This is a genomic window from Paenibacillus sp. 2KB_22 (assembly GCF_052115745.1).
In the GTDB taxonomy this organism is placed as follows: Bacteria; Bacillota; Bacilli; order Paenibacillales; family Paenibacillaceae; genus Paenibacillus.
On record NZ_JBFRHG010000013.1, the window covers coordinates 1 to 49,865 of the forward strand.

Below are 49,865 nucleotides of genomic sequence, written 5' to 3' on the forward strand. Positions count from 1 at the left end.
CAGTATGTAAGACCCCTTGAAGACGACGAGGTAGATAGGCTGGGGGTGGAAGTGCAGCAATGCATGGAGCTGACCAGTACTAATCGGTCGAGGGCTTATCCAATTTGCAAGTTCAATTCGCACACTTTCGTTTCGAATCTAGTTTTCAGAGAACGATCTCTGAAATGTAAGCTTAGCTATGCGTTTGGTGGCGATGGCGGAGGGGTTCCACACGTACCCATCCCGAACACGACCGTTAAGCCCTCTAGCGCCGATGGTACTTGGACCGCAGGGTCCTGGGAGAGTAGGACGCCGCCAAGCAAAGAACCACTGCCGATGTTATTCGGTGGTGGTTTTTATTTGTATATAAATGAATAGTTGAGGTATAAAAAAAGCCTGAAAGCGGCAACTTTATATCCTGAATGGCTCAATAAAAATAAATATTGGGCTGATTTGAGCAGACGTTTATAGGTTATATTGATTCAACTTGTCCGCTCGAGAAAAACAGTTGTATTCATCAGGCAACACACCTAATATAACCAAGTACTTTTCCTTGACAGTCTAAATATCGCTTTGCTAAGATGGCAATAATAAATTTTTCAGAAAACGTATTTTCGGCGTAAAATACAGCCTGGAATCTTCGGGTTTTGGACCGTAAAGCTGAGCAACCATAAGGAGGAACACTTGCGTGTGGGAAGATAAATTTGGTAAGGAAGGCCTCACCTTTGATGATGTATTGCTAGTGCCACGGAAATCCGAGACACTGCCTAAAGAAGTAGATGTATCTATTCGTTTAAGCGACACTGTGAAGTTAAATATTCCTTTGATTAGTGCAGGAATGGATACGGTAACTGAAGCGACATTGGCTATTGCCATTGCACGCGAAGGCGGTATCGGTATCATTCATAAAAATATGTCTGTTGAACAACAGGCAGAAGAAGTAGATCGGGTTAAACGTTCAGAGAGTGGTGTAATTACGAATCCATTCTCACTCACAGCAGATCATCTGGTATCTGATGCAGAAGAAGTTATGGCGAAATATCGGATCTCCGGCGTACCCATTATTGAAGGAGATCAGAAGCTGGTTGGTATTTTGACCAACCGTGATTTGCGTTTTATCCATGATTACGGCATCAAAATTAGCGAAGTCATGACTCGTGAGAATCTGGTTACCGCTCCTGTAGGGACTACACTGCAAGAAGCTGAAGGTATCCTTCAGAAACACAAGATTGAGAAACTTCCATTAGTTGATGAGACGAACACGTTGAAAGGTCTTATCACTATTAAAGATATCGAGAAAGCCATTCAATTCCCTCATGCAGCCAAAGATGCTCAAGGTCGTTTGTTAGTTGGTGCAGCGATTGGTATCTCCAAAGATACATTTGAACGTGCAGATGCTTTGGTACAAGCTGGTGTCGACTTGATTACGGTAGACTCGGCTCACGGACACCACATTAATATCATTGAAGCGGTACGTCAGCTTCGTGAACGTTTCCCTACCCTGACCATCATTGCAGGTAACGTGGCTACTGGTGAAGCTACTCGTGACCTGATCGAAGCAGGGGCTTCGGTAGTCAAAGTGGGAATTGGTCCAGGTTCGATTTGTACAACACGTGTTATCGCTGGTATTGGTGTACCTCAAGTAACTGCAGTTTACGATTGTGCAACAGTTGCACGTGAATATGGAGTTCCGATTATTGCGGACGGCGGAATTAAGTATTCCGGTGAAATTACGAAGGCACTGGCTGCAGGTGCACACGCGGTTATGCTGGGAAGCTTGTTTGCCGGCACAGCGGAAAGCCCGGGGGAAACTGAGATTTTCCAAGGACGTAGCTACAAAGTTTATCGCGGTATGGGATCAATGGCTGCAATGAAACAAGGTAGTAAAGATCGCTATTTCCAAGATGATGACAAGAAACTGGTTCCAGAAGGAATTGAAGGTCGTGTCGCTTACAAAGGTCCATTGTCCGATACGATTCACCAACTGATTGGTGGTCTGCGTTCCGGTATGGGTTACTGCGGTACAAGCAACCTGGAGCAGCTTCGGAACGATACTGGCTTTATTCGCATTACAGGTGCAGGTCTGCGTGAAAGTCATCCGCATGATGTACAGATCACAAAAGAAGCACCTAACTACTCGTTGTAATCGGAAGAGAGTTAATCATTTCCAGGACAGGCTCGGTGATTTTCACCGGGTCTGTCTTTTTTTGCAGATACCCCTGTGATAGAATAGAACAAGCGGTGACGATCCATGGATGGATTAAGGCGTTGCGGCGGCTATTTGACGTGAATCTATGAATATGGTTTTGAAAAGCAAATGCAGTGCAAGAAAAGGCTGCCAGCTAAACAGAAGCGCGGACGTCCTTTTACATAAGCATTCGCAAAATGCGGACTAAGTGACAATCGATAACGAACTTTAGGAGCAATAATATTGCTCGTTCGATACAGCGCATATAGCACACATCTCACACATCAAACACGCAGGTTAGGGAACAAGAAAATCGCAGTATAAGCTGCACTGAAGCAATTAACAATGCTTTGGATCGAAGGGAGTATTCATCATTGAAAGCCAAACACATGAATAAGAAGAAACGCCAAATGCTCAAAAAGAGCGTAGCCTCGGTAATGCTAATTAACATGCTTTGCATGTCTGCAGTAATGCCAGTCATGGCTGCTGCGAACGACTCTGGGCAGGTCCTGACTGCAGCAGCAACAACAACGAAGACGGAGAAAGCTGTACAGGTTCCTGGGGTAGACTCACTTGGGCTTGAGGTTAGGTCAGCCGTTCTCATGGAGGCATCAACGGGTCAGATTTTGCTCAATGTCGATGCGGATAAAGCCATGCCACCTGCCAGTATGACCAAGATGATGACAGAGTACATCGTTGCAGAACAGGTCAAACAAGGGAAATTCGGCTGGGACGATATTGTAACTGTTAAAAAGAATGCTGCACAAAGTGTCGGATCGCGTATTTTCCTGGCGGAAGGTGACCAGCATACAGTTAAGGATCTCTATATTGCTATGGCTGTTGGCTCTGCCAATGATGCTACGGTTGCTTTGGCTGAGTATGTTGCGGGTTCGGAAGAGGCTTTCGTGAAAATGATGAATGATGAAGCGAAGCGTATGGGCATGAAGGATACGTTTTTCATCAACTCATCAGGTCTGGATCGAGCAGATATGCCTGCCGATTTCCGTCCAGCCGAAGACAAGGAAACAGTCATGTCCGCACTGGATGCTGCAATTCTGTGCAGATATATCATCATGGATCACCCGGACTACAAAGATTTTACAACCATTCAATCTTATAAGTTCCGTCCAAACGATAAAGCGCCAATTATTAATTACAACTGGATGTTGGAAGCGAATAAAAATATAACCAACTTCAAAAGCTATGCCTATGAAGGTCTGGATGGAATGAAAACAGGCCATACCACGAACGCAGGTAATAACTTTACAGGTACAGCGGAACGTAACGGTATGCGTCTAATTAGTGTTGTTATGGGCACAGATTCGGAATCCGCACGTTTCAGAGAAACTAAAAAGGTGTTGGACTTTGGATTTAACAACTTTGAAGTGAAGCAGGCTGTCGCAGGCAAGACCAAAGTGACGGGCTGGGAAGCTGTACCTTTGAAAAAAGGTAAAGAAACAACCGTTCCTGTCGTAACAGATAATGCGGTTAGTTTCGTTGTACCCAAAGGTACTCAGAACCTGGATGTGACGTTCAAAGCCAACGTAACTGAGGCGGACAAGCTGGTAGCACCAATCAAGGCAGGTACGAAGGTTGGTACAGTAACGTACACGTATAAAGCAGATGGAATTGAGCCTCAGGAAAAAACAGTGAACTTGATTACAGCCGAAGAGGCCGATAAAGGCGGATGGTTCCGTCTGTTCTTCCGTGCTGTAAAAGATTTCTTCGTGGATCTCTTTGACGGGATCAAAAACCTGTTTTAGCCTATAGCTTACTTCTTCTAAAAGAGTATGTCATGAATTTGATGATATAAAGTCATATCATTGATAAAATACAAGTTATTCCGACTGGATGGATTGTATATTTACAATTTTTCCGGTAAAATATCAAGTTAGAATTCACGTATAATGAAGCAAAAAACTCCAATGTTTTTTTACCTGGTGGAGCGGGTTAACTGCTCTATCTAAGGCAATGAACGACATATATATTACGGGCCGAAGTGTCCAAGTATCTTGGAGCACCGATGAAGGGCATAGAGATATCCAAACTTGCACCTTCCGAGCGTATGCAAGATCGCGGCTGGTATGAGAAGGGGAATGTGCAAATGAAGATCGGCGTATTAGCACTTCAAGGGGCTGTCACAGAGCATATACGGAGTATTGAACGCGCTGGAGCAGAAGGTTTGGCTATCAAACAGGTTCAGCAATTGGATGATCTGGATGGTCTTATCCTTCCTGGCGGGGAAAGTACAACGATTGGCAAACTGATGCGTAAGTACGGGTTTATGGATGCCATTCGAGCCTTTGCTGCTGAGGGCAAACCGGTATTTGGTACCTGTGCTGGCTTAATCGTTATGGCTAAGCACATCACAGGACAGGAAGAGGCTCATTTGGAGTTAATGGATATGACTGTATCCCGAAATGCATTTGGACGGCAGAGAGAAAGTTTCGAAACAGACTTGCCGGTCAAAGGCATTGAGGAAACGGTGAGAGCTGTGTTTATCCGGGCTCCCTTGATTGAGAGTGTGGGAGACCAGGTAGAGGTTCTCTCTACTTACAATGATGAGATTGTTACAGCTCGTCAGGGACATTTGCTGGCTTGCTCGTATCATCCGGAGTTGACGGATGACTATCGTCTGCATGCTTATTTTGTAGACATGGCCAAGTCCTACAAACATACGGTAGACCTTAAATAGTGTATGATGTACAACCTATGATCTCCCGGTCATCGGATCACTTCCCAGTAGCCTTCTAAGGCCGCTGATTGGCAGTTGCATCTGAACGGATGCCTGATGTTGCCTGTATCTGCTTCACAGCGGGAATCGCAGCTGAGGGTCACACGGGGGACGTAGGTTGTTTTTGCGGTTACAGATTCCGATAAGTATATAGTAAGGTATACACAGTAGAGTTTTGAGATTCGATTTAACATAAGGCTTCACTATGTGGGGTTATTTAGGAGGGGTATATCGTGCTTGATGTGAAAATATTGCGGAATGAGTATGCACGTGTAGAAGAAGCATTGACTAAACGAGGTAAATCGCTGGATCTTATCGCTGGATTTACCGAGATGGATGCCAAGCGTCGGGAATTGCTTCAAGAGAGTGAAACGCTGAAGAGCCGTCGGAATACGGTATCTGCGGAAGTTGCTAGACTGAAGAAGAACCGTGAGAATGCGGATGATCTGATTGTGGAGATGCGTGAAGTGTCTGATCGAATCAAAGCCATGGACGAAGAAGTTCGTGAACTGGAAGTGAAGATCAATGATCTCACCATGGCGATTCCGAACATTCCTAATGAGAGTGTACCTATCGGTGCTTCCGAAGAGGATAATGTTGAGATTCGCCGCTGGGAAGAGCCGAAGTCATTTACTTTTGCACCAAAAGCCCACTGGGAAATTGCTCAGGATCTCGATATCCTGGATTTTGAAGCAGCTGCCAAAGTAACAGGATCTCGTTTTACCTTTTATAAAGGGTTGGGTGCCCGTCTGGAACGTGCATTGATTAACTTTATGATGGATCTGCACAGCGATCAACATGGATATGAAGAGATTCTGCCTCCATACATCGTTAATCGGGATAGCTTGTTTGGAACAGGTCAACTGCCCAAGTTCGAAGAAGATCTGTTCAAGTTGAAAGATACCGAATATTATCTGATTCCTACTGCTGAAGTTCCGGTAACGAACTATCATCGCGAAGAGATTCTGAATGTTGATCAATTGCCTAAGCACTTTGTGGCATACAGCTCTTGTTTCCGTTCTGAAGCCGGTTCGGCTGGGCGGGATACACGCGGACTGATTCGTCAGCATCAGTTTAACAAAGTAGAGCTGCTCAAGCTCTCTACTCCGGAGACTTCGTATGAAGAGTTGGAGCAAATGACTCAAAATGCGGAGCGTGTGCTTCAGTTATTGGGATTGCCGTATCGCGTTCTGACATTATGTACCGCAGATATGGGCTTCACTTCAGCTAAAACGTATGATATCGAAGTATGGTTACCTGAGAGCAACACATATCGTGAGATTTCTTCCTGCTCTAACTGTGAGGACTTCCAGGCACGCCGTGCCAATATCCGTTTCCGCAGAGAACCAAAAGCCAAACCGGAATTTGTGCATACATTGAACGGGTCAGGATTGGCCGTTGGACGGACGGTAGCCGCTATCCTGGAGAACTATCAACAGGAAGATGGTACGGTTGTTATTCCTGAAGCATTGCGTCCTTATATGGGCGGCGCAAGTGTGATTGCACGTCGCTCTTAAGCGAGAGTTAAACATCCTCATCAAAAGGAATACAAATTCAATCCGTCATTTTGGAATGGCGGATTGGAGTGTTTTGTATCACTGAGGCATACGGATTATCAATTTTAATATAAAAAGGTTGCATTATGATGTCGAGATGTGGTATGATACTTTTCGTGGCAAGTTTATAAAAGTTAATTCCCTGGAGAGGTACCGAAGCGGTCATAACGGGGCGGTCTTGAAAACCGTTAGGGGGCAACTCCACGTGGGTTCGAATCCCACCCTCTCCGCCATACTACACTTATAACAAGGATTCGAGCGATCTCGCTCGGGTCCTTTTTTGCGTTGTGGGTTTGTTTAACGTAGTGAGCATACAGGTTGATGACCGGTGTATACGTTGCTCAGTACAACGTTATATTTTGAGTAATTCTAATATGTATAAAAACATCTTTATCGCCGCACTTTATAGGAGTGGAGGTGGTAAGATGAATCGCGAGTTAAACATCGATCAGACAGAGCTTGTAGGGGCTTGGCAAGAGCGTTTGCCTCAAGTCTTGAATGTTGGCGATCAGGCTCAAGTAATGGCGGATGAAGCCGATCAACAGGCCATTCGGATACACATTGCGACAGCAGGTCATGAGATGTACTCTTTTGATTTCAAGTGTGAGTATGTGGATTCCCGTGAAGTCAGTGTACAACTGATTGATGTGGAACGGGATGGACGAACGACAGATGAGCGTACCGAGCCAATTCAGGAACTGGCCCACGATTATACGCGGCACATTCACGAATGCGCCCAGTCGTTACAATCCCAGACGAGACAATAGCCTGAAATCTGAAGGAGTGAACTCAATTGACTAAAGCCAAAGCGGGAGTAGACAAAAACCTGCAAAATGTAGTCGGTGATCTGGAGCAGCCAGCCGTAAACAGTCACCATGCTCAGCAAATTCAGCAAGATATCAATGATCACCGTCATCAAGATGCACTAAATCATGATAAAACGGAAGATAGGGACCCATCCCATTCCTAACATTGATGAGGGGGCAACATTATGAGCAAACCAAAAACAATTCCTGTACCGGAAGCGCAAGCTGCCGAACAGCATCATCATTCATCCAAACGTTCTTCCATGCAGGAACCATTATCCGGTTCCAAAAAAGTGAAAAATCAAAATCATGTGGATCATCTGAATCCTCAAGGTTAACTTAGAAGAAGATTTACGCAAAAGTCCCTTGTTACCTAACAGGGGGCTTTTGCGTATTCATACATATATAAAGACAGGCACATGGTTATTCCCAAACCTCACATAGGTCTTTGTAGCCATTTTAAAGAGGAAAGATCACATTTTTCCCAAATTAGGTTTCAGTATCTGGTGATATGGTATATCATTGATATTGAATTACTTTTTTTGGGGTTATCACGAGAGGAGAGAAACAAATGACTAAACGTATGGGGGCGCTTCTTCTTACGTTGCTGTTGACCGTATCCATGGCCTTGACAGCATGTAGCAGCAAGCAGGAACCAAAAGAGGCATTGAAGACGGCTGCGGCCAATGCTTCCAAATTAACTTCGTATGAAATGAGTTCTAACTTCACTATTAATGAATTGAGCTATAAACCTGGGGATGCATCTCAAACGGATCCGACCATGACTCAGTTTATGAGCATGTTGAAGGATGCTCAGTTGAATGTAACAGGTGTATACCAAAGTGAGCCAATGCAGACAGAGATGACTCTTGGTATTGAACTTAAAGGCGACATGGGTATGACCTTTACCATTCCAATGGTGATGACAGCTGAGAAACTCTATGTGAAAGTGCCGAATATTCCGTTTTTCCCAATTCCGGAGAACGTTGTTGGCAAATTCCTGGAACTTGATCTGAAAGAGCTGGCTGAGCAAGAGGGTACAGAATGGAACCCGGATGCTATGGACGCAGCCAAAACTCAAAAGTTGAGCAACGAAGTCATGGACGCAGTGCTGAGCGAATACGATCAAGCTAAATTCTTCAAAAACCTGGACACCAAAGATGCACAACTTCCTGAAGGTGTAGATGCGAAGCAGGTTGTACAATTCTCGGTGAATAATGACAATGTTAAAGAAGCAGTTACTGTACTGGTAACAAAAGCTATGCCTAAAGTATTGGATATTCTGTCCAAAGAGGAATATCGTGAAATGCTGCAAATGGATCAGGCTGATATCGACAAAGCTAAAGAAGATTTGAAAATCACTGAAGCAGATCAGGCTGAAATGGCTAAAGACTTGGATAAATTGAAAGATGTTCTGACAATTAACCAATTCAACATCGATTTCGCATTAGACAAAAACGACTTCCCTGTATATCAGAAGATGGTCGCTGATGTGCTGATCAAGCCAGAAGATACGAAAGACGAAGTGAAACTGGCATTTACCGGTTCCAATACGTACACCAAGATTAACGAAAAAGCAGCATTCAAAATCAACATCCCTACTGGCGACGACGTAATTACTATGCAAGAGTTCGAAGAACTGATGAGCGCTTCATACGGATACTAATCTCGCTGAGTTCAAACCGTCTGTGATTCAAGTGAAGGATAATCTCCTTCCGCTTGGATACAGGCGGTTTTTTTATGTTAGACAGCGTAAGAGGGGATATCCGCAGAATGATTGATCTTTGATTTTGAATTGTGGCTGGGGACACATACAAATAAAACCGCACTCTCTCCTACATGAATAGGGTGGTGCGGTTAAATATTGAATTTGTATATTGTTGGACTGGGGAGACAAACAGCTTTGTGGTGGAGCTTCTAAATTAATTAATCCGCAAGTTCATCCAAGTCTTCAGCAAGTACAGCATAGATCTGATGATCCTGATATTTGCCGTTGATCTTGAGGTATTTGCGAGCTGTACCTTCAAACTGGAATCCGTTCTTCTCCAATACGCGCTGCGAACCCTTGTTAGACGCCAATACCGCAGCCTGAACCCGATTTAACTTCAGCGCCCGGAAGCCATAGGCTACGGCCAGTTTAACCGCTGCTGTCATTCGTCCGCCGCCCTGATAATCTGGATGGATAAAGTAGCCCATATCAGCATAATTGGCAACGCCTAATACGACATTGTTAAGACTTACTTGTCCGATCAACAGGCCGTCTTTAATGGTATAGATTCCAAATTGATATCCTGTACCTTCTTCTGCTGCCTTGACTCGATCCTCAATCCGTCGAGTCTGAGTGTCCAATGTGTAGAAATCATCTTCTCGCACGGGTTCTACAGACTGGTATGGGATTCGTGTAATCTGAATCAGGTCCAGATAGGATTGTGTATCCTGGGGTGTGAGCAACCGAAGGCTTATGCCATTGGCTGTATCATAGAGTGTTAGAGCCATTACAGCACACTTCCTTTCCAATTGGGATGTTCGTAGTGCTATATGAATTGAACTAAAGAATAGTACACTTGCCACTCCGATGACAGAACAACCTTCCGATCGCTGTTATCCCCCGATTTTTCGATTCTATATTATAGAGGTGGAAATCTGGGGATAAAGGCGAACGCGTTGCTTCTTCAGGTCATTTCTGTCCTCTACGTTCTCGTGTAAATGCTTAGTTTCAATTTATATATTAGTTTATTTTAACTTTTGGCGCAGATTTCTGAAAAATTGAGTTAGCATAGTAGAGCATTCAGGCTGAAGGATATCCGGGATCACCTCGGTGCGATGGTTAAATCGAGGCTCCTGTAGCAAGTTCATCAGTGTACCTGCACAGCCTGCCTTGGGATCAGCCGTACCAAAGATTACGCGGGGGACCCTGGATTGTACAATTGCGCCTGCACACATCGGACAAGGTTCCAGTGTGACGTACAGAGAACAATCCAACAAACGCCAAGCACCGATGGTCTCGCTGGCCTGACGAATAGCCACCATCTCTGCATGGGCGGTAGAATCCAGTGTAGTTTCACGCAGATTGTATCCTCGGCCAATAATTTGGTTATTTTGTACAATTACAGCTCCAATCGGCACTTCCCCAAGGGCCTCGGCTTTGTATGCCTCGGCAATGGCCTCTCGCATCCAATGCTCATGCTGGGCTTCCTCGGATAATTGAGAAAGGTCGGGCTGGAGAGAATGGTCATTCATTACAATATAACTCCTTCCAAAAAGCATTTATTCAGCGAACAAGTATTCGGGTTGTTAACATGTTGTGTATAGAAATGTGGATAACCATGGAGTTGCTCACATAGTTATAAACAAACTATCCACAAGCCTGTGGGTATGTGGACAAATATAGTGATTAATTTCATTGTAGAGTTCGAAAATGCAAAAAACAACGAATTTCGAGCTTTTCCGTCATTCGGTAACTTTTGGACACAGGTCAATTATCCTTTTCAAAAAGACATACAAGCGTTATGATGGAGATAGGTTTTGCCATATATCGCCAGAGGGTACAAGCCGAGAGGTGAACAAAAAAACTTGTCTATTAAAACGAAATTATCCATGATTATGTCCTGCTCAGTGCTCGTTATTTTAGTGTTGAATATCGCACTGAGTTATTATACTACAGAAGAGAATCTGAGGCAGGACAGTGAAACCAAGATGGTACTCACTGCAAAGCAGATTGCAATTGCTGTCGAACAGAATCAATACAGTTCGGATTATGTAAAAAGGCAGATTGGAAACAATCTGTGGCTTGCTGCTGTCATGGCAGCGGAAGAATTGGACCCGGATATTAATAATATCACAAATGAAGAACTTGTTCGCTTGAGTCAAAAGGTAGGCGTCTCGCATATTTCGTTGATGGAACAGACGGATGATGATATTGTGGTTAGCCGCTCTTCAGATCCAAGAGAGATCGGGCTATCCACCAAATCCATGACCTATTGGTATCAGGCGTTTAAACAATTATTTGAAAAACAACAGGTAACGATTCCTCAAGGGCAGAAGCTAGAACATTTCTGGTCCGATGGTTTCGAGTATTCGACATCCAGTCCCTCAGATATTGATATCTGGGGTTACTACCATGATGGAAAGAGAAACTACATAATCAATCCCTTCTATAATAATACGGAAGTTGATGACTATGTGAAAATCTCTAGTCCGGATGAGATTTTGAATAAGATCCGTGAGGTCAATCCCTCCATTCTGGAGATTACAGGCATCAATCCATTGACTTTTGGCAGCCCGAACATGGGTGATGACGGAAGAGATTCGAATTTTAGCAAGTTGAATAATAGACCTATTCGGTTCGGGACGTACCAGTATGGATCTACAGATGAAGATCATCGTGCTGTGGTGCGCGCCATTCGAACAGGACAGAATGTATCTTTTGTCAGTGAAACGCACGAACAGAAGGTACTGAAGAGTTTTATTCCCATTTTCACACCTAATCAGTCTTCGTATGTCATCAGTATTGTCATGGACTATAAGCAGATATCTTCCATGGTGTCTGAGCAACTGGTGAGCCATGCCTCAATATCGTTAGTTTTGTTGGAGATCGTGATCTTTGGCAGCTATCTGCTCGCAGGCTATATTACGCGTCCGATCCAATCCATACTGGGCAAAGTGAATGATGTAGCAGATGGGCACTTTGACTTCCGTCTGAAAGTACGGAGGAAGGATGAACTCGGCCAACTGGCCAATCGGATTAATGCCATGATTCGTAATCTGGGCCATTATACGAGTCGTCTGAAACAGATGTATGAAGAAAATCGCGCGGTAAAAGAGCATCTGGAGTCCATTATCAATCAGACAGCGGATGCCATTCATATTACGGATCTTGAAGGGAAAGTGCTGCGGGTTAACCGGGCATTTGAACAATTATATGGCTTTCGAAGTCGCGAGGTGGAAGGTCGTAATCTGAAGATCATCCCGCCAGAGGCAGAAGAAGAAATGAAACGTCAGCATGCCCAACTCGTTGAGGGAATGTCCATTACGTCCAACGAAACCACCTGGATGAAGAAAGACGGGACCCGGGTAGAGGTCAGTGTCAGTACGGCTCCGGTACGAGACGAGGCTGGAGAGATTACTGCGCTTATAAGTGTCTCCAGGGATATTACAAGCCGTAATCGGATGGAAGAGCTGCTCAGAAGATCTGAGAAGCTTACAACCGTGGGTCAGCTTGCAGCAGGTGTGGCGCATGAGATTCGTAATCCACTGACCACGCTGCGCGGATTCCTGCAGTTACAGCAAGAGAGCAACAAGCTGAATCATCGTCATCTGGATCTGATGTTATCGGAGCTGGATCGCATCAACCTTATTGTTGGTGAATTCCTGATCTTGGCCAAACCGCAGGCGGTTCATTTTCAGAATCGGGATATTCGTTTTATTCTCGGCGATGTCATCTCGTTACTGGATAGTCAGGCGCATCTGCATGGTGTAGAATTTGTACTGCGTGCCTCATCCGATTCGGCTATGGTACACTGTGAAGAGAACCAGTTGAAGCAGGTATTCATCAATTTGCTGAAAAACGGTATGGAGGCCATGCCAAATGGAGGAAGCATTCACATCAAGCTCAAGCATGACGAGCAGTCGAAACGCGTCAGAATTGAGATCAGGGATGAAGGCATTGGTATCCCGGAAGAGATGATGCCCAAGCTTGGGGAGCCTTTCTTTACGAATAAGGAGTCCGGGACAGGGCTTGGTCTGATGGTCAGTCAGCGAATTATTCAATCACATAAGGGCATGATGGATATTAAAAGCGTCATGAACAAGGGGACAACGGTTATCATTGAACTGCCTGCATCCGAGCAACAACCGGAGGTTATTGAGGTAGATCAGGTAACGGATGAACCAATTACAGATGAAGAGAAATAGATGAGGTGAGATTACCTTTTGCGTATTAATAAATTTATTAGTGAAACAGGTTATTGCTCCCGGCGTGAAGCCGACAAGTTGGTGGATCGTGGGCTGGTAACCATTAATGGAGTTAAGGCTGAACTGGGCAGTCAGGCAGAAGAAGGCGACGATGTACGAATTAATGGCAAACCGATCAATGAAAAGAGAAAACATGTATATATTGCGCTGAATAAACCGATTGGAATCACAAGTACAACCGAGCAGCATATTCAGGGGAATATTGTTGATTTTGTAGGACACGATGAACGTATCTTTCCAATTGGACGTCTGGATAAGGACTCGGAAGGTTTGATCTTGATGACCAATGACGGAGATATCGTTAACCGGATTCTTAGAGCAGAAGGACGCCATGAGAAAGAGTATATCGTCACTGTTGATCGAACGGTAACGCCGAGTTTCCTTAGAGGCATGAGTACCGGAGTTAAGATTTTGGGTGAAATGACACTGCCTTGTACAGTGACCCGGATGACGGATCGTGTATTCCGTATTATCTTGACCGAAGGAAAGAACCGTCAAATTCGGCGGATGTGTAGTGCCTTTGGCTACGAGGTTCGTAAGCTGAAGCGAATTCGGATCATGAACATCCATCTTGGAGAAATGGCAACAGGTTCTTGGAGAGAGCTTACGTCTGCTGAAAAAGCGGAGCTGGGCGGACTGTTGGACTATTCACTGGAATAGTCGATTCGACTTTTTTTGACTCAATAGTAGAAATGGTTATGGTGAAGAAAATATAAAATCAAAAGACCGCTCTCTATCGTTAGATGGAGAACGGTCTTTTTTGTCATTGGCGGCCTATTGGCTTTTAATTTCCTTCGCCTACGGCTTTTACATTGGTATTGTTACTTTGATACTTCCGAATGATAGATACCTCTACACGGCGATTCTGTGCCCGTCCGGTATTGGTGTCATTGCTGGCAACCGGGTGATACTCTCCATAACCACTTGGTGTGAATTTGGAAGGGTCCAATTGCGTGTTCAGCAACAGGATTTTCAGGAAGTTGAGCGCACGGTCTGCACTCAGATCCCAGTTATCCTTATATTGGTTGTTCGAAATGGGAATATTATCGGTATGACCGGATACAACCACTTCGTATTCAGGGAACTCTTGCAGCATGCTTGAAATGGCTTTGGCCAGAGACCGTGATTCAGGCTTCACATCTGCTCGGCCTGAGGAGAACAGGGCGTTATCACTGATGGTGATCTTCAATTCAGACTGATTCAACTTAGTGTTCAGCTGGTCCGAAAGGCCGTTCTTCGAGATATACTGGTCAAGCCGTTTCTTGAGCTTCTCCAGATCTTCCTGTTCTTTTTGAGCCATCTGTGCATCCGTAATCTGAGCTGGTGTTTTTTTGGTGATTTCTGTAGGTTCCTGTTTGTTCTTACCCAAGTCAACACCTGGCGTATCCGGATTCATGGACGTATGATCCAGAATACCGGAGCCTCCATTCAATGCACTGCTTAGTGCGGAAGCCATCTGCTCGAACTTGGCCGCATCGAGTGAACTCATGGAGAACAACGTGATAAACAGGGCAAGCAACAAGGTCATCAAGTCAGAATAGGGAAGCAACCAGCTCTCGTCTATATGTTCTTCATGTGGTTCGTGCTTTTTAGCCTTTTTCACCTGATGATCCCTCCTTCTCTTCCAGTTGTTTGCGTTCGGAAGGTGTCAGGAATACGGATAACTTTTGGTTGATGGCAATGGTGGATACACCAGATTGTATGGATAACAATCCTTCAACCATCATCAGCTTGATCTCCATTTCTTGCTTGGACATCCGCTTCAGCTTGTTAGACATCGGGTGCCATAACACGTAACCACTAAATATACCAAGGAGTGTTGCGATAAATGCTGCCGCAATCGCATGGGAGAGTTTCTCCATGTCACTGAGATCGGCAAGTGCTGCGATGAGACCTACAACGGCCCCGAGAACCCCGAGCGTTGGCGCGTACATCCCCGCCTGGGCGAAGATCAAGGCACCGCCGCGGTGGCGCTCCTCTGTAGCATGAATATCTTCCATTAGTACATCACTTACAAATTCCTGATCGTTGCCGTCGATAATCATACGCATACCGCCACGAAGGAACTGATCGTCAATCTCTTCTACTTTTGATTCCAGTGCAAGCAAACCTTCACGACGGGTAGTGGAAGCCCAATCCATAAACGTGCCGATCAGAGACACTCGATCAATAAGTACTTGATTTTTGAAAATAATCCCGAAAAGCTTAGGGATTTTCTTAACTTCTGACATCGGAAATGCAATAAAGATGGTTCCTGCCGTACCAACAAAGATAATAACGTAGGCTGCCGGATTGTTAACCAGGTTGATTAAGGGCGCACCCTTCAGGAACATACCGAGTACAAGGGAGACCAGCCCAAAAACTAGTCCAATAATCGTTGAAATGTTCATCATACACCTCATCCATGAGATAAAATTGAATCCTTTCAAGCGGCTGTATTCGGGCTTCCGGACGAATTTTTGGCCGCAATCCGTTCAATGTTAGGCATTCCTTACGGTTGCTAAAACAGTTCAAACGGTCATATATAGTATTTATCGACCAGAAGGCCTTTTTTTTTAAGGGCTATTTTCAGGTATAATAAGATCAAATCCGCTCCTTAGGGGCCGAATAGGAGTGAAAAGTCAATGGGCGTAAAGCATGGACGGGATTATGAAGGAATTTTGACAGATCTGACAACGGCAATCGGACGCATACCGGATCGGTATGTTTTCTTTGAAATGGACGCGGAAGAGTGGGGGAGACTGGCTACACCGGAGCAACTTGAAGTGGATGAGGCGTTGGCGGAGGATTTGTTCTATGCGCTGGGCGAGGAGTCTGTGATTCCGGTTGGAAGTGGCGTGGTCATCCATGATAAGGAACAGTATCGCATTCATATTTTGATCGGGGAAGAAGAATTAACATTTGTACCTTTAATTTAGTGTGTGTACATGCATTTTCAGGGGTATGAATGGCACTATAATTTTCCTCAAAGCCTTATGGTTAGTGGTTCTATACCCTTTTAAGTTGATTGAATTTTGAAGCTTGTCCGTGGTAAGATGTTAGTCGTGAAATGGGCCAACCGCATGGCGGTGAGCCTGGCCTTTGAGGTTGCTGTCGATAGCGCCGAAGGTGTTGGTGGTTATACGGACGCACGTCTGTAATGTACCATCCTATGGGGAGGAAGATAACGCATGGTTTTTTCGCAAGAGGAAGTCGAAGCTCATCTGGGAAGGCTGGAAGGCTGGGAACTGGAAGAGGGACGGTGGATTGTACGTAAATTCGTGTTCTCCAACTACATGAAAGGGATTGCATTTGTGGATGAGGTCGCTGCGATCTCGGAAGCATTCAATCATCATCCTTTTATTACGATTGACTATACAACGGTTACGCTGCGTCTCACGTCATGGGATGCAGGCGGTATTACATCTGTGGATATTAAGGAAGCAGGGCAATACAACGAAGCTTATGACAAAATGAGGTCGGAATAACGAGGTTGGTTATTATCGCACGCCCGAAAGTGAGTGAACCCATACATGTCAGACTATAATCAGGAACAACCTCTTATTGCTGTCGTAGGCAGTCTCAATATGGATCTCGTGGTGAAGACAGATACGATTCCGGAAGAGGGAGAGACGGTGAGCGGTGAGGAACTGCACTATCTCGCTGGCGGCAAAGGTGCAAATCAAGCTGTCGCTGCTTCACGTCTGGGTGGACAGACCACAATGATTGGTGCGGTGGGATCGGACGTTTTTGGCGAACGTCTGCTGCACAGTCTGACGGAAAGTGGTGCAGATGCCTCGCAGGTTCGCATATTGGAAGACACGGTTACAGGGACAGCTTCCATCTGGCTCTCTCGGGGAGACAACCGGATTATCGTTATTCCTGGTGCGAATGGGCAAGTAGTGCCTGAAATGCTGGAAGAGGCGGATACGGTAAAAAGCCTGACTGCAGCCGCAGCGGTGCTGCTGCAGCTGGAGATCCCGCTGCCAGCGGTTACCCGCGCCGCCCAACTGGCGGCTGAAGGCAGCGCACTGGTGGTGCTCAACCCGGCTCCCGCGGTGCCGGGTCTGCCCCAGGAGCTCCTGCGGTGCGTCGACGTTGTCACGCCGAACCGCAGTGAGCTTGCCGTGCTTACCGGCCGGGATCATCTCCGGCCGGAAGACCTGGATGCGGCGGTCGCAGAGCTCGCCGCATCCCTCGGGGCCGCTGTCGTCACGACGCTCGGCCCCGAGGGGGCTGTGTACGCGGCGGCGCCTGGCGGCCGCGTACAGGCAGGGCGTGCCGGCGCATGCCGTGCGCCCGGCTACGCCGTAAGCGCCGTCGATACGACCGGCGCTGGCGATTGCTTCAACGGCGCGCTGGCGGTAGCCCTCGCGCGCGGTGAGACGTTGGACGCGGCCGTAGGCTTCGCCATGGGTGCGGCCGCGTTATCCGTGACGAAGCTCGGCGCCCAGTCCGGGATGCCGTCCGCACGTGAAGTGCAGGCCTTTCTGGCTGAGCATGCAGCAGAGGCCTAATAAATGGCATAACAAAGAGGCTCTTAAGTTCCCAAAAGGGGATTAAGGGCCTCTTTGTTATGTGCATGCAGAGATTATTTCTTCTCTGACAGCCACATGGCGATATTGGCAATCTCTTCATCCTGCAGTTTGCCCTTGAAGGAAGGCATACCGCCTTTACCTTTGACAATTGTAGTATAGATCTTCTCCAGATCATCCTGGCTACCGATGTTTGCCAGAGCAGGTCCTACGCCACCTTGAAGCTGATCCCCGTGACAGGAGATACAATTGGCTTTGACCAATGCTTCAGCCTGTCCGGCATCCAATGTTACTTCCGGCATGGTGGGCTTGGCTTCTTCAGCCACTTCTTCTTTCCCTGGAAGCGTAAACATTAAAACAATAGCTAAAGCGCATGCTGCAAAAAATACTCCGCTCATGATCCATTTGTGCATCCCTTATGTCCCCTCCAGAATGAAAGATCATCTAACCTGAAACTATCCATATCATTATAACGGAACCTGTACTGACATCATAGCATTTTGTGGGAAATTTTTGAACTAATCACATAACAAGGCGCAAATTAGGTTGTTTTGCAATGGATTTTAATCACGAGGCCCTTCATAAACCATACAGTGAAAGGGCTTTAAGCCGCTCGGGGTCTGTCGTTCGTATGTATCCTGAGTGACAAATCCACTTTTCAGATAGACTTGAATGGCACGAGCATTCCAAGTGAGCACTTCCAGATCAATCTCATTCATCGGATTTCGGCGAATGGCTTCCTGTACAAGGGCCGTGACAAAAGCTGTCCCTTGACCCTGACCACACAGCTCTGGATGCATGCCGAGGCCAATCCGAGTTACCCCTTGAAGTGGGAAGTATTGAGCAAATCCACATATACGATCGTTCTGATCCAGGACGGTCGCATATTGCTCTTGCCGCAACTGCGCATCTCCGAATTCCACTTCCAGTGCTTTCATCTGCTCCCAGGGGAGCCAGCTGTAGATATTATAAGGCGGATCATACTGCCAACTGCAGATGAGCTCCGCATGTTCTTCTCGCATGGGTACAACGTGAAAAGTCACAGGGGCTTCCTTCATACACTTGCATGCTCCTTTCCTTGAAACAGAACTCTTTGTCCACTCTACAAAAGAGCAGTTCATTTAGCAAGTCACCCTTACCAGAAAAAAAATGAAACAAAAGTTCTGTTAATTTCGTTTATATTATAACAGGATGGGTAAAAACATCATAAGGGCACGGACGAACGAACGCAAAATGAGCCTGTTGATGTCGCAGGATAGCCCCGAGGGTAACTTGCAACATGAATCAGGATGGAAGCACAAAAAAACCGCCGGATACATTCCTGCGGAGAATGTACCGGGCGGTTCTGTTATGCTTCTTGCTTCGTTCCAGTATGGTTAATGGTTACAGCATCATGTTGCTCAGCTTGTCCCTAGTCAAGGGCCAGTGATTCATATGCGTCCGTGCTCATAATCCGTTTAGCGCCAACATAACGATTGGCCCAGTAGTTTTCACTCAATGCACTGATCGTAACGCCTTTGGAAGAAGAGGAGTGTGCGAACTTTCCATCCCCTACAAAGATTCCTACATGTGATACGCCTTTACCTGTTGTATTAAAGAATACCAGATCGCCAGCTCTCATTTCCATGCGGGATACGGAATCGCCCATGTCGAATTGGGAACTGGATTGGCGTGCCAAATCAATACCCAATTTGTCGAATACATACCGTGTAAATCCGGAGCAGTCAAAGCCGTTAAGCGTTGTTCCCCCACTTTTGTATGTAGTTCCCATTGCTGAATCAATTACTTTATCCATTTTTGAATCTGCGAATGCGCTACCTGCACCAAGCGATAATGCGAATGTGATGCTAAGTACAGCTGCGGTTAATTTCTTCTTGAACAAGAGATATTCCCCTTCCAACGCCTGCGAGGTTAGCTTAAGGATTCGGTTGAAGGTCCCCTATGATCCCTCTGTAGCAAGATCAATTCACCCATAACTGGTTCCCCCGCTTCCCAGGTGCCAGGAATTTGGCTATGCTAGTTATGCACCTGCGAAATCAAGAAATGACGATTTAATTTTAAGTAGTTACAAATATGAATGTAAAGATTACAAAGTTGTTACTAAAAACTCACTGCGATTATTGTAACAGAGGAGTACGGCTTTGGCAACGTTTAGCAACAAATTTAGCAAAAAAAACCTCGACCTTTGACGGGGAAAGGTTGAGGTTTGCCTATTTATAAGTACATATTAGGCCATGAGTTTAACATGTGATGGTAACAATTTTTAAACTATGTGCTCTCACCTTTGGATATTTTGGACTGCCATAATCGGAAATGGCTGCATATTTTCCACAGATTCAATAGACATCTGGCAAGTGGATACGTCTGTTGTAGTATAAGTCCGGTAAGTCCCGTTAATAACCATGAGGCTGAAGTGAATGCCCCAAAGACGAGCAGGTGGACTCCGCCCAGCAGGAGTGCAATGCCGATAACGGCGATGAGATGACGCAGTGCAATCCAGAGTGCTTTGAGGGTGCCGTGAGCTCCGCCTTCTCCTTCTGGTGCCGACACACCGAACTGCATGTAGAGGATGACATGGTGGATGATCCAACCATATACAATCCAGGCAGCAACATAAGGTATACCAGGCAAAAGTAATTGAAGGGAATGAAATCCGTCCATGAGAATCGAGTAGAGCTTTGGTATGAGCCAGTATGCGGGTAAAAGTATCAATAATGTACGTATGGTGTGCAGCAGCAGCATCGGTTTCCACAGTTTTTTGATTCCCCGGACGAATGGGATGCGCTCTTCTGTAGAATTAAAGTGCTGAAGTGAGTAGAGCAGCCCTGCCTGAATGAGGGGGCTGATCAACATGCGAACCAGCAGCATGCCCCCCAGGATCCATAGATAACGATGAACCTCCGGATGGGTAGACAAGTTAAGTTGACTTTCCATTTTGAACAAAAGTGTACTTAGCTCCCCAGCATCAGAATCTGGATAGCGCAGGAGTAGTGGGACGACTGCCGATTGTACCATTCGATAGAAGAAATATCCCCAAATGAGTTGATAAAGAAATAAGAGTGCGGCAATGAACATATGCTGACGGACGAGAAACCAGCCTTCACGTATTTTCGCTTTCACCTTTTCCACCTCACCATGACAGACCTCCGAATATGGCTTCTATTAGTTTGGTTACACTCATGCTCCAGCGGGATTTTGCCTGCTCATCCAGTCCGGATTTCAGGAAATTGTTCATATGGCGGTTCTCCAGCACGATCGTGTACAGGGGATCGGTCATGGCCCAGGATATGGGGGATGTGTGCGTTAATTTATAGGTAATGCGATCTTCTTTGCCATCCCATTGCTTGGTGAGGATATGTCCGTCTTCAAAAGCAATGCGAACAGGAACGGCGTTGTAATCACTGCCTTTTTTGGCGATCGTCACGGATGACTCGTACAATGTTTGACCGTCTTTCTGTACAGGCGTAACACGAATCTTCTCTACAGCAAAGTCAGCCATTCCGTTACCATAGACGTATTGGTCAAAATAATCAGACCAGGAAGTGCGGGTCACTTGTTCCACAACGTTCTGAAAATCAGCCGAAGTGGGATGTTTGAAGCGGTACTTCTTTACATAGGTAGAGAGAATGCGTTCCATCTTTTTCGCACCGACTTGATGTTCAATACCGAGCAATACAAGCTTGCCACGTGTGTAGACATTGGCTGCATACTCATTCTGTGAATCGAACTTCCAGGATTCTTGTGTTAAGGATGAAGGAGACGTAATCAGTCCCGATTGTACAGGCAGATTCGGAATCAATCCGTATTCCTGCTCCATCAGTTTGTCTTCTGCATAAGAGGTGAACCCCTCATCCAGCCAGGCTTCCTCGAATTCGTTGCTGGCAACCATGCCGTAGAAGTACTGGTGTCCGATCTCGTGGACTACGGTACGTTCCAAGTCATAACCTGGAGTAGTGTCATCAGCTCCAAAGGCCGTAACTAGCGTAGGGTATTCCATACCTCCAGCACCGTTCCCCGCTTTGGGTGGAACAACGATGGATAAGGTAGCGTAAGGATATGGGCCAAACCATTTGCTATAATTGGCTAGTGCGGCCTTTGCGGCGTAGAAATAACGTTCTTTCAGATCCTGATGAGCAGGGTCCAGATATAACTTGATTCGTACACCAGGCACATTGGGTGCAGAGAAGGGTTCCTCGGCGTAGACAAAATCCGGTGAAGCTGCCCAGGCGAAATCATGCACATCATCGGCATAGAATTGATAGACTTTTTCTCCGTTCTTCACCACGGCTTGTTGCGTTGGAAATCCGGTAGCAGCAACTTTGTATGTTTCAGGCACCCGAATACGCACACTATATATACCGAAGTCGGCGTAAAACTCTGAATTGCCATGGTATTGGTGCAGATTCCAGCCTTCCGTTGTCCGTCCGCGCCTGCCCACAGGTTCATAGGCACTTAATTTGGGAAACCATTGACCTGCCATGACAAAATCATCAGCAGTTCCCATCCGGGCAAAAATCTTTGGCAGATTCACTTGGAATCGGGTGTGGAGTGTAATGCTTTCCCCGCCTTTGACGGGTTTGGGTAAGCGTACTTTAATGAGGGTGGTGTCCTTGATATTTCCGTCATCTGGTTGCACATACTGCATCCGGTGCAGCAGAGAGAGCCCGTCCTCCGTTTTCATTTCGGTAATGTTCATGGAGCCATAACCGTTGGTAGGCATGACATCACCCCGAAGCTTTCCACCGGATTCCTTCATAAAGGTGGTGTCAGCAGAAGAGAAGGCGTTGGGATACATATGAAAGTAAAGCTCGTTGACGGTTTTTTTACCTGGATGTGTCCAGGTAATCGTCTGAGTCCCTTCCAGTACGTTCCCTTCGATCAGTTTTACATCCATGTGATATTCCACAACACGGTTGCTGTACACTTCGGCAGTGGGGGTCTGTACACTTTCTGGAGGTGCTGGCGTTGGGGCTTTTGCCTTAGGCTTGCCCGATTCCGGGGCAAGTGTGGGCAAATCGGAATGTGTTGAGTGAGTATAACCCAGAGTGATCCATATCCCTCCGGCCAGCACACACAGGGCCAGGGATGCGGTGAGCCAGCTCTTGGCGCGTCGTGGAATCATCGTTAAATACCTCCCGTTGACAAGCATCTACAGCATGTATATGTTTGCAATGGGCCAATTATTAGTTAAAATATTTGTATCAACCCTTGGAGGTTATAAACATGGACCAAAACGAGCAAAACGGCAAAAAACAGATTGCCTTGAATATCGTTAGTGCAAAAAGCAAGCATAAGGGCTTCGGTGCAGGCTCCATTGATCTGAATAACCTATCTCCGGTCATTATTGACAATGGCGAAGCCAAAATTGATATTGGTGCGATGCATGCGAAGAGTAAAGTGGAGCGCAATATCAAGTTCTCGACGAATCGTGAGGATGTACCCAACGGACGCCAAGTATGGCTGGTGTGGGTAGCTGTAGATCGCACGGAAGAGGGGCAGCTGTATGGTGGAGCAACAGCATGTGAGATGTGGATCGATACAGAAGCGAGACGTGGATGGAAATTGCTGGCTGAACATGTGAATCGCATGGATTATGCCATGAAGCGCCGTTTCATGCTGGATGAGCTGGGGCCGGAAGATCGGGCTGCACTTAAGAAGCTGCTGATCTCACACAACGAAGAATGGTGGAATGCTTCTCCAGATGAATTGAAAGAAGCACTCGCCTAAGGCAAATCATTCAACAGCGTATAAAATTAAAAAAGCAAAAGGACCCTTGACCGTAAAGTTCGGTTAGGGGTCTTTTGCTTGTGCATGAACTGTATTCATTGATCTGAATAATTATGAGTTTTCATCCAAAGTGAATTTCCAAATCCCAATGTAATCAGAGGGACAGGTGACGCAACTAAGTCATCACGCATTTGCGTCATTCTACCCACCAACGTTTAAAATCTCCCCACCAGGAATGTTTCTCTTCCTGTATGCCTTGTTGATTCTGTACCTGACGGGTCTTCTCATTTTCTCCAGAATCCGAATCATCCGCCGTACCATGGCAGACCTCTGTTGGTTCAGTACCATCAATAAAAACTTCCAGTCTTTTCTCTTCACAACCGTTGCCTGCCAGCTTGCCTGATTCCGGGTCGATATAGACACTTACGACATGATCAGGCACGGTGAAAATTTTGGGTGGTACGCTCGCAAGCGCCTGTTCTGTGAATTGGGCAAAGATTGGTGCCGCGCGGCGGCCGTCCGAAGTCGATATGGCTTTGCCTTGGTCGTACCCAACCCATACGGCGGTGGAGAGCTCTGGGGTGAATCCAACGAGCCAGGCATCCGTATTGGTCGTGCCTGTCTTTCCGGCAACCGGGCGTTTGATCGCGGCAGATACCCGGTTACCCGTTCCCCCATTTTCGAATACACTTTCCATTAATCGAGTTAGTACATAAGCTGCCGCAGGTTCCACCACGGTCTCAGCCTTGGTTTGAGGCGATTCATAGAGTACACGTCCTGCTGCATCCGTCACTTGCAGAATGGCGACAGGCGGCGTCCGTTGTCCACCAGCAGCAATGACGGAAAAGGCCGATGCCATCTCCAGCGGGCTGACAGGTGATGTTCCCAGTGCAAGAGAAGGTACGGCGCTCAGGTTGCTTGTAATACCGAGGTTTTTCGCCATACTCACAACCTGCTCAGGACCGATCTGCATAATGGTGTTGACCGCATAGATGTTGTCTGAAGCGGCGATCGCCTGTCTTAGATCAATCTCACCCAGATACTTGTCTCCAAAGTTGCCGGGTTTATAGGTTTTGCGGTCATTGTCGTAGTGAAACAGGGTAGGTTCACTTTTAAACATGGATGCACTAGTGAGCTGCTTGGATTCCAAGGCTGCCAGATACATAATGGGTTTAAACGCCGAACCTGGCTGGCGCGTTGTCGCCAGTACATGGTTAATCTGATTGGTGCGGTAATTCTTGCCGCCCACCATGGCTTTAATGTAGCCCGTCCGAGGGTCAATGGACACCAGAGCTGTCTCCAGCTCGCTTTTGGCATCCATACCCTTCGCTATGGCGTCTTCAGCTGCTTTTTGTACACGCAGATCCAGGGTGGTGTAGATATTCAATCCCCCATGATCCAGCATCGCTTCACTGATTCCCAGTTCTTTGATGGCCAGGTTACGGATATAGTCGCGGAAATACGGGGCACTTTCCACCGTTTTACGTTCACTTTCCGGTTTAAATGCAAGCATTTTCTCATAAGCTTTATCTGCTTCGGCTTGGGTAATCTTGCCGATATCAGCCATGGCATTCAGCACAATCTTCTGCCGATCTTTGGCGTTTTTCATATGGTTATAGGGTGAATAGTAGGTCGGTCCCTTCGGGATTCCTGCCAGCATGGCGCTCTCTGCAAGATCCAGCTGTTTGGCTGATTTGCCAAAATACATTTGCGAAGCTGCTTCGATTCCGTATGCACCATGCCCATAATAGATTTCATTCAGATACATCTGCAAAATTTCATCCTTGCTGTATTTCATCTCCAATTGCGCCGTGTACATGGCTTCTTTTGCTTTGCGAGTCCATGTTTTCTCATGAGATAGATATAGGTTACGCGCCAGCTGTTGGGTCAATGTACTCGCGCCCTGAGACATCTGCATATGCTCCAGGTTAACAAGCACAGCTCGTCCCATCCCTTGAACATCGAAACCGTAGTGATTATAGAATTTGCGGTCCTCTACAGCTAAAGTGGCGTTTACGAGATCCGGAGCGATATCCTCCAGTTGAACGGGAACAGAGTCTTTGCCACCTGCGGAGAAGGTAGCGATCACTTCCCCTTGACTGTCCAGCAATCGTGAATTCCGATCAGAGTCTGCGAGGGGCAGGCTTGTTGCGTATAGGTAGACCAATCCTGCAGCGGTGGCAAGCATAGCGAGCACGGCGAGCAGAGAAAGGCTTTTAATGAATTTACGTACACGGAACCCGCGTTTGCGGGTCTTCTGATTTGGCTTGGTCATGGAACGGGCTCCTCTCTTTTCTTCCAGTATGGGACTTCATTGGCAGGGATATTCAATCGGATGCATAAGCAGACAAAATGTAGCGTTTTCGCCGCAAAAACCGTTTTGCAGTATAAACGTCAATCGCGTATAATGCAAAAGGGTAATGAAAAGGTAAGATTCGGTACAAGATACTAAAGCGCGTAAGGACGAACAGACGAGTGGTCATTGATTCATTGATTAGTCAGACGCTCTGCACGCTCTGGTCAATTTAATCTATATAATGAAGTGAACCGCGGACATTTCCCGCAGGCCAGCAATCATAACGTGATATGGCGCCGAACGCTGGACGTGCTTGAGCGAACCGATTATAGTGTACCGCACTTGGTCGGGTATGGCTGATCATTAACTTTACGGAAAGAAGGTAGAGATTATGGAATTGTGGTTTACGGAGAAACAGACCCCGGTATTCGGGATCACCGCGAAGATTAAGCAGACCTATGTTACAGAGAAAACCGATTTTCAAGATTTGGCCATGGTAGAAACCGAGGAATTCGGTAACATGCTGCTTCTTGATGGCATGGTGATGACTACCGTAAAAGACGAATTCGTATATCACGAAATGGCGGCACATCCTGCGCTGAACTCTCACCCGAATCCGAAAAAAGTTCTGGTTGTCGGTGGCGGTGATGGTGGAGTCATTCGTGAAGTGATTAAGCATGCTGCTGTAGAAAAAGCAGTTCTCGTCGAGATCGACGGTAAAGTCATTGAATACTCCAAAAAATATTTGCCTGAAATCGCCGGCAAGTTGGACGAGCCTAATGTTGAAGTGCTTGTAAACGACGGCTATATGCATATTATTGAACATAAAAATGAGTACGATGTGATCATCGTAGACTCTACAGAGCCTGTAGGTCCGGCTGCTCCATTGTTTGAGCGCGGTTTCTACCAAGGTATCTACGAAGCGTTAAAAGAAGACGGAATCTTCGTTGCTCAAACGGACAACCCGTGGTTTAAGGCGGATCTGATCCAGAAGGTGAACAAAGACGTCAAAGAAATCTTCCCGATCGTACATGTGTACGGCTGTAATATTCCAACATATCCAAGTGGTTTGTGGACATTCACTATGGGCAGCAAGAAACATGACCCGCTTGAAGTGGATGAGACTCAAATCCCGGAGATGGATACCAAGTATTACTCTCCGCGTCTGCATAAAGCAGCATTTGTACTTCCTAAATTCGTGGAAGATTTAACGAAATAAAGGGGAAATCATTAATGAAACTGGATCAAGCTTATTCAGGAAACGTATTTATTTGCAGCTCTGAGGATTATGAGAACTCAAAAGCGGTTATCTATGGTATGCCAATGGATTATACCGTCAGCTTCCGTCCGGGTTCCCGTTTTGGCCCATCTCATATCCGTCAAGCATCGGTTGGACTTGAAGAGTACAGCCCATATCTCGACAAAAGCATCGTAGACATGACGTACTTTGACGCTGGAGACTTGCTACTGCCTTTCGGTAACGCGGGACGTAGCCTTGATGTAATTCATGAATACATCGGCAGTCTGCTCGCTGATGACAAGTTCCCAGTTGGTCTCGGTGGTGAGCATCTGGTTACTTGGCCAGTCATCCAACAAATGTACAAGAAATACCCGGATCTTATCCTGATTCATATTGATGCACACGCAGACCTTCGTGAAAACTATGAAGGCGAGCCATTGTCCCACTCCACGCCAGTGCGTAAAGCAGCTGAGTTGATGGGTGGCCAAAACATCTATCAGTTCGGTATCCGTTCTGGTTCCCGTGAGGAGTTCCAGTATGGTCGCGAGAACATCAACTTCTACCCATTTGAAGTGGCAGCTCCGATGAAGGAAGCTCTTCCGAAGATGGGCAACCGTCCGGTATATGTGACCATCGACATTGATGTGCTTGATCCGTCAGCAGCTCCAGGAACAGGTACAGCAGAAGCGGGCGGCATTACGTCCAAAGAACTGCTGGAAGCCATCCATATGATCGCTGGATCTGATGTAAATGTAGTTGGTTGTGACTTGGTTGAAGTAGCACCAATCTATGATCCTACACAACAGACACAGATTGTAGCTGCGAAGCTGATCCGTGAAATGCTGCTTGGATTCGTGAAATAACATAGAATAATTGATAGAGATAACGCTCTCTGGCTGCGCCGTTTCAAATTAGCGCAGGGAGGGCGTTTTTTTTGTTCACGTTTATTTGTTATCCTCGAACGGACTGGGTGATAGATGTTGAACTATGCTGCCAAACAAAATAACGAAGTAAAATTTAGTTAGGTAGCTTAGCTTAATTTAACTTTTGTTCAGAGCTGTGCTATACTGACTACATAAGTTTTTAGTAGTATATTAATTGATATATTACATTCGTGAAGTATATGGTGATCGGGTTCGGTCATATACTAAAAAGAGCCTTCACCGCTACCAACGGTAAAGACTCTTAGGACCCGAAAGGCTGTGGATTGCCACGGCGCGCATGAACTAAATACTGTTATTCAAGCGAAACCCACCGTCAGGCGTCCAAACCTATGAGGTGGGTTTTCGCTTGCTACGAAACTTTTTGCGCAACCAACGGTAAAGCTTTCGTCCGCTCAGTACAATACTGAGGATCGCAGCAATCCATCGGATCACATCAAGCAACGCCACAAGTTCGACCATCGACGTCACCCCCTCTCGGGAAGCTGCGCCGTGATCTGGAAAACATCCACCGTTATTCAAGAGTCCATAAAATCAATTATAGCACGTATGTTCCTATGTCTCTACCATTTATTGCTTGTGTCAGTATACGCTCGCATACGCAGATATCTTGCCTTGGCATGACTCCATCTTAATATTTATGCCTTTTCTTAAGTATCAGTTTTGTTATCCTTGCTGTTGGGACGTATCCCATTTAACTTAGAGTACACTACGTTTGTTGACGCACCACCTTTGCCTACATGATCCAATCATGGTTGAAGGTGGTTTTTTTCTTGCAAAATTGTCATAGGGGTTCATACGATTGTTACGTTATAATCATCAAATTTGGGTAAAACCATAGAAGGAGGTGTTAAGATGACAACCAAGAGTACAATGACATGGAAACGGATTGGTGCACTCGCATTATCATTAACGCTGGCTTGGGGGATGGGACCGGTACATATGCTTTCAGGCGCTAACGCTGCATCCTCGCAGGCGTGTGGAAAGGGAGATCACGGACTAGCTACTACACTGAAAAAAGGTAGTGGTGTGGAAGAGCAACACCTGCAATTTACAGACATTGATTTTCTTAATGATACGACTGGACGAGCTGGGGGTGAAGGCTTCCTGATCGGGACCTCAAATGCAGGATGTACGTGGCAGTCCATATATACCGGGCAGTGGCAATTCACACAGCTTGATTTTCCGAATAATGTGAATGGATATGCGTTGGCACAAGTGAAAAGTTCACCTGCAACCTATCTGATCCGTACCCACGATGGGGGATCGCACTGGACGCGGATCGATACGCCGGGCATTCAATTCAAGCGAATCGATTTTCGCAATAAAGATGTAGGTTATGGTTACACCTATAATGGTGCATATCAGACGAAGGATGGCGGGGTAACCTGGAGCAAAATGAATACGCCTGCCAACACGCGTGCAGCTGCCTTTGCCACAGAAAAGCAAGGATATGCCGTGGTGGTTGTACCCGGATCGGGATATCATTTGAAGCAAACGAGTGATGGCGGCAAGAACTGGACAACCTCTCTTCGAGTTGTCTCAGACACATGGAGTGGAGCGGATCTCTATGCACATGGTCAGCAAGTGTGGGCCCTTCTGTATGGTGATGCAGGCATGTCCCAACAATCGTACTCCCTCTATGCGAGCGGCAATCAAGGTAAGAACTGGACCCAAGTATTTGCGCAATCCACAGCAGGAGGAGGTCCTGCGCCAGGTACAAACAGTACGGGCAAAGGAACCGGACCTGCCAATCCAGGTGGTCATCCCGGCAACATGGCGTTGATTGGTAATCAGACGGCTTATCTGTCTGCGGGATCACCAGCAGCTGGCAAAGTGGGTATTGGACGTTCTTATGATACAGGTTCCACGTGGAAAAACGTTGACTTGAAAGATCCGGGGTACAGTTCCCGTATCTCTTTCCCATCGGCCAAGACGGGTTGGCTCGTCGTAACAAGTGATAACTCCCCTGCGATCTATCAGACTACAGATGGCGGAACGACGTGGACACAAAAAATGTTGTTGCCTTCAGAGCAGGATTAAATAGCCTGTTAATCTGAAATAACAACGGAGCAAATCCAAATTACAAATGAATGAAAATCAATTTGGTATGTCTCTGCATGGATATCTATAATGAACAAGCCCCTTCCTGGCTTATGATGTGGGAAGGGGCTTATTTGTGTAGAAATAAAAACGGTTGAAACCTGCTTTAAAACAAGTTATTGTAAGCGATAACAATACATTATATGGAGGTTGAAATCATGGTTGATGTTATTTTAAAGGCGGATTCGGATCAAGGATTAATAAATCGCAATATATATGGTCATTTTTCCGAACACTTGGGACGTTGTATTTATGAGGGGCTGTGGGTAGGAGAAGATTCACCTATTCCGAATACGGATGGGATTCGAAATGATGTATTGACGGCCTTGCAGAAGCTTAATATTCCAGTACTTCGCTGGCCGGGTGGTTGTTTTGCCGATGAATATCACTGGAAAGATGGTGTGGGTCCGAAGAGTGAGCGTGCTCGTATGATCAATACGCACTGGGGCGGTGTGGAAGAGAACAATCACTTTGGTACGCATGAATTCTTGAGATTATGTGAATTGCTCGGCACCGAGCCATATATCAGTGGCAACCTGGGTAGCGGTACAGTGCAGGAGATGCAGGAATGGGTGGAGTACATCACATTTGATGGCGAATCCCCGATGGCGAACTGGCGTAAGAGTAACGGTAGGGAAGAACCTTGGAAACTGAAGTATTTTGGCGTGGGAAATGAGAACTGGGGATGCGGCGGAAATATGCGTCCTGAATATTATGCGGATGAATATCGCCGCTATGCTACATATGTACGGAACTATTCCGGGAACGAGATTTATAAAATTGCATGTGGCCCGAACGACAGTAACTATGAGTGGATGGAAGTGTTGATGCGGGAAGCTGCCCGTTTCATGGATGGGATCAGTCTTCATTATTATACAATTCCGACAGGTGTGTGGGAAGACAAGGGGAACGCTACCGGTTTTGGAGAGGCTGAATGGTTTACCACGTTGAAGAAAACGCTGTTTATGGATGAATTGCTTGTGAAGCACTCCGAAATTATGGATAAATATGATCCAGATGGCCGGGTTGGTATCATTGTAGACGAGTGGGGAACGTGGTATAACGTTGAGCCGGGAACCAATCCGGGCTTCCTCTACCAACAAAATACGATGCGGGATGCAGTTCTTGCAGCGGTGAACCTTAACATTTTCAATCAGCATAATAAACGGGTACAGATGGCCAATTTGGCTCAGATCGTCAATGTGCTTCAATCGCTTGTGCTCACGGAAGGGGACAAAATGCTCTTGACACCTACGTATCATGTATTTGATATGTATCAGGTTCATATGGATGCGCAGCGACTGGATTTGAATTATGAAAGCCCTGGGTATACCTTCGGAGAAGACACCATTCCTCAACTCAGCTTATCAGCATCCCGCAATAAAGACGGGGTCATTCATGTGACAGCTTGTAATCTAAGCCACATCGATGAGTTGGAAGTCGTGTGTCAGCTGGACGCAGCTCAAGCGGCTAAAGTATCCGGGCAGATTCTGCACCATACTGATTTTGGTGCATTCAATACCTTTGAACAACCGAATCATGTTCAGCCTGTGGTGTGGGAGGGACTCACACTGGAGAATAACACCTTGCGTTTTGTTCTTCCTCCAGCATCGGTTGGGGTCATCGCTGTAGAGGGCTAATGATGAAAAGGCAGGAACCTTGCAAGGGTTGCAATGATCAGTATGATGTGAAGATTAGCGATGCCAAAATGGCCAGACTTGTTGATATTGCTTCACGCTCGCGTCCCACGGTACAGGATGAGGAATATGAGCGGAGGCTATCCATCTGCTCTGCCTGTCCGGGATTGCAATATGGCACAACTTGTCGGCACTGTGGCTGTCTCGTACAGGTGCGAGCGAAGCTGAGCGAGTCGACATGTCCTTTTCCTTATGAATCACAATGGGCCTGATCGGATGAATGAATCTTATTATAATGAAGCAAAAGGGAGTTGCACTTTACAGGTGTGGCTCTTCTTTTTTGGCTTGATGAGGAAAAAACTCTGAATTTGGATTTGAATTGAGCGAGGGAACTGGATATAGTTATACAGTAGAGTGTAGGATAGCGAGCTATCCGGGAATATGAGCGCGTATAGCGACACAACAATACGGGAAGGGCTGTTCTCACCGGCCGTGCCTGATTTTGCGTCGCCTCGAATATAATGGAGGTTAACATTCATGTCGAACATGCGACCGGTACACATCCGGCTGCACAGCCGTTATGAAGGTGAAGATGTGCTGCAGGAAATGCAGGGTGAAGCCGTGTTGAAAGGGTCTGTTCTTTATGTTCGTTACGAAGAACCGCAGGTTGGACCCGAGGGAGGCACAACTCGTACCACATTGAAGCTGGGTGGACAATCCATCAAGATTATACGTCATGGTGAAGTGGAATCGGAGCAGACTTTTGAATTGAATCGGAAGCTTCCTGGTTTCTACCGATCACCATACATGTCGTTTGCCCTGTCCACGCATACACAGAAGCTGGAACTTTCCATTCAGGGATTGAGCGCACGCGCAGCGTGGAGCTACGACTTTTACCGCTTTGATGAAGAATCCGGACATTTCGCGATTAGTTTGCATATACAGGAGGAACCAATTTCATGACACGTAATCCACTAGATACGATTAACGAACGGGTAAGCACGGCCATCGGCAACGCCATTGTGGCGGCCGGGATTGTTACGCAGGACGAATTGCCAGCTATCACATTGGAAGTGCCGCGTGAGAAGACGCACGGAGACTTGGCGACCAATGCTGCCATGCAGCTGACCAAGATTGCCAAGCGCAATCCGCGTCAGATTGCTGAAGAGATCATTGCCAATCTGAATCTGGCTGAAGCCGGAATCGAGAAGGCTGAGATTGCGGGCCCAGGATTTATTAACTTCAAGTTGGACAAGAGTTACCTTTATCCAGTACTTGCGCTTGTGCAGGAGCAGGGCAAAGACTACGGAAGAATAAGCATCGGAGAAGGACGCAAAGTCGAGATGGAGTTCGTCAGTGCCAACCCGACAGGCAGTCTGCATCTGGGTCATGCCCGTGGAGCAGCTGTAGGTGATGCTCTATGTAACATCCTTGACTACGCTGGATATGAAGTAACCCGTGAATACTACATCAATGATGCAGGTAATCAGGTGTTTAATTTGGCGCGTTCCATTGAAGCTCGTTATCTGCAAGAGCTGGGTCAGGATGCTGAGATGCCTGAGGACGGTTATCACGGTGAGGATATTAAAGGATTCGCCAAGCAGCTTGTTGCTGAAAAGGGTGATGAATTGCTGTCCATGCATCCGGGGGACCGTGCGGCTTATTTCCGTGACTTTGGCCTGGAGAAGGAACTGGACAAGATCAAACGTGACTTGAATCGCTTCCGTGTTAACTTTGACATCTGGTTCAGCGAAACTTCCCTGTATGACAACGGAGAAGTGCTGCGAGTGCTTGATGAATTGCGTGACCGCAATGAGATCTATGAGCAAGATGGGGCAACTTGGCTGAAAACGATGCAATATGGTGACGACAAAGAACGTGTGTTGATCAAGAACGATGGCACGTATACTTACCTGACGCCAGATATTGCTTATCACCGCGACAAATATGCGCGTGGATACGACACGATGATTAACATCTGGGGTGCAGATCACCACGGATATATTCCGCGGATGAAAGCCGCGATGCAAGCACTGGGTAATGACCCTGAGAAACTGGTAGTCTTGATTGCACAGATGGTGAGCTTGTTCCAGAACGGTGAAAAAGTGAAGATGTCCAAGCGTACAGGTAAAGCTGTAACGATGGAAGACCTGATGGATGAAGTCGGCATTGATGCCATTCGTTACTTCTTCACAATGCGCAGCATGGACTCCCATCTGGACTTTGACATGGACCTTGCTATTTCGACATCTAATGAGAATCCGGTATTCTATGTACAATACGCGCATGCACGTGTATGCAGTGTATACCGTCAGGCTGAAGAACAAGGTATTGAACTGCTGCCACTGGCACAGATCGACCTGTCCAAGCTGACTACAGAGCACGAGTATGACCTTCTTCGCAAAATGGGAGAACTGCCTGAAGAAATCTCGGTAGCGGCAACAGGATATGCGCCTCATCGTATCATCCGTTATGTATACGAGCTGGCATCCCTGTTCCACAGCTATTACCGTGCAGAACGTGTTATTACGGAAGATGCGCAGCAAACTCAGGCACGTCTTGCATTGATCGGTGCTGTGCGCACCGTTATCGCAACGGCGCTTCGTCTGGTAGGCGTAACCGCACCAGATAAAATGTAACTTCCAGGCTCGCGGCCTGCTGCCGCTCTGCCTCAAGCCAAAAGTCTCCATGTCCGCGTTGTATCTTCAACGTGGTACATGGAGACTTTTTTTGTTGTGTACCCGGAGCTGAAGAAAACGAATTGCCCTGTATAAGGTACGCTAGCTTGCCCAGGCATCACGGCGGGCGCCACCTGAGGGTTTTGCCGCTACGTCATATCCCTTCGCGCGTACCAGTCAGGGGCGGGTTAATGTAATTCGCCAAGCATCAAGCGAGTTCTGCTGAGGGTGGCGTAGCCGACTCACTCCCCGCCCTCCTGCATTAGCTTCAGGGCGTCAATCTCACCACCACGTATTTTGCTTTTCGCTGTGGTGGTCTTGCGGGCTCGCAGCGGGATCGTAGAACGTTTGACGAGGGTCTTGATTTCGCTGGGGGATAATCCTGGATGTTTTGCAAGCAGCAAGGCGATAGCACCGCTCACATGGGAGGTCGCCATGGAGGTGCCGCTCATCTCGTGATGCTTGCCTTGTACCCAAGAGGAGACAATCTTATCACCGGGTGCATAGACATCCACATATGCGCCACGATTGCTGAAGGACGCGATACGTCTGTTTTTGTCGGTTGCTCCGACGGATATGGTCTGCGGATAACGTGCTGGATAATCAATACTGCGGCGTTTGCCATCATTTCCTGACGAAGCAACAATGACGATTCCGGCGTGGTACGCACGGTTGACAACGTCAAGAAGCGCCTTGCTGCGTGTTTTCATACCAAAGCTCATATTGATGATATCGACCCTGTTACGCACACACCAATCGATGCCAAGCACAATGTCGGATACATAAGCTGATCCGTTGTGATCGAATGCCTTCACGGGATAGATCAGGGCGCGTGGAGCTACACCAATCATGCCTGCGGTGCTGTTGGCTGCGGCGATGGTTCCCGCAATGTGGGTACCGTGTCCGTTATCATCGTGTGGAAGCAGGCTGCGGTTTAACAGATTGATTCCGCGTGCCAGGGAATATCGAAGATCAGGATGGTGGTAATCAGCACCTGTATCAATTACACCGATTTTAATCCGGTGTCCGGTAGACACAGACCATACTTTGGGGGCCCGAATCTGTTTTACTCCCCAGGGTATGCCTTGGGCATTGCTCGGTTTGCTATGGAGTGCGGTGGCATGAAGGGAGATGGGGGTGTCTTCTTCAATCGTAATCTCATCCCCATAGCGGTATAGGTCCTCCGGGCGTTGTACTGTAGCGATAATGGAACGAGCTAGTCGCGAGGAGCGGACGGCCCCAAGGTCGGTAAATTCATTCCGCATTCGGGATAATTCCACGAGGCAGGCCTCGTACTGCTGCGGTTTGGCAAATCGGATCAAATATCGCCCCCCCTGTTCTGGTTCAGGGCGTCGCATTCCGTCAATCAATTGATGCAATAAACCAGTATAGTCCATAATGGGCAGCCCCCTTCGGGATGAACATGCTGAGGTATTCTATGAATGCGCTCATCCCGCCGCATGGGGAACTTGCCCTTTTTTTACAAAAACACATTCACTTCGTGTCAAAACGGGCGCAGGGACATATGATGGATGGAGAGCTAGAGGGCTCTTGCGGGGAACCTGGTGAGGAGCAATCCTTCAAGGGTATACAGTCAAAAGGCGGAGGGGACTCCGTCTTTTTTATTATGGAGTTGTCTCTTTTGCAATGAAGGATACGTATGAGTTTAATGTCGCATTGCGTTGAATATATTGGACGGATTGGAGCTGCTCTCCGCATTTGCGTCACATCCGTACATAAAAACTTGCTTTTTAACGCTAAATAGGTTTTACTTAGGTTTGTTAATGGATATGTTATACGTAACAGTCCAGTTCGTAGGGGTTAAAAAGTGAATTTTGTGTGAGAGGAAGTGTCTGCAGTGAGTACCTCGCTCAATTTGAAAATTGATAAAGAAAAGGTAAAAGAGATCCCTTTGGTGGACCTTGCCTTTATGGTGCTGAAAGCGGCTAATACGCCGTATTACTATCGTGACTTGATGAATGAGGTAGCGAAGCAGCGCGGAATGACTGATGAAGAAATCAACGAGTTTATCGCCCAGCTATATACCGAGATTAATATCGATGGCCGTTTTGCTTGCGTCGGTACAAGTCTGTGGGGCTTGAAGCGCTGGTATCCGGTAGCTGGAACAGAAGATTCCATGACGGGTGCGAAGCGTCCGCGTATCATCAACGATGAAGATGATGATCTGGAAGATGAAGACTTCGGTGAAGAAGAAGATAGCTATAACAGCGATGAAGACTTCGACAGCACGGATAAAGACGAAGATGAAGACGAAGAAGAAGAAGACGAAGACGACATCTTTGATGAAGAAGACAGCGAAGAAGAAGTGCTGGTTGAAGATGACGATCTGGAAGATGAAGACCTCGAAGAAGACGAAGAAGAGTCCGAAAACGAGGATGAATTTGACGACGATTCTGATAATCGGTAGTCATTTTTGACGTCTATAATTTACCCGTTTCCCCGGAATAGTCAGCCTTGACAGCAGACGGGGTAACGGGTAAACTATTGCATGGGCTTATGAATGAGCGACAATATATTTATGTTTTTTATAGAAGGTGCCCCGTCCTGCGGGAGTACTTTTTTTTGTATTTTTAGAGGCATAATTTTGCAAAATGATTTCTTTTCCGTATGCTCCCGGCCAACATTTCGTGGCCCGTTTTTGTATATCAAAAACACAAAATGAAATGTAGGCTACCGGAATATTTGCACCATTTTTTGCTGTAGAACAACGTGTATTTAAACCGTCTTCGCAGAAAGAGCAGTTCGCAGATGCAGGGAATTTCTGCCATTACTCTTTTTAACGATGATTACCTGGGAAACAGGTTACGATAACACCATATATCGCCTGAATTTCTGTACTTATATTAGGAGGGTAATAACAGTGACAAAGTATATTTTCGTGACGGGCGGAGTTGTGTCCTCCCTGGGCAAAGGGATAACGGCTGCTTCGCTGGGCAGATTGCTGAAAAACAGAGGGCTTAAAGTAACGATCCAGAAATTTGATCCATATATCAACATCGACCCAGGGACAATGAGTCCTTATCAGCACGGCGAGGTTTTTGTAACGGATGATGGCGCGGAAACGGATCTGGACCTTGGCCACTATGAACGTTTTATTGATATCAATCTCTCCAAAAACAGCAACGTCACGACTGGTAAAGTATACTCTTCCGTCATCAGCAAAGAGCGACGCGGGGAATATCTGGGCGGAACGGTACAAGTTATTCCACACATTACGAACGAGATCAAAGAGCGTGTATTCCGCGCTGGACGTGAAGCGGGTTCGGATGTGGTTATTACGGAAATTGGCGGAACAGTGGGCGACATCGAGAGTTTGCCTTTCCTGGAAGCCATTCGTCAGATCAAGAGTGATGTAGGTCGCGACAATGTGATGTACATCCACGTAACACTTATTCCTTATATCAAAGCAGCGGGTGAAGTGAAAACAAAGCCAACGCAGCATAGTGTTAAGGAATTGCGCAGCATCGGTATTCAACCGAATGTGATCGTATGTCGTACGGAGTATGAATTGTCTGACGACATGAAAGCCAAGATCGCTCTCTTCTGCGACATTGATGAGAATGCCGTGGTTGAATGTCGCGATGCTGACACCTTGTATCAAGTGCCTTTGAACCTGCGTGAAGAAGGCTTGGATGAGATCGTGGTAAATCACCTGAAACTAACTACTCCTGCACCGGATATGAGCGAGTGGGAAGGGCTGGTTGACCGGATCAACAAGTTGGAGCATACGGTTGAGATCGCTATTGTTGGTAAATATGTAGCGTTGCATGATGCATACCTGAGTGTTGTTGAGTCGTTGTCTCACGCAGGATTTGCATCGAATGCCGATGTCAAAATTCGCTGGGTTCCTTCTGAAGATATTACGGATGAGAATGTGGGCGATCTGTTACATGGTATTGGCGGTATCCTTGTTCCTGGCGGATTCGGAGATCGTGGTATTGAAGGTAAAGTATCGGCAATCCGTTATGCTCGTGAGAAACAAATTCCGTTCTTCGGTATTTGCCTGGGTATGCAGGTTTCCGTTATTGAATATGCACGTTCCATCGTTGGTTTGAATGGTGCGAACAGCTCCGAGATTAATCCGGCTACCGAATTCCCTGTGATTGATCTGTTGCCTGAGCAAAAAGATATCGAAAATCTGGGTGGTACGATGCGTCTGGGTCTGTATCCTTGTAAGCTTCAGGAAGGTTCTTTGGCGATGGCTTGTTATGATGACGAGCTGGTGTATGAGAGACACCGTCACCGGTATGAGTTCAACAACGAATACCGTGAAGCGATCGAAAAAGCAGGACTGGTTATCTCGGGTACATCCCCGGATGGACGTCTGGTTGAGATCGTGGAACTTCCAGGACACCCATGGTTCCTGGCGGTACAATTCCATCCGGAATTCACTTCCCGTCCGAACCGTCCGCAACCATTGTTCCGTGAATTCGTGAAAGCTTCATTGGAGAATGCAAAGAAATAATCATGTTTTAGTGTTGACGTAATAGATATTGGGATGTTCAAGGCAACCTTAGCGGATGCCTTGAACATCCTTTTTTTTTGCGTAAAAAGCAGGCTGAAATGCTTTTTGTCATTTTGTGAAAGTAGCAGGATTTTAATGGAAGAGGTAGAATACTTATCATGACGACTATGGGATAGTTATCCAGATTCGAAGACGTATATGCTTTCCTAATTCTAGGGGGTTACAGAGTGGAAGATAAAAAAGTTTTGATTGTTGATGACCAGAATGGAATCCGAATCCTGTTAATGGAAGTATTCAGCAGTGAAGGGTATAACACCTTTCAAGCACCCAACGGCAAGGTTGCTCTGGAGATTGTAAATAATGACAAGCCTGACCTGGTATTGCTCGATATGAAGATTCCTGGGATGGACGGTCTGGAAATCCTGAAGCATATTAAAGAAATTGATCCGGGCATCAAGGTGATCATGATGACCGCTTATGGTGAACTGGACATGATTAAGGAAGCTACGGATCTCGGAGCGCTCATGCACTTTACGAAACCATTTGATATCGACGAGATGCGGGTGGCTGTTAATATGCAACTTCGCAATGGTACTGCCAATAAATGCAGCTGAATCCTGTTGATACAGGATTTTTTTGCGTGTGGAGAACATAGATGGTACTCGGTGGGAGAAAGGGGTATTTCACTCCTTCATCCGGGGAATATTGGAAATGGGCAAGTTATAAAGCGGTGTCTATGAAAACTGTGCTGCAAAGCACAGCATTTTTGCAAATGCTTGTTTAGTATTTGACATGGGATGTGGTATAATAAGGCCGTATGTGATTTCGGCTAAAAACCATAGACACAACCCAAACCCCTAGGAGGATTGAAACCATGCCATTAGTATCTATGACAGACATGTTGAACAAAGCACTTGAAGGAAAATATGCAGTTGGTCAATACAACATCAATAACCTTGAGTGGACTCAAGCGATTCTTGGTGCTGCTGAAGAAGAGAAATCCCCAGTAATCCTGGGTGTATCCGAAGGCGCAGCACGTCACATGGGCGGCTTCTACACTGTAGTTAAAATGGTAGAAGGACTCATTCACGACATGAAAATCTCCGTACCAGTTGCGATCCACCTGGACCACGGTTCAAGCTTCGACAAGTGTAAAGAAGCGATCGATGCTGGATTTACATCCGTTATGATCGACGGTTCCCACCACTCTATCGATGAAAACATCGAAATGACTAAAAAAGTTGTTGAATATGCACACGCTAAAGGCGTTTCTGTAGAAGCTGAAGTAGGTACTGTAGGCGGACAAGAAGACGACGTTATCGGCGGAATCATGTACGCTGACCTGAACGAGTGTATTCGTATTGTTAAAGAAACAGGTATCGACACATTGGCACCGGCTCTTGGTTCCGTACACGGTCCTTACCATGGCGAGCCTAACCTGGGCTTCAAAGAGATGGAAGAAGTTCGTGACGCGGTACAAGTTCCACTCGTATTGCACGGTGGTACAGGTATTCCTAAACACGACATCGACAAAGCCATTTCCCTGGGTACTTCCAAAATTAACGTAAACACAGAGAACCAAATTGCTTTCTCAAAAGTGGTTCGTGAAGTGCTTGCAGCTAAACCAGATGCTTACGATCCACGTACATTCATCGTACCAGGCCGTGATGCAATCAAAGAAACCGTTAAAGGTAAAATCCGCGAGTTTGGTTCTAACAACAAAGCGTAAATTATCTTTGCCAGTTCCATACTGTGAAATGGAAGAACACCGCCTAGCCGGTGTCTTTCCATTTTCACACCTTATTTCTACATCGGAAGCCATCAGCACGTATTGCCGTTCATCGGCTGCAAAACACGTAGGGGGACATTAAGCTTTATGGAAAAATTGATGATTAGTGGCGGACGTCCGTTACAGGGAACTGTAACTATAAGCGGCGCCAAGAACAGCGCCATTGCGCTTATTCCTGCAGCATTGCTTGCCGAGTCAGAAGTCGTGTTGGACAACCTGCCGCTTTTGAGTGATGTGGCGGTTTATGCAGAAATTTTGGAGGAACTCGGAGCACATGTGACTTGGGAAGGCAGTCAGATGAAAATTGACCCTTCTGATATCAAATCCATTCCTATGCCGAATGGTCCCGTGAAGAAGCTTCGTGCTTCGTATTACATGATGGGTGCATTGCTAGGACGTTTCAAAGAAGCAACCATAGGTTTACCAGGGGGCTGTAATTTTGAGCCTCGTCCAATTGATCAACATATCAAAGGATTTGAAGCGCTTGGCGCAACCGTAACGAACGAACATGGCTCCATTCATTTGCATGCCAAAGAGCTGCGCGGCGCAAAAATTTATCTTGATGTAAGCAGTGTCGGCGCAACCATTAATATCATGCTGGCGGCTACTCGTGCCAAAGGCTCTACAATTATCGAAAACGCGGCTAAAGAGCCTGAGATTATAGATGTAGCAACACTTTTGAATTCCATGGGTGCCAGCATTAAGGGTGCAGGTACCGAAACGATCCGTATTGAAGGGGTCTCGGAGCTTAAAGGCTGCCGTCATTCCATCATTCCGGACCGTATACAAGCGGGAACGTATATGATCGCTGCAGCGGCGACGCGTGGAGATGTTCTGATTGACAATGTGATTCCCAAACATCTGGAAGCTTTAACGGCAAAGCTGTTGGAGATGGGTGTTGGCATTGAAGAATTGGATGAAAGTATACGTGTTATTGGCAAACCGAACTATAATCATGTCGACGTGAAGGCACTTGTGTATCCTGGTTTTCCGACGGATCTACAGTCACCAATGACCAGTGTTTTAACACAGGCAACCGGTGTAAGTGTCCTGAGCGACTTTGTATACAGCAATCGGTTCAAACATGTGCCTGAGTTGGTACGGATGGGCGCAAAGATTCGAGTAGAAGGACGGTCAGCGATTATTGAAGGCAGTGCATTGAACGCGGCCAAAGTAAAAGCATCCGATCTTCGCGCTGGAGCAGCGCTGGTGATTGCAGGTCTCACCGTCAGTGAAGGTGTGACTGAAGTAACTGGGGTCGAATATATCGACCGTGGTTATGATCATCTGGTGACTAACCTACGCTTGCTCGGTGCAGATGTGTGGCGGGAAACGGATTAATGGGAAGCATTATGCGTCATTCAGTCATACACATGTTTATTTTAACTGAACTGCATATCTTTTCGATGATTAGGTAAACCTGTTTTAATAGAGTTCTCAGTCTCTCCGGCATAAGACGAAATGTTACTGTTTCCTTTACCGGAGGGTCTTTTTTTGAATTAAACTTCATATGGCTGTAAGAACATCATTTTTCATCCCCAACCCCCGGTTTTGTTTGAACTGCGCTCCATAGCCGGTCTATCCGGATTGATCGCCTCAATGCATCGTTCACTCAATAGCGGATCTTGCCGAATATTGGGCATCCCACCCGGAAACTTACACTCAAAGACAAGTATTTGCATTATAACGGTTACATTCCGTACAATGGACAGAAGAGATTGTGGCAGATGCTGCGCTCTATAGCCGGAACATCTAGCGAAACTATCCATTTCACACGGACTTATTAATTGAATAGGTGGTTATTATATGGATCTACAAATTTCCGATTTGGAAGAAATGAAACTAACGGACCTCTACAAACTGGCCAAAAAATATCAGATACCTTACTATGGTACGTTAAAAAAGAAAGAATTAATCTTTGCTATACTACGCGCACAAGCTGAACAGAGCGGCCTGATGTTCATGCAAGGCGTACTCGAGATTTTACCTGAAGGTTACGGATTTCTTCGGCCGATTAACTACTTGCCAAGTACGGAAGACATCTACATCTCAGCTTCTCAGATTCGCAAGTTTGACCTAAGAACAGGTGACCTCGTATCAGGTAAGTGTAGAACGCCTAAGGAAAACGAGAGATACTTCGGTTTGTTGCAAGTCAACGCTGTAAATGGTGAGAATCCATCGGCGGCTGCAGAGCGACTTCACTTCCCGGCACTAACCCCACTGTATCCGCAGAAAAAACTGGTTCTCGAAACATCCCCCAACCATTTGTCCACACGAATTATGGATGTGCTCGCCCCGGTAGGATTGGGACAGCGCGGATTGATCGTAGCACCTCCCAAAGCGGGTAAAACGCTTCTCCTCAAAGAAATTGCCAACAGCATCTCAACTAACAATCCTGAAATTGAACTGTTTGTCCTGTTGATTGATGAACGTCCAGAGGAAGTAACGGATATGTCGCGTTCGGTAAAAGGGGAAGTTGTGGCTTCGACATTTGATGAACTGCCTGAGAATCATATTAAAGTGGCGGAATTGGTACTTGAGCGTGCGCTTCGTCTCGTTGAGGCCAAAAAGGATGTTGTTATCTTGCTGGATAGCATTACGCGTCTTGCCCGTGCATATAACCTGGTTATTCCACCATCCGGTCGTACGCTTAGTGGTGGTATTGATCCAGCTGCGTTCCATCGTCCGAAACGTTTCTTCGGTTCTGCCCGGAATGTGGAAGAAGGCGGAAGCTTGACCATCCTGGCAACTGCATTGATTGATACCGGATCACGTATGGATGACGTCATTTATGAAGAATTTAAGGGTACGGGTAATATGGAGCTTCATCTGGACCGCCGTCTGGCGGAGCGCCGCATATTCCCGGCAATCGACATTCGTCGTTCCGGTACCCGCCGTGAAGAAGTGTTGCTCAGCAAGGAAGAGTTGGATACAATCTGGGCAATTCGTAAAAACATGAATGATTCCCATGACTTTGTCGAAGGATTCCTGAAGAAACTTCGTAACAGCAAGACGAATGCAGAGTTTTTGGCGGCATTTGATTCGGCTGGTAATAGCCCGACAAGCAATTCCGGGACAACAACCACCCGTCGCTCACCTAGACAGACAGCTACGTCAGGTACTTCGACGTAAGTGTCGTTCGACTAATCACTTTCTTTTTGCAGCACTGCTGTGAATGTTACAATACACTCGTCGTTAGATTTAACCCATTAGATGTGAGGAGAACATCATGTATTTAGTATACGCAGATGAAAAAGGTAATGTATTTGATCATCCTTCCCTGTACGGGCTTGCCCGCAGTGGAGATATGATCGTGGAGATTATGGAAGACGAACTTATCCCTTTGCCAGAGGGCGCGACGTTAGTTGGACTCCCGAGCACCCGGCCCATTGGTATGGACCCGGACACCGGTGAGATGCTGCCAATGCCAACGGACACACAGGCTGTAGGTGCTTTGCTTCCGCAAGGATTCACTCGTTTGTGTCTCCCCGGATATGTGAAGACGGATAAGGAATATAAGTTGCCGTTGTTCGGTTATTCCGCAGTAGTCTGGAAAGATGGCGGTTTCTATGTCACCGCTTCGAAGTCGGATAGTCCTGATAAATGGAATCCGCTCAACTGTGACCGTGACGATGTGCGTTCCGGGGTTAAACGATTGACAGAGCAATACCCCGAGAACCGTCTCTATACCCATCTATCCAACTGTGCGCTTGGATATGAATGTCTGACTTCATCGAACACGTTCCTGAACCGTTGGGAAGGTGGAGTACCAGTATCCTATTCTTGCAATGCAGGTTGTTTCGGGTGTATTTCCGAGCAACCGGATGATAGCGGCTTTGTTTCCCCGCAGACACGTATGAACTTCCGACCACGTGTGGATGAGATTGTGGAGGTTATGCTGGAACACCTGAAGACGCCGGAGTCCATCATTAGCTTTGGACAAGGTTGTGAAGGGGAGCCTTCTACGCAGGCCAAGCTGATTATTGAAGCGATTCGCGAAGTGCGTTCTGTAACGGACATGGGGTATATCAACATTAATACCAATGCCGGTCTGAACGATCATATTAGAGGTATTGTAGATGCTGGATTGGATCTGATGCGCGTAAGTACAATTAGCGCACTGGATGACCACTATAACGCCTACTATAAACCGCGTGGTTATACCTTAGCCAATGTTGAAAAGTCGATGAAATACGCGGCACAGCAGGGTGTATACACCTCGATTAACTATTTGATCTTCCCGGGTGTAACGGATCGTGAAGAAGAGATTGAGGCGATGATTGAGTTTGCGAGAAGAACCGATCTACGCTTGATTCAGATGCGTAACCTCAATATTGATCCGGAGAGTTATCTGGAATTAATCCCTCCTGCTCAAGGCGATATCTTGGGAATGAAGCAGATGATTGAGATCTTTGAAGATGAGTTGCCTGATGTTGTGATCGGATCGTATACCCATGTTCCACCAGCTGGAATGGCACGTCCAAAACGGTTGATTACCTCTTAACAATAATGGATTGCAACAGGCACAAGGCCGTGTTATAATCTCAGAGTTGTGCCATTTACTCTGGGTCCGCTTGAGGCTCAGGGCGGAAAGAGGTGAAAGGTAATGAAAGAAGCAATTCATCCTAATTACACGATTGGTCAAGTATCTTGCGCTTGCGGGAATACTTTTGAGACAGGTTCGGTTAAAGACGGACTTCGTGTAGAGATTTGCTCCGCGTGCCACCCGTTCTTCACAGGTAAACAGAAGTTTATCGATGCTGGCGGCCGTGTTGATCGTTTCAAGAAGAAATACGGAATCTAATAGGACAATTCTTGGAGTTGTCTGCTAATTGCATCCAACACACCCCTGCTGATCTGGCAGGGGTTTTTATATGTTATATGTAAGCATAGTTGCTTCCGCTTTCCTCTGGTTGCAATTTGGATGACCTTACGTTATACTATTTCTTACCGTGCTAGATGGGGAGGTAGCGGTGCCCTGTAACTCGCAATCCGCTATAGCGAGGTTGAATTCCTGCTAGAGGTTTTGCCGATGTGAGGTTTGGTCCCTAAACGTGGTGTTGACGGTTGGGTCCTCCGCAATGAGTACTCATGAACCTGGTCAGGTCCGGAAGGAAGCAGCCATAAGTGAGATCACTCTTGTGCCGGAGGGTTGCCTAGCCCGAGCTATTGTTCAGGGGTGCCACTTGGATCGCAAATATCGATAGCAGGTGCACGGCTTACCATTTAAATGTAGAGACCTTTGCAGTTGTATGTATGCAGAGGTCTTTTTGATATGTCTTAAAAAACCATGCATGAATGAGTCAGATAAAGTTTGGATTCACCCTGGAATATAGTATAATGGGGGAACGACAAAGGACTCGAATGCGAAGTGGAAGGAAGGTAACGCATCATGGAGCATATCGCGTTATACCGGGCTTGGCGTCCCCAGTCGTTTCAAGATATGGTGGGGCAACAGCATATTATTCAGACCTTGCAGAACGCGATTCGTGAACAGCGGACTTCCCATGCCTACTTATTTAGCGGGCCCAGAGGAACGGGAAAGACAAGTGCCGCCAAGATTTTGGCCAAAGCTGTGAACTGCGAACGTGGGCCTGCGCCTGAACCTTGTAACGAGTGTGAAGCTTGCCGCAGGATTACGACTGGCGCTGTGATGGATGTGCAGGAGATTGACGCTGCATCCAATCGGGGCGTTGAAGAAATCCGTGATCTTCGGGAAAAGGTTAAATATGCGCCAACCGAAGTCCGGCAGAAAGTCTATATTATTGATGAAGTGCACATGCTGACGACGGAGGCATTCAATGCTTTGCTCAAAACATTGGAAGAGCCACCGCCACATGTGATGTTTATTTTGGCAACAACAGAACCGCACCGCCTTCCGGCTACCATTATATCGCGCTGTCAGCGATTTGATTTTCGCCGGGTTTCCCTGGATGAGCAGACAGCAAGACTTACCCTGATCTGTGAACAGGAAGGCATGGAAGCGGACCAGGATGCGCTCCAATACATTGCTCGTTTATCAGACGGTGGAATGAGGGATGCACTTAGTGTGCTGGATCAGATCTCTTCATTTACGGATGGGCGAGTAACGTATCAGCAGGTCATGGACATGACGGGGGGAATTGCTTCAGAGCAATTTGCCAAACTGGCTGCTTCGCTGCTCAAGGGTGATGTTGGTCATATTCTGCAGATGATTGAAGGTTTCATGCATGAAGGAAAGAGTGCAGACAAGTGCATGGAGAATTTGCTGTATTATTTCCGCGATTTGCTTATGATTAAGATGGTACCTGATGCAGATAAACTGACGGACCGGGTACTTAATCCGGAATCTTTCCGTGATATGGCGGAGTCATTCACCAGGGAACAACTGTTCCACATGATTGATACCCTTAATCGGTACCAGAGTGAAATGAAGTATGCAGTACAGCCACAGACATTATTTGAAGTTGCATTGCTTAAACTGTGTAGTATTCCAGCTCAAGGCGAGGCTTCTGTTCAGGTGGGAGCTTCAACTCATGCAGCACCTGCAGATGGGGGAGAGATCAACCGCTTGAAGCAGCAACTTGCTGAGTTGGAGAAGAAGTTGGATCGTGCACTAAAAAGTGGGTTGTCTGGTGGAGAAGGTGCATCGAGCGCTCCATCGCGTCCGGCGACACGAGCTCCTGTATCGAGAGGGAACTCGCCTGCGAAGCTTCCTGCACAGTTGGATCAGTATGTTGCGCGCAAGGGAGCCCCTGAGTTCGCAGAGATCAGCAAAAAATGGAGTCAGATCCTGCAACGGGTGAAGGAAGAGAGGGTTACTGTTCACGCCTGGTTCGTGGATGGTGAGCCGGTATCATTGCTTGAAGACAATGTGTTGGTTGCTTTTAAAAACAACATTCACCGTGAAACAACGGAGAAGCAGGCTAATCGTGAAGTCATTGAGCGGGTGTTGTCCGAACAGCTTGGGCGTCCTGCGCGATTGGTGACGATGATGCTCAAAGATTGGACCGGAGCAACGGAGGGAGCTTCTGAAACGCCAAAGGAGGACTTTAAGCTTGAACCTGAGCATGAAGACGGCGGTTCAAGCAACAAGCAGCCATGGATTGATGAAGCCATCCAGCTCTTTGGTGAGGACCTTGTAGTGATCAAAGAATAATGCGCATAGCGCGATAACCATAACAAAGGAGATGAACAATTATGAACAACATGAACCAAATGATGAAACAAGTGAAGAAAATGCAGGAGCAAATGCTGAAAGCACAAGAGGAATTGGCGGACAAAACAGTCCAAGGTACATCCGGTGGCGGTGTAGTGACGGCTGAAGTTAACGGACACAAGAAATTGCTTGCTATCACGATCAAACCTGAAGCGGTAGATCCGGAAGATGTTGAAATGTTGCAGGATCTCGTTATGACAGCTGTTAATGATGCAATGGCCAAAGCCGATGAGATTGCCAACAAGGATATGGGCAAGTTCACAGGCGGCATGAATATTCCGGGATTATTTTAATTAAATTGATCCTGTCAAAGGAGACACAATCGATTGTATTATCCCCAACCAATAGCCAAGCTAATTGATGCCTTTACCCGATTGCCGGGTGTAGGTCCCAAGACGGCAGCGCGTTTAGCTTTTCATGTGCTCAACATGAAGGAAGATGACGTTATTGATTTTGCCAAAGCACTCGTAAGTGTGAAGCGTAATCTTCATTACTGTTCTGTATGTTGTAATATTACCGATACGGACCCGTGTCGCATCTGTCAGGATAAGTCCAGGGATGTCTCTGTAATCTGTGTAGTTCAGGATTCGAAAGATCTGGTGGCCATGGAGCGCACCAAGGAATTCGATGGATACTATCATGTGTTACAGGGTGCGATTTCACCTATGGAGGGAATCGGACCAGACGATATTCGTTTGAAGGAACTCCTGATTCGATTAAGTGATGAACGTATTAAAGAGATCATCTTGGCGACAAACCCCAATATTGAGGGCGAGGCTACAGCGATGTACATCTCCCGCTTGGTACGTCCGTTTGAGATCAGTGTGACCCGGATTGCGCATGGATTGCCTGTAGGTGGCGATCTTGAGTATGCGGATGAAGTGACCCTTTCCAAAGCGTTAGAAGGGCGCAGGGAGATGCGTTAGTGTTTTCGATTTGTATTATGCAATGCACTTCCTTGGAAACTTCGGATGCTAAATAAGTTTCGATGTGCAAAGAGAGCCCTTGGGCTCTCTTTTTTTGTGGAGAAAATGAATGCTCGAGTTCTAAGTTTGTCCTTTCCCTGATAAGTATGAGAATATGCTTTGCTGATCAGGAGGAGGAGAGATTATGTTTTTGTGGCGAAATACACGGAACTCGATAGAGAAACACAACAGAGTGTTGAAGGAGCTTGAGGAGGATCAGATCTATGCAGATATTCAGATGGCTAAGCAGGAATGGGAACGGGCTATGAGACAGTTTGAAGATGCACAGGGTCAGGATGAAATTGATTATGCCATTTATGTATTGGAGGCAGCTGAGCGGAAGTACCAGATTCATTTGAGGAGAGCAAAGCGAGCCAGAGCTAATGATGATGTTGCATCACAGCGAGGAATGAGTATGTAGAGTCGGGTTTACATTAAACATGGAGGTGTACCATATGAAGAGTATTATATTGGGGAGTGTATTGGTTGTATCGTTACTGGGACTTATCGTGGTTTTATTCAGAAAGCGGTTAGGGTTATCGGTTTTCACGTCATTCGGAATTCATCTGGTGCTTGCTGCAGTTGGGATATACATCGTGAATTATTCCGGCTGGATTATAGGAACCTACATCCCACTGAACCCTGCAACGATAGGGACTGTAGCTGTTTTGGGATTGCCAGGTGTGGGGCTATTATTGGGGTTGAAAATTTCTTTATTTGGATAGTTGACTCACAGGATATTTATATGGTACATTATATCTCGTTGCTTTGCTTGCTTGGTTAGATGCTTAGATGAAATGAAGAAGTTCATTACGAGCTTCAAAAAAGAATTTCAAAAAAACACTTGACCAAAACAAACGAAGTATGATATATTATAAAAGTCGCCGCTGAGAGAAAATGGCGACAAAAAAACAAGTTTGATCTTTGAAAACTGAACAACGAGTGAGTAAACATTCTGCTTGCAGAATGAACGCGAAAGTTGGAAACAAGCCTTGGCTTGAATCGACTGGAGCACAAATGAGATTTTTAATCTCGTCAGATTCAAAATGAGCTTA

The 49,865-nt window shown here is 46.5% G+C and carries 45 protein-coding genes, 1 tRNA gene, 2 rRNA genes, 1 other RNA gene and 1 riboswitch; of the genes, 38 read left to right on the forward strand and 11 right to left on the reverse strand.

Annotated features, from left to right (window positions below):
* The 11 genes from AB4111_RS30335 to AB4111_RS30385 form a co-directional block, all read left to right on the forward strand.
* Positions 1 to 103, forward strand: a 23S ribosomal RNA gene (locus tag AB4111_RS30335); the annotation flags it as partial.
* An 80-nt stretch (positions 104 to 183) separates the two neighbouring features.
* A 5S ribosomal RNA gene (rrf, locus tag AB4111_RS30340) occupies positions 184 to 300 on the forward strand.
* Positions 301 to 667: 367 nt separating this feature from the next.
* Complete coding sequence (gene guaB / locus AB4111_RS30345) at positions 668 to 2,125, forward strand: IMP dehydrogenase (protein ID WP_442034986.1); 1,458 nt, start codon at positions 668 to 670, stop codon at positions 2,123 to 2,125.
* 416 nt (positions 2,126 to 2,541) lie between these two features.
* Positions 2,542 to 3,930 carry a D-alanyl-D-alanine carboxypeptidase family protein gene (locus AB4111_RS30350; protein ID WP_442034988.1) on the forward strand — a complete coding sequence of 463 codons (1,389 nt, stop codon included), beginning with the start codon at positions 2,542 to 2,544 and terminating at the stop codon, positions 3,928 to 3,930.
* Between the two features lie 341 nt (positions 3,931 to 4,271).
* The gene (pdxT, locus tag AB4111_RS30355) at positions 4,272 to 4,862 is read left to right on the forward strand and encodes a pyridoxal 5'-phosphate synthase glutaminase subunit PdxT (protein WP_442035034.1); all 591 of its coding nucleotides are present in this window, start codon (positions 4,272 to 4,274) and stop codon (positions 4,860 to 4,862) included.
* Between the two features lie 272 nt (positions 4,863 to 5,134).
* The gene (serS, locus tag AB4111_RS30360) at positions 5,135 to 6,418 is read left to right on the forward strand and encodes a serine--tRNA ligase (protein WP_169483093.1); all 1,284 of its coding nucleotides are present in this window, start codon (positions 5,135 to 5,137) and stop codon (positions 6,416 to 6,418) included.
* Positions 6,419 to 6,601: 183 nt separating this feature from the next.
* Positions 6,602 to 6,690 (forward strand) — tRNA-Ser (locus AB4111_RS30365).
* 192 nt (positions 6,691 to 6,882) lie between these two features.
* Positions 6,883 to 7,224 (forward strand): hypothetical protein, encoded by a 342-nt coding sequence (locus AB4111_RS30370; protein ID WP_253428947.1) that lies wholly within the window; start codon positions 6,883 to 6,885, stop codon positions 7,222 to 7,224.
* Positions 7,225 to 7,250: 26 nt separating this feature from the next.
* Positions 7,251 to 7,427 carry a hypothetical protein gene (locus AB4111_RS30375; protein ID WP_442034990.1) on the forward strand — a complete coding sequence of 59 codons (177 nt, stop codon included), beginning with the start codon at positions 7,251 to 7,253 and terminating at the stop codon, positions 7,425 to 7,427.
* A 21-nt stretch (positions 7,428 to 7,448) separates the two neighbouring features.
* On the forward strand, positions 7,449 to 7,601 hold the full coding sequence (locus tag AB4111_RS30380) for a small acid-soluble spore protein P (RefSeq protein WP_253428949.1): 153 nt from the start codon (positions 7,449 to 7,451) through the stop codon (positions 7,599 to 7,601).
* A 233-nt stretch (positions 7,602 to 7,834) separates the two neighbouring features.
* On the forward strand, positions 7,835 to 8,929 hold the full coding sequence (locus AB4111_RS30385; protein ID WP_253428951.1) for a hypothetical protein: 1,095 nt from the start codon (positions 7,835 to 7,837) through the stop codon (positions 8,927 to 8,929).
* A gap of 260 nt (positions 8,930 to 9,189) precedes the next feature.
* Here AB4111_RS30385 and AB4111_RS30390 read toward each other — a convergent pair whose 3' ends face one another.
* A complete protein-coding gene (locus tag AB4111_RS30390; RefSeq protein WP_442034993.1) occupies positions 9,190 to 9,759 on the reverse strand; it encodes a GNAT family N-acetyltransferase in 570 nt (189 codons plus the stop codon).
* 237 nt (positions 9,760 to 9,996) lie between these two features.
* Positions 9,997 to 10,503: a tRNA adenosine(34) deaminase TadA gene (tadA, locus tag AB4111_RS30395; protein WP_442034995.1), complete on the reverse strand. Its 507-nt coding sequence runs from the start codon at positions 10,501 to 10,503 to the stop codon at positions 9,997 to 9,999.
* A 333-nt stretch (positions 10,504 to 10,836) separates the two neighbouring features.
* On the opposite strand from tadA, the gene AB4111_RS30400 reads away from it, so the two are divergent.
* Positions 10,837 to 13,176, forward strand: coding sequence for an ATP-binding protein (locus AB4111_RS30400; protein WP_215079039.1), 2,340 nt, complete (start codon positions 10,837 to 10,839; stop codon positions 13,174 to 13,176).
* 18 nt (positions 13,177 to 13,194) lie between these two features.
* Entirely contained in the window at positions 13,195 to 13,896 is a 702-nt protein-coding gene (locus AB4111_RS30405) for a pseudouridine synthase (protein ID WP_442034997.1), read from the forward strand.
* A gap of 124 nt (positions 13,897 to 14,020) precedes the next feature.
* Here AB4111_RS30405 and motB read toward each other — a convergent pair whose 3' ends face one another.
* Both motB and motA read right to left on the reverse strand, forming a co-directional pair.
* Positions 14,021 to 14,839: a flagellar motor protein MotB gene (gene motB / locus AB4111_RS30410; RefSeq protein ID WP_442034999.1), complete on the reverse strand. Its 819-nt coding sequence runs from the start codon at positions 14,837 to 14,839 to the stop codon at positions 14,021 to 14,023.
* Positions 14,826 to 15,626 carry a flagellar motor stator protein MotA gene (motA, locus tag AB4111_RS30415; protein WP_017691317.1) on the reverse strand — a complete coding sequence of 267 codons (801 nt, stop codon included), beginning with the start codon at positions 15,624 to 15,626 and terminating at the stop codon, positions 14,826 to 14,828. The genes motB and motA overlap by 14 nt, the downstream gene beginning before the upstream one ends.
* A gap of 234 nt (positions 15,627 to 15,860) precedes the next feature.
* On the opposite strand from motA, the gene AB4111_RS30420 reads away from it, so the two are divergent.
* From AB4111_RS30420 to rbsK, 3 genes are all read left to right on the forward strand, one after another.
* Entirely contained in the window at positions 15,861 to 16,154 is a 294-nt protein-coding gene (locus AB4111_RS30420; RefSeq protein ID WP_442035001.1) for a hypothetical protein, read from the forward strand.
* 252 nt (positions 16,155 to 16,406) lie between these two features.
* Positions 16,407 to 16,703, forward strand: a complete 297-nt coding sequence (locus tag AB4111_RS30425; protein WP_062838136.1) for a 4a-hydroxytetrahydrobiopterin dehydratase — start codon at positions 16,407 to 16,409, stop codon at positions 16,701 to 16,703.
* Between the two features lie 45 nt (positions 16,704 to 16,748).
* Positions 16,749 to 17,732: a ribokinase gene (rbsK, locus tag AB4111_RS30430; RefSeq protein ID WP_442035003.1), complete on the forward strand. Its 984-nt coding sequence runs from the start codon at positions 16,749 to 16,751 to the stop codon at positions 17,730 to 17,732.
* A gap of 74 nt (positions 17,733 to 17,806) precedes the next feature.
* Here the strand turns inward: rbsK and AB4111_RS30435 are convergent, their stop codons facing one another.
* The 5 genes from AB4111_RS30435 to AB4111_RS30455 form a co-directional block, all read right to left on the reverse strand.
* Positions 17,807 to 18,163, reverse strand: coding sequence for a c-type cytochrome (locus AB4111_RS30435; RefSeq protein WP_124118856.1), 357 nt, complete (start codon positions 18,161 to 18,163; stop codon positions 17,807 to 17,809).
* Positions 18,164 to 18,313: 150 nt separating this feature from the next.
* Positions 18,314 to 18,808, reverse strand: coding sequence for a GNAT family N-acetyltransferase (locus tag AB4111_RS30440; RefSeq protein WP_442035006.1), 495 nt, complete (start codon positions 18,806 to 18,808; stop codon positions 18,314 to 18,316).
* Positions 18,809 to 19,161: 353 nt separating this feature from the next.
* Complete coding sequence (locus tag AB4111_RS30445) at positions 19,162 to 19,632, reverse strand: C40 family peptidase (RefSeq protein WP_301289666.1); 471 nt, start codon at positions 19,630 to 19,632, stop codon at positions 19,162 to 19,164.
* Between the two features lie 3 nt (positions 19,633 to 19,635).
* Positions 19,636 to 19,773, reverse strand: a riboswitch (cyclic di-AMP (ydaO/yuaA leader).
* Positions 19,774 to 20,018: 245 nt separating this feature from the next.
* Positions 20,019 to 20,870 (reverse strand): hypothetical protein, encoded by an 852-nt coding sequence (locus AB4111_RS30450; protein WP_442035008.1) that lies wholly within the window; start codon positions 20,868 to 20,870, stop codon positions 20,019 to 20,021.
* 10 nt (positions 20,871 to 20,880) lie between these two features.
* Positions 20,881 to 22,872: a M1 family metallopeptidase gene (locus tag AB4111_RS30455; RefSeq protein WP_442035010.1), complete on the reverse strand. Its 1,992-nt coding sequence runs from the start codon at positions 22,870 to 22,872 to the stop codon at positions 20,881 to 20,883.
* A 101-nt stretch (positions 22,873 to 22,973) separates the two neighbouring features.
* Between AB4111_RS30455 and AB4111_RS30460 the strand changes: the two genes are divergently transcribed.
* Positions 22,974 to 23,477, forward strand: coding sequence for a YwhD family protein (locus AB4111_RS30460; protein WP_253428974.1), 504 nt, complete (start codon positions 22,974 to 22,976; stop codon positions 23,475 to 23,477).
* Positions 23,478 to 23,673: 196 nt separating this feature from the next.
* On the opposite strand, the gene AB4111_RS30465 is transcribed toward AB4111_RS30460, so the two are convergent.
* A complete protein-coding gene (locus tag AB4111_RS30465) occupies positions 23,674 to 25,752 on the reverse strand; it encodes a transglycosylase domain-containing protein (protein ID WP_442035012.1) in 2,079 nt (692 codons plus the stop codon).
* Between the two features lie 412 nt (positions 25,753 to 26,164).
* Here AB4111_RS30465 and speE point away from each other — a divergent pair, with 412 nt between their 5' ends.
* From speE to argS, 7 genes are all read left to right on the forward strand, one after another.
* Positions 26,165 to 26,992 carry a polyamine aminopropyltransferase gene (speE, locus tag AB4111_RS30470; RefSeq protein WP_442035014.1) on the forward strand — a complete coding sequence of 276 codons (828 nt, stop codon included), beginning with the start codon at positions 26,165 to 26,167 and terminating at the stop codon, positions 26,990 to 26,992.
* A gap of 14 nt (positions 26,993 to 27,006) precedes the next feature.
* Positions 27,007 to 27,876, forward strand: a complete 870-nt coding sequence (gene speB / locus AB4111_RS30475) for an agmatinase (protein WP_278297424.1) — start codon at positions 27,007 to 27,009, stop codon at positions 27,874 to 27,876.
* Between the two features lie 933 nt (positions 27,877 to 28,809).
* Positions 28,810 to 29,997: a WD40/YVTN/BNR-like repeat-containing protein gene (locus AB4111_RS30480; protein WP_442035016.1), complete on the forward strand. Its 1,188-nt coding sequence runs from the start codon at positions 28,810 to 28,812 to the stop codon at positions 29,995 to 29,997.
* Between the two features lie 218 nt (positions 29,998 to 30,215).
* Positions 30,216 to 31,697 (forward strand): alpha-N-arabinofuranosidase, encoded by a 1,482-nt coding sequence (locus tag AB4111_RS30485; RefSeq protein WP_442035018.1) that lies wholly within the window; start codon positions 30,216 to 30,218, stop codon positions 31,695 to 31,697.
* Positions 31,697 to 31,966, forward strand: a complete 270-nt coding sequence (locus AB4111_RS30490; protein ID WP_253428987.1) for a DUF6171 family protein — start codon at positions 31,697 to 31,699, stop codon at positions 31,964 to 31,966. The genes AB4111_RS30485 and AB4111_RS30490 overlap by 1 nt, the downstream gene beginning before the upstream one ends.
* A 265-nt stretch (positions 31,967 to 32,231) precedes the next feature.
* A complete protein-coding gene (locus tag AB4111_RS30495) occupies positions 32,232 to 32,657 on the forward strand; it encodes a DUF1934 domain-containing protein (RefSeq protein ID WP_017691299.1) in 426 nt (141 codons plus the stop codon).
* A complete protein-coding gene (gene argS / locus AB4111_RS30500; protein WP_442035021.1) occupies positions 32,654 to 34,333 on the forward strand; it encodes an arginine--tRNA ligase in 1,680 nt (559 codons plus the stop codon). Before AB4111_RS30495 ends, argS begins: the two co-directional genes overlap by 4 nt.
* A 281-nt stretch (positions 34,334 to 34,614) precedes the next feature.
* Here the strand turns inward: argS and AB4111_RS30505 are convergent, their stop codons facing one another.
* The gene (locus AB4111_RS30505; RefSeq protein ID WP_442035023.1) at positions 34,615 to 35,769 is read right to left on the reverse strand and encodes a S8 family peptidase; all 1,155 of its coding nucleotides are present in this window, start codon (positions 35,767 to 35,769) and stop codon (positions 34,615 to 34,617) included.
* A gap of 461 nt (positions 35,770 to 36,230) precedes the next feature.
* Here AB4111_RS30505 and rpoE point away from each other — a divergent pair, with 461 nt between their 5' ends.
* The 14 genes from rpoE (at position 36,231) to AB4111_RS30575 (ending at position 49,535) form a co-directional block, all read left to right on the forward strand.
* Positions 36,231 to 36,800: a DNA-directed RNA polymerase subunit delta gene (gene rpoE, locus AB4111_RS30510; RefSeq protein WP_442035025.1), complete on the forward strand. Its 570-nt coding sequence runs from the start codon at positions 36,231 to 36,233 to the stop codon at positions 36,798 to 36,800.
* Between the two features lie 453 nt (positions 36,801 to 37,253).
* Positions 37,254 to 38,858, forward strand: a complete 1,605-nt coding sequence (locus AB4111_RS30515; RefSeq protein WP_339238984.1) for a CTP synthase — start codon at positions 37,254 to 37,256, stop codon at positions 38,856 to 38,858.
* Between the two features lie 227 nt (positions 38,859 to 39,085).
* The gene (locus AB4111_RS30520) at positions 39,086 to 39,472 is read left to right on the forward strand and encodes a response regulator (RefSeq protein ID WP_017691292.1); all 387 of its coding nucleotides are present in this window, start codon (positions 39,086 to 39,088) and stop codon (positions 39,470 to 39,472) included.
* A 260-nt stretch (positions 39,473 to 39,732) separates the two neighbouring features.
* Positions 39,733 to 40,587 carry a class II fructose-1,6-bisphosphate aldolase gene (gene fba / locus AB4111_RS30525; RefSeq protein ID WP_091039193.1) on the forward strand — a complete coding sequence of 285 codons (855 nt, stop codon included), beginning with the start codon at positions 39,733 to 39,735 and terminating at the stop codon, positions 40,585 to 40,587.
* Positions 40,588 to 40,734: 147 nt separating this feature from the next.
* Positions 40,735 to 41,988 carry a UDP-N-acetylglucosamine 1-carboxyvinyltransferase gene (locus AB4111_RS30530; protein ID WP_253429002.1) on the forward strand — a complete coding sequence of 418 codons (1,254 nt, stop codon included), beginning with the start codon at positions 40,735 to 40,737 and terminating at the stop codon, positions 41,986 to 41,988.
* Between the two features lie 465 nt (positions 41,989 to 42,453).
* The gene (gene rho, locus AB4111_RS30535; protein ID WP_036607258.1) at positions 42,454 to 43,779 is read left to right on the forward strand and encodes a transcription termination factor Rho; all 1,326 of its coding nucleotides are present in this window, start codon (positions 42,454 to 42,456) and stop codon (positions 43,777 to 43,779) included.
* A gap of 97 nt (positions 43,780 to 43,876) precedes the next feature.
* Positions 43,877 to 45,151, forward strand: a complete 1,275-nt coding sequence (locus AB4111_RS30540) for a radical SAM protein (RefSeq protein ID WP_339238988.1) — start codon at positions 43,877 to 43,879, stop codon at positions 45,149 to 45,151.
* A 102-nt stretch (positions 45,152 to 45,253) separates the two neighbouring features.
* Positions 45,254 to 45,451: a 50S ribosomal protein L31 gene (gene rpmE / locus AB4111_RS30545; protein WP_036607255.1), complete on the forward strand. Its 198-nt coding sequence runs from the start codon at positions 45,254 to 45,256 to the stop codon at positions 45,449 to 45,451.
* 146 nt (positions 45,452 to 45,597) lie between these two features.
* Positions 45,598 to 45,865: signal recognition particle sRNA large type (ffs, locus tag AB4111_RS30550), an RNA gene on the forward strand.
* Between the two features lie 174 nt (positions 45,866 to 46,039).
* Positions 46,040 to 47,785, forward strand: a complete 1,746-nt coding sequence (dnaX, locus tag AB4111_RS30555; RefSeq protein WP_442035030.1) for a DNA polymerase III subunit gamma/tau — start codon at positions 46,040 to 46,042, stop codon at positions 47,783 to 47,785.
* A 41-nt stretch (positions 47,786 to 47,826) separates the two neighbouring features.
* A complete protein-coding gene (locus tag AB4111_RS30560; RefSeq protein WP_036607248.1) occupies positions 47,827 to 48,138 on the forward strand; it encodes a YbaB/EbfC family nucleoid-associated protein in 312 nt (103 codons plus the stop codon).
* 33 nt (positions 48,139 to 48,171) lie between these two features.
* Positions 48,172 to 48,771, forward strand: coding sequence for a recombination mediator RecR (gene recR, locus AB4111_RS30565; RefSeq protein WP_442035031.1), 600 nt, complete (start codon positions 48,172 to 48,174; stop codon positions 48,769 to 48,771).
* 184 nt (positions 48,772 to 48,955) lie between these two features.
* Positions 48,956 to 49,231 carry a DUF2508 family protein gene (locus tag AB4111_RS30570; RefSeq protein ID WP_253429009.1) on the forward strand — a complete coding sequence of 92 codons (276 nt, stop codon included), beginning with the start codon at positions 48,956 to 48,958 and terminating at the stop codon, positions 49,229 to 49,231.
* A 34-nt stretch (positions 49,232 to 49,265) separates the two neighbouring features.
* Positions 49,266 to 49,535, forward strand: coding sequence for a pro-sigmaK processing inhibitor BofA family protein (locus tag AB4111_RS30575; protein WP_253429011.1), 270 nt, complete (start codon positions 49,266 to 49,268; stop codon positions 49,533 to 49,535).
* Positions 49,536 to 49,865 lie beyond the last annotated feature (330 nt).

Excerpts from the sequence above, each read along its gene's own strand:
- rbsK (WP_442035003.1), top strand. The coding sequence starts at position 16,749 with ATGTCAGACTATAATCAGGAACAACCTCTTATTGCTGTCGTAGGCAGT.
- speB (WP_278297424.1), top strand. The coding sequence starts at position 27,007 with ATGAAACTGGATCAAGCTTATTCAGGAAACGTATTTATTTGCAGCTCT.
- AB4111_RS30530 (WP_253429002.1), top strand. The coding sequence starts at position 40,735 with ATGGAAAAATTGATGATTAGTGGCGGACGTCCGTTACAGGGAACTGTA.
- AB4111_RS30380 (WP_253428949.1), top strand. The coding sequence starts at position 7,449 with ATGAGCAAACCAAAAACAATTCCTGTACCGGAAGCGCAAGCTGCCGAA.
- AB4111_RS30485 (WP_442035018.1), top strand. The coding sequence starts at position 30,216 with ATGGTTGATGTTATTTTAAAGGCGGATTCGGATCAAGGATTAATAAAT.
- AB4111_RS30420 (WP_442035001.1), top strand. The coding sequence starts at position 15,861 with ATGGGCGTAAAGCATGGACGGGATTATGAAGGAATTTTGACAGATCTG.
- AB4111_RS30495 (WP_017691299.1), top strand. The coding sequence starts at position 32,232 with ATGTCGAACATGCGACCGGTACACATCCGGCTGCACAGCCGTTATGAA.
- pdxT (WP_442035034.1), top strand. The coding sequence starts at position 4,272 with ATGAAGATCGGCGTATTAGCACTTCAAGGGGCTGTCACAGAGCATATA.
- AB4111_RS30385 (WP_253428951.1), top strand. The coding sequence starts at position 7,835 with ATGACTAAACGTATGGGGGCGCTTCTTCTTACGTTGCTGTTGACCGTA.
- AB4111_RS30460 (WP_253428974.1), top strand. The coding sequence starts at position 22,974 with ATGGACCAAAACGAGCAAAACGGCAAAAAACAGATTGCCTTGAATATC.
- AB4111_RS30540 (WP_339238988.1), top strand. The coding sequence starts at position 43,877 with ATGTATTTAGTATACGCAGATGAAAAAGGTAATGTATTTGATCATCCT.
- rpmE (WP_036607255.1), top strand. The coding sequence starts at position 45,254 with ATGAAAGAAGCAATTCATCCTAATTACACGATTGGTCAAGTATCTTGC.
- AB4111_RS30575 (WP_253429011.1), top strand. The coding sequence starts at position 49,266 with ATGAAGAGTATTATATTGGGGAGTGTATTGGTTGTATCGTTACTGGGA.
- AB4111_RS30560 (WP_036607248.1), top strand. The coding sequence starts at position 47,827 with ATGAACAACATGAACCAAATGATGAAACAAGTGAAGAAAATGCAGGAG.
- AB4111_RS30465 (WP_442035012.1), bottom strand. The coding sequence starts at position 25,752 with ATGACCAAGCCAAATCAGAAGACCCGCAAACGCGGGTTCCGTGTACGT.
- fba (WP_091039193.1), top strand. The coding sequence starts at position 39,733 with ATGCCATTAGTATCTATGACAGACATGTTGAACAAAGCACTTGAAGGA.
- tadA (WP_442034995.1), bottom strand. The coding sequence starts at position 10,503 with ATGAATGACCATTCTCTCCAGCCCGACCTTTCTCAATTATCCGAGGAA.
- argS (WP_442035021.1), top strand. The coding sequence starts at position 32,654 with ATGACACGTAATCCACTAGATACGATTAACGAACGGGTAAGCACGGCC.
- dnaX (WP_442035030.1), top strand. The coding sequence starts at position 46,040 with ATGGAGCATATCGCGTTATACCGGGCTTGGCGTCCCCAGTCGTTTCAA.
- motA (WP_017691317.1), bottom strand. The coding sequence starts at position 15,626 with ATGAACATTTCAACGATTATTGGACTAGTTTTTGGGCTGGTCTCCCTT.
- speE (WP_442035014.1), top strand. The coding sequence starts at position 26,165 with ATGGAATTGTGGTTTACGGAGAAACAGACCCCGGTATTCGGGATCACC.
- AB4111_RS30370 (WP_253428947.1), top strand. The coding sequence starts at position 6,883 with ATGAATCGCGAGTTAAACATCGATCAGACAGAGCTTGTAGGGGCTTGG.
- AB4111_RS30435 (WP_124118856.1), bottom strand. The coding sequence starts at position 18,163 with ATGCACAAATGGATCATGAGCGGAGTATTTTTTGCAGCATGCGCTTTA.
- AB4111_RS30390 (WP_442034993.1), bottom strand. The coding sequence starts at position 9,759 with ATGGCTCTAACACTCTATGATACAGCCAATGGCATAAGCCTTCGGTTG.
- AB4111_RS30505 (WP_442035023.1), bottom strand. The coding sequence starts at position 35,769 with ATGGACTATACTGGTTTATTGCATCAATTGATTGACGGAATGCGACGC.
- AB4111_RS30570 (WP_253429009.1), top strand. The coding sequence starts at position 48,956 with ATGTTTTTGTGGCGAAATACACGGAACTCGATAGAGAAACACAACAGA.
- AB4111_RS30440 (WP_442035006.1), bottom strand. The coding sequence starts at position 18,808 with ATGAAGGAAGCCCCTGTGACTTTTCACGTTGTACCCATGCGAGAAGAA.
- AB4111_RS30455 (WP_442035010.1), bottom strand. The coding sequence starts at position 22,872 with ATGATTCCACGACGCGCCAAGAGCTGGCTCACCGCATCCCTGGCCCTG.
- rho (WP_036607258.1), top strand. The coding sequence starts at position 42,454 with ATGGATCTACAAATTTCCGATTTGGAAGAAATGAAACTAACGGACCTC.
- AB4111_RS30425 (WP_062838136.1), top strand. The coding sequence starts at position 16,407 with ATGGTTTTTTCGCAAGAGGAAGTCGAAGCTCATCTGGGAAGGCTGGAA.
- AB4111_RS30480 (WP_442035016.1), top strand. The coding sequence starts at position 28,810 with ATGACAACCAAGAGTACAATGACATGGAAACGGATTGGTGCACTCGCA.
- AB4111_RS30490 (WP_253428987.1), top strand. The coding sequence starts at position 31,697 with ATGATGAAAAGGCAGGAACCTTGCAAGGGTTGCAATGATCAGTATGAT.